Origin of the sequence: Vibrio sonorensis (genome assembly GCF_001854765.1) — a bacterium.
Taxonomy (GTDB): Bacteria; Pseudomonadota; Gammaproteobacteria; order Enterobacterales; family Vibrionaceae; genus Vibrio; species Vibrio sonorensis.
On sequence record NZ_LJJE01000036.1, the window covers coordinates 230685 to 288355 of the forward strand.

Below are 57671 nucleotides of genomic sequence, written 5' to 3' on the forward strand. Positions count from 1 at the left end.
TCAATTTTCCCAACGCTATTCTGTCAGTGATTTATACACGGTTTTTCTTTATATCTTGTGGATAACTCATGTGTAAGTCGATTAATTTGCGCTTGGAATTAAATTGAAAAAGCGTTCCATAAGTGTGGCGTTCCGTTTAGGTTTAACAAAGGTTTTTAGCGAAGTTAGGTAATTCAACAGGTTTGAGGGGAGCGAACATTCACTCCAATAAGATTGGTCTTGTGTATAACTTAATCTAACAGGCTGTTTTTACGAAGTGGTTATAATTTGCTCGTTTTTGTCGAGTGTCACAATATTGCCATGTGTTTTGGCTAACATTTTACAAGCCAAACCCACCACTTCTAGCTGGGTAATCTAATTGGCCGATTTGTCTTCTGGCAAACTCAACGGTTGTGTTAGTTCGATGCCGAAGACAGACTCAATCTCTTTGACATAATCGGTGTCGTTGTTTGGTCGCCATTGAGAGATAATGCCTTTAGTGCTCTTTTTAAAAGTACCGTTGAGAAGAGTAATGATACCATCCTCAATGGGCAGTGCGGCGACATGGGATTGGGTGAAGGCGGAGTCGGGGTGGGTCGAGGTGAAGTGGTTACCATATTGAATATCTCCTTCGCACACATGGGAGAAGTCCAAACTGTAGAGGTCAATCCAACTCTCTTCTTGTTTGATCTGTAGCATAGTGCCAAAGTTGTCCACTTCAACAAAGCGATAGGTTTGAATGTCAGTGGATAGCGCTTTGTTGTACTCTAGTGGCAACGGCGCTCTTGGTGTTTGTGAACCAAAGCCCGCATCGACTATCCATTGCTGTTTACCCATGGATACCTGTGTCACTTGATGGCTTCTGCCTGATGGAGGCGTTGATAGGTGGACTCGTGCTAACTGAGGACGTGCAGTAAAGCCTAAAGCGTTGAGAACATTAAGCAATAGGCCATTAACCTCAAAACAGTACCCGCCACGGCGCAGATTGACCAGTTTGTTAAATACGCTGGTAGGGCAAAGTTCTACGCTTCCCTTTTGAATCACATCAAAGTTCTCAAACGGAATGCTTCTGTGCTGTGCTCGATGCGAAGCAAAGAGAAAATCAGTGGATATGGTTGGCTTTTGTTTTAGTCCAATACGCGTATAGTACTGTGATAGATCCTTCTCACTTATCATCTTGCTTTCTCTCCCTGCTGACAAGTCACACACTACCTAATCCTAAGCGTATTGCCAACCTGTGAAAAGGAGAGGCATCGGTATGCAGGGTTTGGTAGATAAGGGAATGAAGTCTAGCGATAACTAAACCTTGAGATAACTAAGCCTAGTGATAACTAGGCCGTTACCGCTGTAGATTGGTAATAAGTGAAGCGTTTAATATCCCGTACTTTCTAGTTGCCCGAGGGTGGCGTCCATTCGATTGTTACGCCCTTCCAACTTGCGATAAATTTTTGCCAGCAAACTGGGCTCTTCGCCAGACTTTGACGCGTGTTGTTTGTTGAGAGCGAGCTTTACCTCCGGAACATCTAAGATCAAACCCATCAAGTCTTTGCTCAGTGGCGTAATTGGGGTGTGGGTTCCGTTGATTGTGATGGCGACAGATAGTGATTTCTCTGGAAAATAGACTAACAGGGAGTAGTAACCTTCAATCCATCCGGTGTAGCCAAACCCTTGTTGGTTGTAAAAGTGCATCTCTTGTACACCCGAATGCGGGAGGGATGCTTTGGGTTTTAATAAATTGAGTGACGTTGTTGTGATAAGTTCTTGGTTGAATAGAGCTTCTATAAAACGATTGAGCTCTTTTGGCGTGGAAACTAACGCGCCAGCGCCACCGATACTGCTGGCAGCCCAAGGGGTTACTGAGTGCCAATCACTGTCAGCGTAGTAATAGGATTGCGAGTTTACCTCACATTGCTCCCATTTGTTGCAGAACTGGGTGTTGGTTAGGCGCAAGGGTGCTGCGATCTGATTGGTGATGAGTGCGTCTAGAGGTTGGTCTGTTACCCACTCTAGAATATAGCCAAGTAGTAAATAGTTAGTATTGGAGTACTCGTACTGGGTACCGGGATCAAATACTGGTTTGTACTTGGCGATTCGGCTAATCATCTCTGAATGACTTTGCGGCTCGAAGTAGTATTCCGAAAAATCTTTACTTTGGATGTGATTAAACAGACCGCTTGAGTGGGTGATCAGGTGGTTGATGGTTATGTTTCTAGCGTTGGGTATGCTTGGAAAAAAATCGCTAATTGGTCGATTTAGGCTCAGTTTACCTTGTTCTACCAACTGCATTGTTGCCGTTGCGATAAACAACTTTGTAACAGAACCTACTTTGTAGCGCGTTTCACTGTCAGGAGATTTAGGCAGGTTACCAACGATAAGTGGGATGTGATCAGCCTGTCCTGAAAAATAGTCAAAAAGCGGTTTACCTCGGTGGTGAACGGAAATTCCCATCATGGCTTTATGGCGTCTTGCCAACTCATCGATATAGGTCGAGAGCAGTTCTGAGTTGCGAAGTTCTGCCGATGCCAATGCGGTTGGTGCAGTGAAAAAGAGACCTAAGGGTAGGCAAAATGCCGTCCAGCTAAACTTTTTTACTAAAGCCAAAGTCCTTTTCAACTTACTGATATGCATGGTTTTTCCTGTGTAGTTCCTGTAGCACTAAAAACGTGATTAGCTTAGCGCAATCTTACAACACGAAATTAATCCAGATCATAGAAATAATTTAGTGTGATATTGGTTCAGGCAATTTTATGAAACAAATATGGTTAAAAATTAACCGTTTTTATTGCTATTTAGTTGTTTGTCAAAAGGCAAATTCGAGGCGAGTTAATGATAAATTACAAGAGAAGAAAATAAGGTTGGAAAAGGGGTGGTACTACCTGTGCCCTTTTATGACGAGCTAGAGTAAAAACACCAAATTGCAACCGGTTGCTTGGTTAAAAAGTAGTCAATTTTTCATGAGTGTGACGATTTATATATATGCGACGCATGTCACATTTGAATGAGGTTTGGGTGACGTATTTCGCTAGATTATCTGGGATGAGTTTCGCTTTTAGGCCAAATTTCCGCTTTTAATGTGACAGTTGGCAATAAATGATGAATGACTGTTGTGGTGAATATTTAAACAACTTATAGAGAGGCGTAGGGAGCGGTTTGCAGTGATTTCCACTCTAAAACATGTTGGATAAATACTTGGATTCTTGCAGGCATCATATCTCTGTCTCTGTATAGGAGTTTTATTGGGCGGGCCTGTCCTAACCATTCTGGCAGTACCGAAACTAGGCCAGAATTTGCATGGCTAGGGTTGTTAAAGTAGTAGGGTGGCATCCAACCAATTCCCATTCCGTAAGAGACCGCTTCTCTCACTACCAGAACGTCATTTGATTCAAATAGATATGGGCCTTGAATGGTATATTTCTCTCCAGAACTTTGCTCGGTCATCGACCAGTTCTTTAAACTGCTGACGGATACGAGTTTGTGGCGATCTAACTCGGATGGATGACGAATATCTCCGTATTGGTCTAGATAAGATTGATGGGCAACCAGCCCATAAGGACTGCTCCAAAGGTTTCTAGCAACCCAATCCTGAGCAAGCTCATCGCCTACTCGAAATGCGATATCAACTTGTGCATCGACGAGATCTACTTTTTCATTTTGTAGCTGTACATCTAAGGTAATGTTGGGAAACTTTGCGGCAAAGCTGAACAAACACTCTTTGAGCCAAGCTTGTGTCATATTGATTGGAGCAGTGATGGTTATTCGTCCTTCCAGTTCACTTTGGTCTTGACCAAGACGGTTAGTCGCGTTGGTGAGACCTAAAATAAAAGGCTGGCAAGTGGTTAGGTACTCTTGCCTGATTTGGTTAAAACGAACTGGTGGGAGTTCCTCTCAACCAAACGAGTGTTGAGTCGGTGTTCTAGATTCTTGAGTTTACGGCTTAGCGTCGCCAGGGGAATATTGAGTTTGCTGGAGGCTTCGGTCAATGAGCGAAATTTCGAGAGGCGGACAAATAGAGCCAGCTCGTCAAAAGATATATCTTCCATTTTTGATATTTACCCTCTCATTTTAATCTGTAGATTGATGATTATGAAAACTATATCTTGCTTGTGCAATAAAAATGTTTTGGAGGGGATATGGCTTTCATTTGGCTTGGTGCGATTGCTGCGGTGTTTTTCTGGGGGAGTAATTTCCATGCAATAGCAGCGCTTAGTGATGATATAGGACCTATGACGATGACATGGGTTCGCTTTAGTCTTGCCGCTTTACTTATTGCTCCTTACGCCTTTTATCAAACCCGTAAAAATCTCAGTCTGTCACTGTCTCAATGGGTAAGAATAGGGGTTCTAGCCCTGTTTGGCGTCGTGATTCAAAATGTCGCAATGTTTATTTCACTAAGGTATACCACTCCTATCAATGGAGCAATTGTTATGGCGAATATGCCTCTGGTGTGCATATTGCTCAGTGTACTGCTGCTGAAAAGCTCGGTTTACAAACATCAGCTAATGGGAGTGGGTACAAGCTTTTTTGGTGTTTTATTGGTTCTAACGGGTGGGAAATTTGATCTACTGTCAGTGAATATAGGTGATATTGGTATGTTCATTGCTCTGTCGGGCGGTGCTGTATATACAGTGATGGTGGGAAAGTGGACACGGGGTATTCCTGTTTTTGTGACAGTCGGTCTAACACTGGCCATAGGCAGTGTGATGATATTGGTGCTCGCTTTAACAATGGAACAACCAATACAGGGGATGAGATCGTTGACGACTTTTGATTGGGTGTTGCTCGCTTATATGGGGTTATTCGGTACACTGCTGGCCTACATTTTTTGGATTAAAGCTACTCAGGTACTCGGTTCAAAAGAGACTTCATCGACAACCAACTTGATTCCTGTTTTTACTCTGCTTATTGCTATTGTTCTGGGGCAAAGCGTGGAAGTCGAACAGTGGTGCGGAATCGTGTTAGTGATCAGTGGTGTTTATTACGCGAATCACGCCAAAAATAAGCAACAAACAGTTTTGGAGCAATAACACATTTTCAAATAGTCTTGATTGTTGAACATATAGTGTTCAGTTGGATGCACATCTAATGTAAAATTGCCCGATGTTCACCAAGGATGGATTTTTGCATGAGAAAGCTAAGGCTATATTTGCTCACTATCTGTTTCTCTTCGTCTGTTGCTGCTTCTGAACTCCATCAGCGGTTGGCGGAGATTGAGTCTCGGGTTGAGGGTAGGATAGGTATCGCATTTGTTGACTCGGCAACGGGGTTTCGCTGGAGCTACCGCGGGAATGAGACTTTTCCTGTTCTGAGTACTTTCAAGCCGCTTGCTTGTGCTAAGTTGCTTCATGATATGGATAGTGGGCAGCTCAATCACGATCAAAGTGCGTATATTAAGCGCGATGATATTGTCGAGTGGTCTCCTGTCACTAAAGAACTGACCAATAGCCAAATCTCTTTAATATCGGCCTGTGAAGCGGCACTGTCGATGAGTGATAACACGGCCACCAACATTGTTCTAAACAATATAGGTGGGCCCGATGCCTTAAACCAATTCTTGCGCAAGGTTGGTGACAAATCGACTCGGCTGGATGACTTAGAGCCTTTTATCAATCAAGTGAAAGAGAGAGAAAACACCACAACGCCAGTCGCTATGACAAATACCATGTCACACTTGTTTTTAGGAGAAGGCCTTTCTGAGGGAGCACAGAAAACAATACTCGGTTGGATGGAACGCAATCGAGTATCGATGGCACTGTTGCGCTCGGTTTTGCCCTATGGCTGGAGTATCGCCGATCGGTCAGGCTCGGGATCGAAAGGATCGCGCGGTATAACCGCTCTGATTTGGAAAGAGACGCGCAAACCGCTAGTAATGAGCATCTATGTAACAGAAACGAACCTCACCCTCTCTGACCGCAATCAGCTAATCGCAGACATCGGCGAAGTTATCTTTTCAACAATAGACGTTCGCCCGTAAGCTATGAGAGTTTTGGACTAGTTGTTTTTGATAGCGACGAACTGTCCGGTAAACTCTCCAACGGTTTGACCGGCACTATAGAGTGTCGAGTTTATCTGGATTCTCGCTTTACCCCTTCTCTCATACAGTTTTAGAAAACGCGACCAGTCATCGGTGCTATTCGCTCTGGCCACGGCGGTGAAATCATCGAGAATCGGTTTGTCATAGCTCATAGTGTTGCTTTGGATAACTAAGGTTGCTTTCACATCTAAACTATTTAGTCGGGTATGTAAAAACGCCCAAGCCGACAAAATGGCGACAGAGCTGGCGCTGCCCCCATACACTGAATCTCGATGGTTGATGTTTACATCTAAAGGAGCACTAATGGCAAGGAAGTCTTCTCCTATCTCATCAACCTTGGCCGCCATCGATTTTGATTGAGGGATATGTTGGTGAAGATAAGCTTCGAGCTGAGTCTTGTTCATTGCTGTAATTCATCCTTTTAAAAGTGCTCTTGTTTGTAGACTGCTATAGCAGTGTCGATCAATAACTCAGTTTTAACCCAACACCTACATCTTCAACAGGTACTATTGCTGCCATCTCAATTTTGTATTTGAGTGCCGTGCAGTGACAAGGATGCATAACCTGAATATCTTGCTTGGCAAAGTAATCCATTGTTCCTGCGACCTGTTTTTCATCGGGGTTTAGCAAGTGAAATCCACCCAAAATATCGACAATGCGATCATCGTTACACACCTGTTTCGCATACTCGGTGATATTGCAGATCCCCGCATGTGAGCAGCCAGTGATAATCACTATGCCTTCTGGTGTTTTGTAGGCGAGCGCCGTGTCATCCTCTACAAAGTCAGGTGAACTGCAACCGCACTGGTGTTGTTCTCCAACGGGATGCTGTGATTCAAAATCATTTTCTCTTGGAATTTGTCCCAAAAATACTAAGTTGTCGGTTAACCAAACGGGCTCTTTGGTTAAGTTCACCGCAAAGTGTTTTGCGATTCTGTCTGCGGAAAATATCGAACCTATTTCTATATCGTCATACACTTTGAAGTTAAACGCGTGGGGGTGAGCGATAACGGTTGGGCTAGTGTGAGGCAAGCCTTCTTCACGCGCTTCGGTATATTTCTTTATGAGTGGGTGAAAACCACCCGTATGATCGTTGTGTCCATGTGAAATAGCGACGTAATCAATATCGAGCAGGTCTTCGCCCATTTTGCGGGCGTTATCTATAAAGGTCGAAGAATAACCGAGGTCAAACAGTATTTTTGTATCTCCATCTTTGATTAGATAGCAAACACCCGGCTCACCTAAATAATATCTGTCTATGATGGTATTGTTGTCGATAAGAATCTGTACTTCCAAGCTTCCCTACTCCATGTGCTTGACTAAAACTGTTATCAATATACACAATAACGCCCTCTTAAACAGTAAAATTAGCAGCCCAAGAGACCGTTGTACTTAGATAAAAAAGGCTTCCCCAAATTTTATAGAGTGGAGAAGCCTTTGACTACTGAGTGTGACTTGGCAAAACTACCAGTTGTTACTGCTTTGCCACAGGCGGCGATATTCCACCGCAACAGCTCTGTCAGCAAACATGACTCGTTTATTAGAACTAACTTTTGATGTTAGCTCTTCAATAAACAGCGCGTTTTTCCCTTCCCCAACGACAGCAAGTTGTAATGTGGCCTTGTCATGAAGCCAGTGCTCTGAAGAAAGGTTTACGGGTTGTTCAATGACCAGTGTTGACGTCTTGGCACCATTGACGTTTTGATTCACAATTTGCCATTTTGCTTGGATTTCTGTCGAGGCCAGCCCAGTGATCTGCATTGTACCGTTTTTATTGAATGTCAGTTCAACCATTCGGGACTTAACGGGTCTCGCGATTGTTTCTATCTGAGGTGCTGAATCGTAGACATAGTACCAAGTTTGGCTGTTAAGCTTGTCGATATTCAGAGGCAAATAAGGCTGGAATGGATTGTCTCTGTATAGCAGTAAGCCCTCGCGGTGAAATGCGGGGTCAACAACAAGGGAGTTACTCCAGGGGTAAAAGATGGGAGTCGTTCTATGAGTGTTAGTATCAAACAAAACAGGCCATTCTGGGTTTTCCATTGTGGTATAGATCCCATCGCGTTGACGCTGATCTTTCAAACTGATAGAAACCATTCTGCCATTAGAATTAAAGGCGACCTTATGAGAACGGTCTAAATCATGGGTGCTATTCGTCTGATTTATGATGTATCGAGTACCTTTAACTAATCCCACAAGCTCCTCTGAGCTGGTCAACAAGTGGTCGTTATTGACTCTAGAAAGATTGACGGTTCTCAACGCTAATTGCTTGTCGAAAAACAGTAATGAAGTCCAACGGCTTGTATTACTGGTGACAAATGTCTGTTGCTTGTCTTCGACAACAATCAACTTATCATCAGCGAGCTGGAGTTCTAGTTCTAGGGATTGTTTACCATTAATACGGTCTTGATTATACAGTGTAATATTCAAGATTTGCTTGTTGTTTACCGTAGCCAATGTCCAAGTCGCACGTATTTCTTCAAACTGGTTCTCTAGTTCAATAACGACATCATCAGCGTTGCCAAAGGTGAATTTCGCGAGCTGTGGTGCGACAGTTGGAGCTAAAGCAGGGACTAGTAGACTGTCGTCAAACCTCAGATAGTACAGCTCTTTTCCTTGCAATTGTTCGGCAGTTATTTCGGTGATTTGTGCTTCTTGAAGGGGTTTGGTGTACCAAAGCGCCAATTGCCCAAGAGCCTTCTGCTTAAAGCGGTCACCACCGGCTAACAATGTGCGTACACTCAAGGCAATGTATCTGCCTATGTGGGTGAACTCGTGGTCGTCGATGTTCTCATCAGTATAATCTAAGACGTTGCCTTTGATTTGAAACTCATCTTTGTCAGCAAAACCCGCTAACCCTATTTGGGTCTGATCTATCTCGAATTCCGCCCAACGGCTGAAGTCAGTCGCAAAGAGATCTTTTTGGAATATCTTGGTACGCGAAAAATAGTCTTTGAGTTTGAGCTGCTGAGCTCTGCTCTCAACGTTATTGCCCGACATACTGTATATCACTTTATTGAGTTCCGAGTGCCCCCCAAGATTTAATAGGCTGTCAGCCTCGACCTTATACTTGTTTAGGTAGCTTTTAATTTTTGTGGTGTCTAATACTCTGAGATCCTCCTCAAATTCCTCGGTGATTGACCTTGCAAGAAGGTGTGCAATTGAGGCTTGAGGATGATTTTCTCTTTGCGCGACAAAGTCACTCGTTATCGTAGTTAGATCCAAATTTAGCTCGCTCGCAATTTGATTCAGCGGCTTGTTTTCTTTTACGGCGAGTGTAGTAAATGGATTGATCGAGGTTTCACCGGCTGGTGTGGCCATTGAATATGAGCGTGTAGCGACAGTCGGTTGATCAGAATCTTTACTTACGCCGGCAATAATATTGGCGATTAACGTGTACTGCTTGTCTGCTGGGGGAACGGTGATAAAGCTTTATCGTCGGTTAATCCGTCTAGATACTCATCTTGTTCACATGTTTGACTGTTGTTTCTATCTGCACATACGGATGCATTAGCTATGTAGCCGTCAATGACTTGAATTTTAGCCGCTGTTTCTTGAGGGCTAGGAGACGGTGCTGGAACGGGATTTGGCTGGGGCTGTGGAATCTGTTCAGGCACTGGAGTTGGAGCCTGTGATTGAGGTGCAGAGTTGCTGTCTCCACCTCCACCACAAGCGAGTAGCATAGGCACAACGCCTATTGATAAAATCATTTTTTTCATAATTTACAATCGCTTATTTTATGTTTGATGAGCTGAGATTATAAATTAGAGTAATTGAATTAAATGTTATATAAGTCTAATTGATGTGTAACTGGTTGCTTACGTTTTGATAGAGAATGTGATGTTGGTCGGCTTGACTCAAAAGTCGGGTTTGACTTCGAAACTTATTCTCTGTTTAGAGTAGGGGTGATCAAATTCCAACCTAAATGCGTGAAGGTGTAAACGCTGGCCGCGCTCCCCGTATAGCCCATCGCCAATAATAGGTGTGTTAAGGCCTTGATAATGAGCACAGTGCACGCGTAGTTGGTGAGTTCTTCCGGTGTGTGGAAAGAGCTCGACTCTGGTTGAAGTATCGTCCTTGCTTAACACTCGCCAATAAGTATGGGCTGGCTTACCGTGTTCAAAGCAAACAAGCTGTCGTGGCCTGTCGTCTGGATCGCCCCTCATAGGTAAGTGAACATTCCCCTCTTGTTCTTGTAATACACCGTCGAGCAATGCGATATAGGTTTTTTTAACTGTTCGGCTTATAAACTGTTTTTGCAGTGATTTGTTGGCTCTTTTGGTCAGTGCAAACACGAGTAGCCCAGATGTCGCCATATCAAGGCGATGAATCACTATTGGCCCCTCAGCTTCTGGGTATCGCTCTTGTAATCGCGCATAGACACAATCTTGTATTGTTTTTCCCGGTACAGAAAGCAATCCCGCAGGTTTATTAACTACGACCATGGCTTCATCTTCATAAACAATTTCTAAGTGATGCGCTTTTGCATCGTGTTGCTCTAGCGGGTTGGGTTCAACATCTAACCCTTCTAACATGTGACCTAAAATGGGGTGACATTTACTATGGCACGAGGGGTAGAATTTTTGGTGTTGGCGAACTTCAGATTTAGGCGATCGCCCCCACCAAAATTCAGCTAAGGCCAAAGGTTTATAGCCGTGTAAATAAGCGAACTGTAGTAGTTTAGGAGCAGCGCACTCGCCGGAGCCCGCTGGTGGTATAGGGTTAGTTAGTTTGGCAAAAATCTCGTTGAGATTTTTTTGCTCGCCCTCTGCATTGAGAAATTGATATTCGGCGAATAGCTTGTGTTGCAAAGTATTTGAGAGAGCTTTGCGTTTCTCTTTGAGCATTTCTAGCTGATTGGATGTGCTATCAACGCGCTTTTGAGTGTCATTAATTAGCGCTTGCCACTCTTGTTTTAAATACTTGAGTTGATTTTTTTCAGCGACACTCTGTTTGGCTAATTCGTCGAGCTCCTTGGTCAGTTGCTCGCCGGAGAGTTGATTTTGTGCTTCCTGACGTTGAGCCTTTCTCGAAGCACGATTTTTTATGATGATCTGACGTTGAGCCTGCTCTGCTTGCTGGTACTGATTTTTCTGTTGGTCTAACTTGGCTTTAACAAGCAAATACTCTGGATCAGCACTGAGCTCTTTTACCCTAGCATTGACTTGGGTGATGGCGGCGAGTTCAGTTTGGAAAAATCCGTCTTGTTCCAAGATGTCGAAAACAGGAGGAACGAAACCAGGCAAATGGTTATCGTCGCCAATTTTTCCGGAAAATGCGCTTAGATAACCAATTTCCCCTTGTGGGCTTTTAACCAAAAGGACACCAAACATTTTTCCACTTGCAGAGGCTGAGTCGCTGTTCAGACCAAAATCGTATTGCCAAGTATTCTGAGTAAGCAAATATTGTTGAAGCTGGTTTGCCGCCAAAATGCAAAGTGGGTGGGGTGTGTAGTAAAACGGAAACGTGAACTGTTTAGGTAGCTCGTATCCACTGATATCGCTCTCGAACTTAGTAAAAAATGGGATAGAGTTAGCCATGTTCAATTCTCTGTTGCTAAAGGGGTAAAAAAGCGGGCAATTTTACCGCGATAACCGGTTAAAAAACACTATTGATTTTTTATAGAGTCGGTTGGGGTTTTGTTAAAGCGGGGAGTGCGTTATTTGCGCATAAAACAGCAAACTGCTTAAGTGTTGAATAAAAAAATTTGAGCTATCCTGAGCCAATGTTAGCTTTCGCCTCAGGATAGTTTTCTGTCTAGGGCTGGACTCAACTGGCACTTAACTCTGCAGCGTCTTGCCTTTTCATGACCTTGTGGCCTTCTTCCGTTACCCCTTTCTTCCAGTAACTGCTCACGTACATGTTGTTGCGATCTAAGTTATTTTCCCGAATAAAGAAGTCTCTTAATGCACGCATATTTTCAAACTCGCACGCGCACCAAACATAGGGTATACCTTCGAGCCACTTGGCGGATTTTATCGTAGCTAACAAAGGTTCTTGCTCGGTAAGCCATTGCAACTTAACGCCTGATGGTACTTTTAGCTGTTGAATATCTTCGCGTTGAGCGACTTGCACATACGCATACCCAACAGCATGCTCAGGGAGCTTGGCCAAGGTCGCACTTAACGCTGGCAGTGCTGTCATATCTGCAACAAAGAAAAACCAAGGGCTAGCGGTGTTCACTGGCTTTATCTCTGCGGGACCGCGTACCTGAATAGTCTGTCCTACGCGGACTGAAATCGCCCAACGGCCTGCTAAACCGTGTTCTTGTTCATGGTTATCAGAATTATGACGAACCATATCGATATCAATAGTATTTTTCTCAGGATGATAATGACGAACAGTATACGTTCTCAGTCTTGGGGCTTCTTCGGGTTTAAGCTTTGATAAATCCGTTCCGCCATTTTGATCGAAAGCGAGCTTAATGTAACTGCCTTCACATCCCAGAGGGAAGCTTTCCTGCAAGGGGCCTGTAAGGGTGATTCTTTGCATATTGGGTGTGATTTGCTTTGTTTCCACCACTGTTAAAGTGATCAATTTATGTTGTGTCATAGGCTTATTATCAATAATGAATATCATTTACAATAAGGTTATATTGAATTAACAACCCTGTGCAAGCCCCAATCACTCTGGTCTAGATCATCGGCAATGTTGATGCAATTAAGAGTGCTGCCATAAGTCCATTAAACCCTCGAATCTTGGTCGGGGTGGTTAGCCAACGTTGTAACTGTTGCCCAGCAGCAGCCCAGAATGTTACTGAAGGTAAATTAACCAGCGCAAAAACAAAAGCAATCAAGCTGAGTTCGTACCAAGCGCCGTTGGCACTGTATACCGTGACGGCGGTCAGTGCCATCGACCAGCCTTTGGGGTTAACCCACTGAAAGCTTGCGGCTGCAAAAAACGTCATTGGGCGATAGCTGCAATCGGTTTCTACTGGCTTGCTTGTAGCAATTTTAAAAGCCAAATAGGCTAGATAGACAAGGCTGAGGTATTTTAATATCGCATGACTCACTGGGTAGGTGTTAAATACCCCCATCAGCCCTATACCGACCAAGAGTACCATTACTGAAAAACCAATAGTGATCCCAGCCATATGGGGGATAGTTTTTTTAAAGCCCACATTCGCTCCGGATGCCATTAACATGATGTTATTGGGACCGGGAGTAAAAGTAGTAACAAAAGCAAATAGGGCTAATGCCCAAAACTGTGAAAACTCCATGTTTCTCTCCACGCAAATTTATTCTTAAACGTAACTCTTGACCGGTCGAGACAATAATAGGTGGATATTGGCGCAATTTTGTGTTTAATTTCCTTAATTAAAAGTAACATGCACAATAAAATTGCCTTATGGATAAGTTTGATAAAAAAATATTGCGTGAGTTGAAGCTAAACGGAAGGATCTCTAATGTTGAGCTTGCCGATAGGGTGGGTTTGTCTCCTTCTGCGACTTTGAGAAGAGTACAAGATCTCGAAAAAAGGAATGTGATTCAAAGTTATCGTGCGGTTTTGGACAAAACTCAACTTGGGATAGGCTTTGTTGCTTATGTATCGATTGGCCTTTCGAGCATAGTAAACAGGCACAATTAGAGTTTGAAGAGCACGTTCGCTATGTTGAAGAAGTCGTCGAATGTCACAATATAACCGGAGCGAACGAATACCTTCTGCGTATTGAAACGAAAGATCTTCCGAGTTACAAAAAGATACATGCGGACGTTTTGGGCGAATGTCCCCAAGTAAACTCTATTACGACTATGGTTGTGATGGAATCTCCAAAGGACGAGCGCTAAGCCGCTTTTTTATCTCCATTAAATGTCACGTTTCGCTATGTGAACAATCTTCCATCTACGTTTAGTGATGGTTTGTGTTTTCCTTTCTGTTAAGGGAGGTGGTATTCACAGCTGTTTAAACGAGTCCCCGCAAAATAAACTGTCATTTTTTTATACAATTCAACGCAATTTATTCATAAGATTTTATATAAATGTGATCTGAGTCACTCTGCTGGCGGTCGTCATTAACTTGGCGGTTTTTGTTGAATAAGTTAATGATAAACATGTAAAAAGTGATAGACATATATCGTACTGTTTGGATAGAATCACCTTCTTTTTGTGGGAATATTCCCAGCACAGGGATGCGAAAACCAATAGTAATGAGGGCTAACATGCAGTTATCTATTAAGAACTTGTCTATTCGTGCTCAGGTTCTGCTTCCTGTGGCGATGACCACCATTTTTCTACTGATTGCGCTTTGGATTACCCAAAGTAATCTTCAAGAAGAGCAAGAGACAATTAACTCTAATTCTGATTCCTTAATCTTCTACAAGGACAAGCTCGCTCATATTGATGATATGGTTTATCCGCTGCGAATCAATGCAGTTTACGCGATTTATGACCCAAGCCGCAGAGACAAATTTGCTATTCAACTAGCGGAAAACATGCGTGAACTAGAAGGCGACCTAGATGAAATGGCACGCCGTGAAACGTTTCGTTCCGAAGTGGCGATTGTTAGAGAGGCAATAAGAGATTACGTCGATTTCTCTCATAGAGCGGTAACTCTTCTTGGTCGCTATGAAAGTGGCCTTGTAAGCGAGCAAGAGTATCAGGGCTTTATCGGTCAATATCGCGATTCGGGTAATCGCATGGTGCAATCTATCAACGAACTGTCTCAAATTGTTAATCAGTTTGCCAAAAAAGCGATGGAGATCAGTGAGCAAGAGAATGATGCCGTCCAAACCAAAGCGGTTTATAAAGTATTGATTGTGCTTGTTTCATCGATTGTGATTGCTTGGTTCTTATCAGGACTAATAGTTACTCCTGTTCAGGCCCTTCAGTCGGTAATGAGGAAAATTGCTCAAGGAGATTTAACCGCAAGAGCAGAAGTCGACGGTAAAAATGAAATTGCACAACTAGGCGAAGATGTAAACCAGACCATAGATAAACTCAGTGAAACCGTAGAAGCACTGACTCGCATAAGCGAGGAAGTGGCGTCCGCATCAACTGAACTGGCTGCGGTGATGAATCAGGCGGAGTCAAATGCACAGCAGGAACTGAGAGAGATTGAGCAGGTCGCTTCGGCGGTAAATGAGCTGGCAAGCACGGCTGACAATGTTAGCGACAATGCCTCAATGGCTGATTCTACTGCGAGAGAAACGGATCAACTTGCTAAGTCAGGCTTGAGCATTTTTGAAGAGAGTAAGCAGTCTAGTGAACAGATGAAGCTGCGCTAAGTAATGCTGGACAGGTTGTGGAAGAACTAAAACAGCAGTCTGAGCAGATCAACGACGTGGTTGAAGTGATTCGCAATGTATCTGATCAAACTAACTTGTTAGCGCTAAATGCGGCGATTGAAGCGGCTCGTGCTGGGGAATCTGGTCGTGGATTTGCTGTTGTTGCTGATGAAGTAAGAATGCTAGCGGCGAGAACTCAAGAGTCGACAGGTGAAATTCAAACCATTATCGAAGAGTTGCAAAAGCAAGCCGGTCTAGCAAACGACAGTATGGTGGAAAGTATGGAGATACTGGCGAAAAATAACGAACTGTCGGGACAAGCTAATGACGCTTTGGTTGGGATAACAGATGCTGTCGTTGGTATCAATGACGCCAATACACAAGTGGCTACCGCAGCGGAGCAGCAGTCTCAGGTGACTCAAGACATTAATCGCAACGTAATTAATATGTCTGAGTTGGTGAATCAAAATGTATCTGGGATCAGTCAAAGTGCGAGTGCCAGTATCGAACTTTCGACTTTGGCTGAAAAGCAAAAAGCTCAACTCTCTTTCTTTAAGGTTTAATTGTGAAAACCGCTCGTTTAACGAGCGGTTTTTTTTGTCTCTTGACCCAAGAGGTTACGATCGACGTTTGCTCTTGGGGACGTAATTTAGTATTGAGATAGGGACTTCTTTCTTCGGTTCAAATCCTTCAATAACTCTGCGTTCAAGCAAATGCCCCAAGCGGCTTTCAATCATGCACAGGTTTTTAAAGTTGTCTTTCGATACCAAGGATATGGCTTCACCTTTTGCATCAGCACGACCAGTTCTACCAATGCGGTGTACGTACTCATCTGCTGGGTAGGGGAGATCGTAGTTGATCACCAAGGGTAGCTCACTGATATCTATACCACGAGAACCGACACCAGTAGCAATTAAGTAGGCAATCTCTCCGTTTTTAAATTGTTCTAGCAATTGGGTACGAATGTTTTGACTGCGACCACTGTGAAATGGCTCAGCTTTGATGCCCCGCTTTTCGAGCTGAGCGGCGAGCTTAGCTGCACCGTGTTTGGTTTCAATAAAAATTAAGGCTTGTTGCCATTGGTGTTTATTAATTAAGTGGGCCAACAGACTGGATTTTTTGTCTTTATCTACCGTTGTGATCCACTGTTCAATGTTCGCCTTTGAAGCACTGTGTTTGGCAATACTGATTTCTTCAGCGTGGTCAATAGCGCTTTTAGCGAGATCTCGCACTGGGTTGGAAAGAGTTGCCGAAAACAGCAGGTTTTGAATATCCTGTGGTAGACGAGCGATGATTTTGTTGATGTCTTCAATAAAGCCCATATCAAGCATTCGGTCTGCTTCATCGAGCACCAAAACTTCAGCTTCTTCAAAGTGAACGGCTCTTTTGCCGTAAAGGTCAATAAGACGCCCTGGGGTAGCCACTAAAATATCGATGCCATCGATAAGCTTTTGCCTTTGCGGCCCATCATCGACGCCACCATAGACTGCAGTAGACGTTAAGTTTACGTGCTTGGCATATTTCTCAATGCTGGCATTCACTTGGATCGCAAGTTCGCGGGTTGGCGTGAGGATTAGAGCTCTAAATCGTTTCTTTTTTTGGGTTGTACTGGCGCTTAAGCGCTCTAAAATTGGCAAAACAAAACTCGCCGTTTTACCAGTGCCCGTTTGAGCAGCAGCGATTAAGTTCTTACCAGAAAGAACGATTGGAATGGCTTTGTCTTGGATATTGGTCGGTTTGTCATAACCGACTTCGCGAATGGCTTCTAGGATTGGCTTGCTTAAGCCCAAATTAGAAAATGACATAGAATCTCTTAGGTTGGAGTTGCATGCTCCACAATTGTAGCAGTGCCGTGTACTTTGAACGGTAGTCTAACACGGTGTGACTAGAAACCTACTAAGATTGTAAATCAAAGAGAGGGTTTGCAATACTAAACGATAGTCAATTTATGGGCGGCTCTGTTTCCTTCACTTCAGGGGCTTTGGCTTTGCTGTTGTGTAAAGTGGCTCTCGGATTTTACATCCAAGGCGCGCTCAATGGGCGTATCCATGCATCGGGTACACATTGTTTAATTTCACTCAATAACACTTGAGCTTCTTCGTAATCTAGTTTCTCTGAAAGCAAATAGTAGAATCGACCTATGCGGTTTAGCTCGTGTTGGACGGAAAGGCATGAGTAGTTGTTTAAGCTTGGTGGTGTCGTACCAGCATAGAACTGCACTATGAACCGTTTTTTCTTATTCTCAGTTATCGACGAACTGTTTTTAGCACAAAGCGCCTTATCGATTCTGAAATGGGTGGTTAAAAGTGATGAGGTCACTCGAACTTGAGGAAATGTGGAGTCCTGACACTCATTTTCTATCACGTGATTGACGAACCAAATATAGTTGCAATCGTCGGATAACCGGTAGTGCTTGACTTGACTGGGTGCTTTTAGCACTTGTACCCCACATTCCGGCGTTGGTGTTTGGTTTAGTGTCTTTAACGCTAGGATTTCTTGAATAGGGATAGTCGAAGCCACAACCGTAGAGGTGTGGAATAAGGCGACAAAATAATTGAGGATAAGAACTCTTTTCATTGTTTCAGAAATGCTGTGCACAAAGGGTGAGGATAACTAAAATGGCTCAGAAGTTTGGTCAGCAAATTAAATAAATTCAATTGAAGGATGCACAAAAACGTTGCCCTTTTGGCTTGTTTGGCTGGATGTTGGTGTGTGACTGTCAAAAGAAAAATGCCGCTGTTGAAGCGGAAACCTCAAACTCAAGCTCTAAAAATGACTATTGACACATAAGCTCTGGATGCGTATTTTGTTGGTTATGAATACAGCATCTATTATCGAGCGAATTATTATCATCATTTCCTAGAAATGGTGGGTTCGGCTGTACAACAAATTCAAACCCGCCTAAGAGGCGGGTTTTTAATAACAGCCTCTTAGGAAACAAAAGAGGCAAAAATGACAACTTCAGATAATTCACAAAGCAAAGCCCATGCTTTTTCCTTTGTTGATGCCGAGCACCAGGTGCTCAAGTTTGGAAAGAGAAAAATATTTTCAGAAATCGTTGGAGCAGTCCTCAGACAAACCTGAGTACGTATTCTACGATGGTCCTCCGTTTGCAACTGGTCTTCCTCACCATGGCCACCTTGTCGCATCTACTATTAAAGACATTATTCCACGTTACCAAACTATGCTTGGTCGACATGTTGAGCGTCGTTTTGGTTGGGACTGTCACGGTCTGCCTATCGAACACGAAATTGACAAATCATTGGGCATGTCTGCAAAAGAGGCGGTGGAGTCGTTAGGTATTTCGCGATACAACAACGAATGTCGCGGAATTGTCCAACGTTATACTCAAGAGTGGGAAAAAACGGTGAGTCGCCTAGGGCGCTGGGTCGACTTCGAGAATGACTACCGAACAATGGAACCGTGGTTTATGGAAACGGTTTGGTGGGTATTCAAACAGCTTTGGGACAAAGGACTTGTCTATAAAGGCGAAAAAGTGGTTGCGTACTCCACGGAGTTAGAAACGGTTCTGTCTAACTTTGAAGCCTCGTCTAACTATAAAGATGTTCAAGATCCAGCGGTAACCGTTTTGTTCAAATTGGAAGACGAAGACGCTTACATTGCTGCATGGACGACCACACCTTGGACCTTGCCGTCAAACCTCGCACTCTGTGTTGGCCCAGATATCGATTACATTAAGGTCAAAGACGAAGAAAGAGGCAAAGCGATCTGGATTGCAGAAGCGTTAAAAGAGTCTTTGTATAAAGACGTTGAGCTGGAAATCCTAGAGCGAGTAAAAGGACAAGAACTGGCGGAAAGACGCTACCAGCCACTGTTCCCATATTTCCAAAAGCTTGCTGACAATGGCGCGTTTAAAGTCATGTCTGATGACTATGTTTCAACGGAAAGTGGTACGGGTATCGTACATATGGCCCCGGCGTTTGGTGAAGACGACCAAAGGGTATGTAAAGAGCACGGTTTGACGGAGAGTGTTTGCCCGTTAGATAGCCGCGGTCGTTTCACTGACGCTGTTACGGATTTTGCAAACCAATATGTAAAAGATGCTGATAAGGGTATTATCAAACTGCTCAAAGAGCAGGGGTTGGTATTTAAGCAGGAAACTTTAGTCCACAGCTATCCGTTGTGCCCGCGTTCAGACACCCCGATCATCTACCGTGCAGTACCGTCTTGGTATATTCAAGTTACGGCTATCCGCGATAAATTGGTAGAAAACAACCGCCAAATCAACTGGGTTCCTAACCATATTCAAGAAGGCCGGATGGGTAAATGGCTCGAAGGGGCCATTGATTGGGCTGTATCGCGCAATCGCTACTGGGGAACCCCGCTTCCTATTTGGATCAATGACAAGACGGGAAGCCAAGTTTGTCTGGGTTCAATCCAAGAGCTTAAAGAGTTAACTGGTGTTGAAGTCGAAGATTTGCACCGAGACTATGTTGACGAACTGACCTTCACCAAAGATGGCGAAGAAGGCGTTTATCGCCGTATTCCAGAGGTATTTGACTGTTGGTTCGAATCCGGTTCAATGCCATATGCTCAGGTTCATTACCCGTTTGAGAACAAAGAGAAGTTTGAGAAAAACTTCCCAGCGGCCTTTATTGCTGAAGGGGTCGACCAAACCCGTGGTTGGTTCTACACCTTGCAAGTATTGAGTGAATGCCTATTTGGCAAACCTGCGTTCAATAACGTTATTGTTAACGGAATTGTTATGGCGGAAGATGGTAAAAAGATGTCCAAGCGTCTTAAGAACTATACCGCACCAGACATTCTGATGGAGCAATACGGAGCAGACGCACTAAGACTTTACCTAATCAACTCTGGTTTGGTTAAAGCGGAAGAACAGCGCTTTGCCGATACAGGTGTGCAGGAGATGGTCCGTCAGGTGCTCTTGCCTTGGTACAATGGTTTTAAATTCTTTAAAACTTACGCAGATATTGATGGTTGGAAAGCCAATGAGTCGGCGGGTCAAGACAATATACTGGATCAGTGGATCGTCTCTCGTTTAGAGACTCTGAAAGAAAAGGTCAATGCAGAGATGCAGGCGTATCGCTTGTATAACGTTGTTCCGCCTCTATTTGATTTCCTAGAGCAGTTAACGAACTGGTACATTCGCCTAAACCGCTCTCGTTTCTGGCAAAAAGAGATGAATCAAGACAAGCAGGATGCGTACGCGACACTACACTACTGCTTAGAGACTTTCTCGCAACTTATGGCGCCATTTGCTCCGTTTTTGTCCGAGCATGTTTATCAAGGTCTAAAAGCCTATCACCAAGGTGAAGTGTCTGAATCTGTACATCTTTGTGATTACCCAAGGCCAGAAGTTGAAAAGCGCAAACCCGCGCTTGAAGCGAGCGTAGAACGTTTCCAACACTTAGTGACCATGGGGCGTCAAAAGCGCAACGATCTAAAAATCAAGCTGAAAACGCCTCTTGGTAGAGCGACGGTTCTACACAAAGATGCACACGTTTTAGATGATGTTAAACAGCTAGCCAGCTACATAGAAGCCGAGCTTAATATCAAGCAGGTAGAGTTCAGTACTAACGAAAGTGACTATATCTACGTGTATGCAAAAGCGAATTTCCCAGTACTTGGTAAGCGCTTGGGTAAACGCATGAAGCACTTTGCAGCCTTGATTCAAAACATGACTGAGCAGCAGTTAGATGTTTTCCAGGAGCGAGGTCAGATTGAACTTGATGGCGTTGTTTTTACGGAAGATGAAATAGTGCTCTACCGACAGGCAAAAGAAGGTGTAAACGCGGTATCAAACCGCTTTATCTCAATGGAGTTTGACCCAGAACTGACCGAGGAGCTTATTGCAGAAGGTGCGGTGCGAGAAGTCGTCAATCGCATTCAGAAACAAAGAAAGTCTGAAGGTTTAGAAGTTACGGATAGAATTCACCTTGCCGTGGAAGTACAAGAACCGTTGTCTAACTGGATTCGAATCCACGAAGCTTATCTCAAAGAAGAAACACTAACAGAAACGATAGTCTTTGAAGCAGTGGAATCTGGCGAAAAGCACAATACTGAACATGGTGAGTTAATAATTAAAGTTAGCAAAGCCTAGTCTAATTAAAAAATGCGCTGCCTAAGGGGAGCGCATTTTTTACTTAAGTTACATATTGATTGTGTATATTCTTGCGAATTTATAAATTAAATAAACTATAGAACTAGAAGGTTATTTATCTTTAATGTATTAATATTTTCAATATTGATCGCAAAGCATATAACCCTTACCCCTAGAGGTGACGATATATTGGGGCATTCTAGGGTCGTCGTGAATTTTTTTTCTCAATCTCCCTATTAGAACATCAATGGATCGACTACTCACGGAGTAGTATTCTTTTCCTAATGCTTTAGATAATTCTTGCCGGCTATTAAATTTGCCTTTATTACCAATTAGGTGCAATAGAATTAAATGCTCTCCGTCTGTGAGTATGCTTTTTTCCCGGCCAACGCTTAACATTCTAGTTTCAGGGTTTAGTTGAAAGTTACCGTATTTAATCATTGAATTTTCTTGATGTGTGTTTTGGCCTTGTACCCGCTGCATTAAGTTATTCATACGCAATGCAAGCTCATCACTGTCAAGAATCTGGACTGAAACCACATCAAACCCACTAAAAAGTAAATCCATCCGCTCGCTTTTTTTTAGAAAAGCACTAAAAACTAATTTTATTGGTATGTCTAATTTCTTGATTTTATTAAGTATGGTGCGGGTTGTTGTTGCATTTTTATGACAGTCAATAATAATCCCTTGGCAATGTGACTTATAGAACTCCAATCCGTGATTTAGATCTTCATCGGAACTTAATTTAAGAGTAATGGTTTTAATATTTATCCCTAAGTTAATAAAAGAAGCTGAGCTTAATCCAGATAGCTCTCGATCGGTTATATATAGTACTTTGTTCCCTATTTTATTATCCATTTTACCCCCGAAAGTGACGTTGAAACAAAATTTTGTCATTAAAATAAATTGATTCAATACATTGGAGTAACATATTGTAAATATAAATGTGATGATCACGTATTTATAATATTTGGGTAACGATTAGTAAATGAATTGAATTTTTAAACAATATTTAAATTAACTTTTACGCTGTATGCCATTTATGGGCTTACTTGATCTTTTGTCAATAAGAGAGCGTAAAATGAACGGAACAAGAAATTATTTATATCATGTATATGTAATATTATTTTCTTTTCTGGTCGCTGCATGTAATGGCGGTGACGGCGGAGAAGGAAGTAGCCCGAATAATCCAACTACTTCGGCTAAAACGGGTAGTTTGCAAATTGTGTTACAGGATGAGACTAATACATCACAGTTTGAGTCCGCGAGTATTGCGGTTAAAAGCGCAGTAAAAAGTGGAAAATCTGAAATCAGCGCGATGTCTACCCCGTACTCTGCACAAAGTACGGCCATGTCTCCGCAAAACAACACTTCGAATGAACCCTCGCTTGACCTCAATGCTGATAGATTCAGAGTGATAGGTGAAGGACCTGCGAACAACACTTTTGATGAAACTTTTACCGGCAGAGGTTCAAGAACATTAACGGGTGTGGCTGTTGGTGCTTGGAAAGTGACCGTAATTGCCATTGACGCCAATGGCGTTGAATTTGCACGTGGAGTACAAAACTTAACAGTTCGCCCAACGGAAACAACGCAATCTGTTGTAGAAGTCAAAATGGATCAGGGCAATGGTGGTCTAAGCTTCCAAGCAAACTGGCCTAAAGATATTGCTTTGACCCATAATCCCAAACTCGAGCTGCGTGATAGTAAAGGTAATTTGGTCGCAGGGATCCTTATCAACACCGTAGACTCTCCAACTGATCCAACAATGAAGCAGTCAAGCGTCGAAGTGGGGAATACGATCCCGAGTGGTTACTATACGTTAGTGTTTACTGTGCACGATTCAAACAACAAGGGTGAGAACGTTCACCTAGCCACAGGTTTTGCGGAAACCATTCGAATCATAAAAGACCAAAGTACAAGAATCGAGCAAACGTTGAAAGGGGTAAGAGGTCTTGGTGCGATAGACTTGGGCGTTGTACTCAACCTTAACAATAAATTGCCTATTTCTATTACCAATGCTTCTTCATTACCAACGAGCTTCGCATACGATCAGCCCATTTCATTTACCTTGCAGGCAGATGTTCCAGATACAGATTCGGCATTTAATGCAATTACCAAATTCTGGTATGTTAATGGTCACTTTGTAGAGATAGCTCCTACTTTGACAATCAACTCTGCAATTTCATTGCTGCCAACGTCTTATCACGGTCGCTATGTTTCTGGACATTACCGTGTTGATGTTGTCGGTTACACGACAACCGGAGAGCGAAGTGGTTCAGCTAGTTTTGAGTTTGAAGTGACCGGTCAGCAGACTAAATGGTTAACCCAAGGGACATTAGAGGGCAATTTGTATAGCGGTGATAGCAATGGTCCCGTTAACCTAAATAATATTAAAACCTTGGCACTAAAAGATTCTTTTGGTGTTGAAGTTCAAAATGCCATCCAATACGACCAAGCAACCAAACGCATTTACGGTGCAGCAATTGAGGAAGGAGAGTATGTATTAACGATTGAAGGAAAACCATCAATGGGCTACCAATACATTCCTTATTCAATGCCAGTGACGATAGAAGCCGGTAGAAATGCGAACTTAGGTACGATACGCCTATATGAAGCCTATGAACTTCCAATCGACGCTTCAACAGGTGGACAGCTTAACGTAGGGGACGAAAAAACCAGTGATATCGCCAAGATAAAGTTTCCTGCCAATGCGTTCGTTAATTCAAAGACCAAAGCGGTCTATTCAGGAGAAGTAAGCGTATATCCAAAAGCGTTTAATCCTAGTAGCGAATCTTATACAAATGCATTCCCTGGTGGCTTTACCGGTATCGTTCGCGAAAATGGTACTGACACAGAGTTTGACATTATCTCTTACGGTATTGTTGCTGCCAGCCTTGTAGATAATAAAGGTGACAAACTGGAACTCGCTCCGGGTAAAAAAGCGACCATCTCTATTAAAGTCGCCAACCCTGCTACCGCTCCCGCCACCATGCCATTATGGCACTTAGATGAGGAAACAGGGCGTTGGATGCAAGAAGGAGAAGCGACACTGGTTGGTGATTACTACGTGGGAGAAGTCGCTCACTTCAGTTGGTGGAACTTTGACTATCCATGTGGTAGTTCAGACAATGTATGGGGAAGTACATGTCCTTGGATCCGTGTTAACTTTACTGTCGTCGATCCGGAAGGCAACCCTTCACCCTTTGCAAAGATTAAATTACTAGGTGAAGGTAATTTTGCTTACTCGAAAACGGTTACCACAGACCACACGGGCCGAATTAAGACTAAACTACCTTTCTCTCCAAGTGCAGTGGCTTCGCAAAAAGCTCAAATTTCTTACGAGGTACAAGCCGAAGAAAGTGTTTATTCGGCCGATGGAAGAAAGCCAGGGGTAAGTGATAAAGCGTCTATGACATTTGCTTTAACGCATACTGAAGGCGTTGCGGGCTACGGGACGTATTACCATAGAAAACTTGTACTCGGTGAACCTAACCAGCCAAGGCTTGTTGTAAAGGCGAAAGATAACGACACGCGTCGTATTGTAAATCGCACAAAAGCACCGGTTAAGTTTAAAAAGCCATCCGGTAGTCAAACCTCTTCGAGAGTAGTGTTCACTGTTTCGAACGAAGGCTCAGCACAACTCGATTTTTCTGGTGATGACTTGGGTAATCTTGTTATCGCGACAAATGATGATCCTGAGAATCCGACACCAGCAGGCAATCAGTGGAACGCGGCGCCAGGCTTAACTAGCTTGGAATCAAAAGGAACTAAGCAGTCCCTTAACGTGACATACACCGGTTCTGCGTACGGAACAGAAAAAGCGTACTTACACATCCCAAACAACACCAATAAGGGAACACTAGTCATTCCACTTGTGACTTTAAAAGCGGGCGATGATTTCCAACTGGTAACCAACAGTGCTGGAACGTCTCAATTGTTTGATGGAATGATTTGGTGGGAGCAGAATCCATATGCAAGTAATCCCTATGTTGCAGATCCTTACGCGGTTGATCCATATGTGTGGAAAGTACACTCTGGCAGTTGGCAGGAGAGACGCCATTATTTAAGAGGGAATAAACGCGGTTACTTTGCCATCGATTTATCACATCTTCCAGACGATATGCTGGTCACAAACACTAAACTCACATGGGATAGCTATGGCATCTCTGCGTATGGCGGTGCTGTTAAGCTGTATAAGGGCAAACAACAAGAAACCATCACTGTTGATAATGCAGCAGACGGTTATAGCTCAGCGTGTATCGAGGGTGATAGCCATTGTGTAATTGCTGTTGTTCCAGCTACATCTGGTAGTAGAGGCGAAGCAACTTTACAGCTTTAGGTCTAAGGGCAATCGAAGCTGCTATCGTTAGCAACGGTGTTCTTAAAGTTATGGCGGAAGCGGAAGCGGGTGTCTCTGGCAGTTTGAACATCAACAATATTAATTTAGTGATTGAATACGAACAGTAATCAGCTACTAACTATAAGGGGAGCATTGCTCCCCTTTTTTTGAGTTTATCTATGAATACATTGTCGTCAAAAATATCTACAACTAGGCTGGCGTTATGGATTTTTCCAATAAGCTTGGCGGTTATTACTAACTTACATTGGGACAACTACTTTTACAGCCATGATGTGCCCAAATGGCTATTTATCGACATACTGTTGTCATTATTTGTAATTTTGCACAGAGATAAAGTTAGCATTCGGCGTTCTCACTGCTCATTGCTATTTTTTTCGCTCCTATACTGGTCTCTCGTAACCCTTTTCTGGTCCTCTCATTTTTATACGGGACTTAGCTTCATCATTCGCCTCGCGCTATACGGTGTCGCTTTTAACCTTCTTGTCTGGAACTACTCGGTAGACGAAAGAATTAACCTTTTGTTAAGCAGTTCACTTTTAGCTTCTGGCGTGTTTTTGATCATATTAGCCATTGAAAGAAAAATCGGAGTACCCTTTAGCAACGGGGCATTTACACCAATAGGCTTCACTAATAACGCTGGTCACGTATTTAATATATGGATACCCAGCTTGTGCTTTTGCTTATGGAAGTTTAGAAATAAGGCGTGGGCAGTATTGGCTTGTTTAGCCTTATTACTGGGGATTGTGTACGTACTTTATATCTCTCAGATTAGAGCGACGACAATCGGGCTTGGCTTATCGATTTGCCTGTTTGCTATGCTTGTTTTAATCAGTAAGAGGCAAAGAAGTTCAGTGGTTCAAAGCTTCTATTTTGGACATTTTTTTCTGTAGTTGTGGTCTATATTTCTTCTTTGCTCTTTAGTGGGTCTTTTGTATTTAAAGTGGCATCAGAGTTCTACGATCAAGTGGGAAGCGTGTTAGCAGACCCAGTGGGGCAGTTCAAACCCCGTTTAGGAATGCTTTTAAACAGCTGGGACATGCTTTTAGATAACCCTTTTGGCGTCGGGGCAAACAACTTTGAGTATATCCATCCAGAGTACGCAAAAGCGGGTACTGAATACGCCTCTGAATATGTTAATGAGAGACAAATATTAACAACCCCACACAACTTTTTAGCAAAAATTTTTACCGAACTTGGCTGGATAGGTGGCCTACTTTTGACCTCCTTTTACGCACTATTAATGTATAGAGCCATTGTACTTGCCCTTCACTACCCAAAACACGGTTGGATATTTGTGGCAACATCAGCGTTATTATTTCATTCGTTGCTAAGCCAAGTTTTCCTTTCACCAATGAGTTATATCTTTTCATTACTTCTTTTTGCTTGTCTTTTTACTCGCAATGAACAAGAGAAGAATGAGTCCAGAACAAGAAAATGGGGCTATGTAGCTTTGGTCGTTTCTCTGATCGCTCCCGCTTACAGTGTGGTAAAAACAGAGTCTCATCGGCTTCACTTTCAGGGCGTTATGACAAGGGACATCCACAAGTTAGAGAAAGCGGTCGAAGTCTATCCGGGGAACCACACCGCTTGGCTTAGTTTATCGAAAGCTTATCATTTAGGCGCGCATGATAATGAGGCTGCTATTGAGTCAATGACTCACTTTCTCACTCTAAACCCTAATCATATACACGGTCGCTACTATATCAGTGACCTAATGATCAAGCAGGGTAGATGCGAAGAAGCGATAGTGATACTAGACAGCTTGCTAAGGCACTATCCAACATTTGAACGAGCGGAAGGTCTAATGTATCGCGGCTACGATTGCAGAAGACAAAAACTAAACGTTCAATAAGGATACGGACAAAAAAACGCTGCCCTAGGGCAGCGTTTGTGTAGAGGAATCTCTATATCTTATCTCTATTGCACAAGTTGAAAACTGAAAAGAGCGTAAGCAATCCAAATAGACCACGCTGCGAAGGAAACAGCCCAACATTTACCTAAAGTGCCGCGAATTGTTGTTTTGAAGTGCGGCGATGCGCGGAAAACACAAATTGAGGCGTAGACAGCAAACACAGGTAAGGCAACCATTTTAAGAGTGGTAAGCGCGGGTTCAGCGATAAATGGGCGCAGTGACTCTAGCGCAAGTAGCAGTGAATAGGTGCCCATAATTTGTAGCAGAAAAACCGCTTTCCATAGCTTGATATCCCCTCGAAACCATTTCATTAGTAGGTTTTCATTTGTAATTGCAGGGTTCATAGTCGCCTCCGATTGTGTGTCTATTTCAGTTCGTATCAAGTGCGAGAAAGCGCGCCAAGGTGAAAGGCGCGCTTTAGAGAGCCCCTTTTCAGGGGGTGAGGTCAGGGAGTAACCTCAGTCGTTGTCAGCATAGTTACGCTGGAGCAAATTCACTTGATGGCTGTTCAAGCAAGTTTGCAATGAACTGAGCCTTAGCCCCCAAGATGATTTGAACACCAGTGTTACCAACTTTAACCACACCCATTGCACCTAGTGCTTTGATTGCGTCTTCATTCACTAGAGACATATCTTTTACTTCTAGACGTAGACGAGTGATACAAGAACCGATTGACGTTAGGTTACCGCGGCCACCTACGTGAACTAGGATCTCTTTCGCTAGGTCTTCATCGTTAAGAGTGATTTGTGCAATCTCTCTTCACGACCAACTGTCTGGTAGTTGAACTTACGGATAACTACGCGGAATACAGTGTAGTAAATCGCAGCGTTGATTGGACCCCAGATGAATAGGTTCATCCAGTTAGTTTCATAACCTTGCAAGCCAGGTAGAACACCGAACACTACGTAGTCAATGATACCAGCAGAGAAGGTCTTACCCATCTGTAGGTCAAGCATGTAAGAAACAGTGTAAGAAACACCAGCCATGATTGCGTTAAACACGTATAGTACTGGAGCAGTAAATACGAACGCGAATTCTACAGGCTCAGTGATACCAGTGATAAACGCTGTTAGTGCAGCAGAACCTAGTAGACCAGCAGCGATCTTCTTGTTCTTGTCGTGCGCTTCTTGGTACATTGCCAAACAAGCAGCTGGGAAAGCGAACATGTAGATAGCGAAGTTACCAGAAAGGAATGCACCTGCGTTAGAGTAGCCGCCACCTTCGAAAGAGTGTACGCCGTCAGCAAACATGCGGAACCAGATAGTGTGTGCACCATTGATTACGTCACCGTTAGCTGCAGTGTACTCGAAGAACGTGTACCAGTAGGGGTTGTAGAAGATGTGGTGTAGACCTACAGGGATTAGTGCACGCTCCATGAAGCCGTAGAAGAAGGTAGAAACATACATGTTACCTTGGCTAAGAGCGGTAGAAGCGGATGCGATACCTTCCTGTACGAAGCCCCAGAAGTGAGGAACGATAAGACCTAGGAAGAATGCAGTGAATGCAGTGATGATTGGTACAAAGCGCTTACCAGCGAAGAAACCTAGGAACTCAGGCAACTGGATGTTGTAGAACTTGTTGTACATGTAAGCACCAAGTACACCCATGATCATACCGCCCAGAGGGCCCATCTGCATGGATTTAATACCGAGTACTTCAACGTAAGCATGTGAGTTAGCGACCATTTCGTCGGTGATGCCAACGCTTAGGCCAATAGTCATGTGCATAACAAGGAAGCCAGCAACGGCTGCTAGAGCGGCAGTACCTGAATCTTTAGTAAGACCAACAGCAACACCGATACAGAAAAGCAAGTGAAGGTTTGCGAACAAAACTTCGCCCGCCATTTGCATTAATGGCCATTGGAGTTGGAAACCAAAGGCCAGTAAAAGGCCCGCAGCAGGCAGCATCGCGATCGGTAGCATCAAAGCTTTACCGAGCACTTGTGCCTTGGTCATGGCAGTTTTTAATACGCTCATATTTTACTCTCAATAAAATGGTTAATTAAAATGTTCCGTCTTCTTCCATAGGGTTCGAAGATTTCAATTGAGAGTTTATGGTTCGGGGGTACTTTTAAGGTTACAAAATGAATCCCCTTTGTAAATATTTAATTAATGTGTAAGTAATCGATTACATTGAGCCATTATTCGGGTATTTTTGTGACTGTTTATGTGAATATGGATCACAAAAATTAAAAGCGAAAAAACGTCAAAAATAGGGAGCTTTTTCGTTGGCAGAAAAATAGTTTGATCAAAATCTAATTTTGACTGTGCGCCCCGTCACACAAGGATTTGGCGCATTGATAACAGCAGATAATATACGGTAATTAATTGTAAGCAAACAGTAATATTTGCCTTACATTAACATAAGTTGATGTGATTTGAATGTGTTAATTTTTCCTAGCGTTGTCGAAATATTAAGCAATTAAGGTAAATTAAGGATATAAAAAATGCAAAAATACGCAGTATTATCGGATATTCACAGTAATGTCTTTGCATTGAAAGCAGTAATAAAGGACGCGAAACGCCGAGGCGTGACAAAATTTATTAATTTGGGTGACATCTTTTATGGTCCGATTGCTCCAAGAGCAACTTATGAGGAACTATTAGATCTCGATATTGTTACCATATGCGGCAACCAAGACAGACAGATTTTTGATGCCACGGCGGAAGAGATTGATTCCAACCCAACGATGCAATTTATTTTGAGGGACCTTGGTGAAGCCCCGTTGGAGTGGATGAAATCCTTGCCATTTGATGTACAAATTTCTAAGTCAATCTACGCCTGTCACGGTACGCCAAGTGATGATCTTGTTTACTTGCTTGAAGAGACAACAAGTGGGCGTCCTTATGTAAGAGCGGAAGAGAGTATTCGAGAATTGTTGGGCAACGTAGATACACAAGTCGTACTTTGTGGGCACACCCATATACCAAGGTGCGTCAATCTAAGCCAAGGACAAAGAGTGATTAATCCCGGTAGCGTTGGACTACAAGCTTACACGGATGACGAACCGCACCTGCACTCGATGGAGAACTGCACACCCGACGCTTCCTATGCATTGTTAGAACAAGATAATGACCAGTGGCAAGTGAGCTTTCACCGAGTGGCTTATGATGTGAAGAGCGCGGTTAACGAGGCGTTAAAACGCGACAGACATGACTGGGCACATTTTTTGGCCACTGGTAGAAAAATGTGATTCTCGGTGAAATAAAATACTGGCGCTAAAACGTGCAGTAGTGACAAATCAATAAAACCGCGTACCGCGGTGAAAATTAATCGTAAGAGTAATAGATGGCAGTATTAGAAGTACTTACAATTCCAGACCCAAGGCTTAAACAAAAGGCACAACCCGTTACCGATGTTACTGGCGTTCAAACGTTGATCGACGATATGTTGGACACACTTTACAACACCGATAATGGCATAGGATTAGCTGCGACTCAGGTCGGCAGAAATGAAGCGATAGTGATTATCGATTTGTCAGACAATCGAGATGAGCCACTGGTGTTGATTAATCCAAAAGTTGAAAAGGGCAGTGATAAAGCGATGGGCCAAGAGGGTTGTTTGTCTGTCCCTGATTATTACGCAGAGGTTGAGCGATACAGCAAGGTAACGGTATCAGCGTTAGACCGAGAAGGCACTCCTATTGAAATCGAGAGTGATGAGTTTCTCGCTATCGTTATGCAGCATGAAATTGACCACTTAGACGGTAATCTTTTTATTGATTACCTTTCTCCTTTGAAGAGAAAAATGGCGATGAAAAAAGTCAAAAAATTTGAAAAGGCAAAAAACCGTTAAGGCTCATCCACTTAGCGGTTAAATAACAATAGGGTCTCGGTTGAGACCCTATTACTTATCCGTTTCGCAATGCAGCAGAGCGAGCGAGTATCGATAATGTCGTACCATTGTGGAGTAGCGCACTCATTGTTGGGCTTAAGTAGCCCAGCGCTGCGGCTAGCATAATACCACTGTTGATGTATTCGGCAGCTTTAATGTTACTGCGGATGACCTTCATGGCGATATTTGCCAGTTCTCTTGAATCGGCGATACCTTGTAATGAGTCTCTTAGCAACACTACGTCAGCGACTTGTCGCGCCAGCTCTGTGCCTTTACTCATTGCTACACCAACATCGGCGGAACCGAGAGCGGGAGCATCATTGACGCCATCGCCAACAAACATCACTTTTTTCCCTTGCTGTTGAAGGGACTCTACGATGGTCGATTTATCCGATGGTCGAGCTTCAGAAAATACTTGATCCAACTTGAGGTCGTCAGCGAGGATTTGCGCTTTGTAATGGCTGTCACCAGTGATCATGACTAACTCATTAATGCCGAGAGTTCTCAATTTTTCGAGAGTGGCTTTCGCTTCTTCTCTCAGGTGATCTCTCAGCCCAATCATACCTATCAACTTTTGCGAATGACTAATATAGATCAGGTGACGACCCTTAGCTTCGAACTGTTTGATTAGCTCTTCATGGAGAGAAAAGTCAACGCTTTCATGTGCTTCTAAGAAGTGTCGGCTACCCATAACCAAAGTGTGTTCATTGAGCGTGCTGCGAAGACCGTGTGCGATAACGTACTCTACCTCCCCGTGCTCAATATGTGGAAGCTCGTTGTTTTTAGCCGCATTGACAACCGCTTGAGAAAGAGGGTGATTGCTGTGTTCTTCTACTGAAGCGGCAATCGCTAATAAATCTCTTGCGGTATTGCTAGAACAGAGCGGAATAACATCGGTCACTTCCATATCGCCATGAGTCAAGGTCCCGGTTTTGTCAAAAACACAAGTATCGATGTCGACCAGCTTTTCAATGGCACTGCCGCCTTTAAAGAGAATGCCCTGTTGAGCCGCTCGATACATAATGGATTTAAAAGTGACAGGCGTACTTAACTTGAGCGCACAAGAGTAGTCAACTAAGAAGACAGAGGCCACGCGTTGATATCTTGTGTGACCGCAAATACGGCTGCACCAATTCCAAGTGTGATTTTTACCCTTCGGTTCGCCATATCCTGAGTGACTTGCTGGATTTCACTTTTTTCGCTGAGGGATTCATAAATCAGCTTGGCGATTTGAGCGGTAGTGGCTTCACTACCTACCTTGTCCACCCTTACTTGAATGGTGCCATCGTGAACCGTAGTTCCTGAGTAGACCACCGCGTCTTGTTCTCGTCTAACTGGTACATTTTCACCGGTCAGTGAAGATTGGTTGATAAGCGCGGTACCAGTGACGACCGTTCCATCTACGGGAATGGCGACTCCGGGGCCGAGCTCGATAACATCGCCTTCGATCAGTTGCGAAGATGATACTTGTACTCGGTCACTGCCAACTACTTTCCAAACAGTAGACACTTGAGGCTGCATCAAATCAGACAGCAATTTGTCACTGTTGCGACTGGTTTTCTGCTCCATGTACTCGCCGAGGCTTATCAAACTTTGAGTCATCATAGCGGTGCGATAATCTCCACGCCATGCGGACAAACCGACAGCGATGGCATCGAGTACTTCAACTGTCACCTTTTTATCTTTCACTTGCTCAACACCTTCATACAGTGTTGGTGCGATAAGAACAGCAGTACTTAGAGCCCCCCATTTAGCGGGTAGCATGGCCGCGGCTAAGGTACCAATAACGTTCATGGCGATGTCACCGCGAGTGAACTCGTGCTCGGCTTCTGAAGTTTCGGCAGCAGCCAAGTCTAATTGTTGAATTCTAGATTCAACGATACTCGGCTTTAACAGATCGGTGTCGTATTCAATCGCAATAGATTGAGCGGCTTCGTTGACCCTAACAGTTCGAATGCCTTGGATGGCAATTAAGCTGTCTTTGATCCATTCAGCAATATCTTGATGCTGTTTTAATTCGGGAACACGAAAACGAATCCGACCGGGAAAATGGTGCCTTACTGTCGGTTGAATCATTCGTCGCCTTTATGCAAGTTGCGATAGTATTCGAGTTCTGCTTGCGTATCTTCCAAGCGTTCTTTTAGCTCTTCAACTTCGCCGCGAACCGCTGACCATGCTTTTTCACCCGTTGCAGCAACGCCCTGTTTAAACTTCTTGTTGGTTAGGAGGTACGCGACAGCAGCGCCTGCCGCTAGGCCCATATAGAAATGCGTTTTACCATTTTGCTTTTGGTATGGTTGCTCGGCGTTCGCAGTCTGTTCACCTTGGGGATTTTGATTGTTGTTTGGGTATCCGTAGTACGGATAGCTTGATATGGATTATTGTTGTTCATCGTTCTTGTCCGTTAGTTGATCCATAAGATAAAGCCCAGCAGCACCGACACTGAGAATGGTCAGCATAGAGAGAACTGGTCGCCCTGCCATTTTCTCTGCAACATAAGTCGTTGCGCCTGCAACCGCTGCAGTTTTAACTGCATTTTTCGCAGTTTCAGATACCAGTTGGTTGGTATCTATCTCGCCTTCGTTTTTTTTGACCATTTGTGAGGCGATGGTGGCACTGCCCCCTGCAATGGCGCCAACCAGCATGGCGCGATTTGCAGCACTGAGCTTATTGGTCGAGTTGCTCATAATGTCTACTGCTCTTTAATGACAGGTTCGGATGGGGCTTCTGGTGCACTTTCCGGTTCCGCGTCATTTTCTGCCAAAGGTTTTACAACAGGTTCCGCGCGGTGCTTCTCTACCGATTCTTGAAAACCTTGTTTCCCAGCAGAAACCGTGTCTTTAAAAATCTCGCTACCCGTGGCAACGTTCTCTTTGACATTACTCGCCGTGTTCACCGCTGCATCTTTGACCGAGCCAGTACCCGTCTTAAGCATGTCACCGGCGCCTGAGACCATACCCATCAGTTTGCTTCGGACATTTTCATTGCTTAACAACATAGCGGCAGCGGCACCAACTACTGCGCCTTTCCAAAATTCTTTATCACTCATACCAAACTTCCTAATATTTCGTTAAACGTACTCGCTTCCTCTCCCAAGGCGCCTTCAAGCATTGCTTGCGCTTGTTCAAACAATGGGTCTGAAGCTGTGGTTTCCGGCTGTGGAGGTGGAGGGGGTGTTTGATGCGCATGAGGAGGTGGCCCCCATTGCGGTGGTGGAGGCATAGCTCCAGGGAATCCCATACCGTGATGCATGGGGTGATGAAAATGTCCCGGCATTGGAGGGTAACCGAATGCAGGGTTCACATGAGGTGGCCACATAGGTGGTAAGCCGTTCGCTTCACATGCTTGGTTTGCCGCAAGGTATGACTTCATCATTTCTTGCTGCATTTCCATCATGGATCGGAAATAGGCCTCATATGGATTGTTGTTGAGGTTGTCACTCATGAACTTTCTCCAGTAAGGTTCAATCGCTCAGCTATTGCGTAACAAGCTTGTTCAGCCTCGGATTCACTGCCCGAAAACAATGCATCAATCCAAGCAGGTGAAATGGTTTTTTCGTCATACTCGATCAATACGCTGCCGGTGGCAGGGTTTAGTTTGTAGTGTTTAAAAGCAGGAATAGATGCGAGAGTTTGCTCGATATCATTACTTCGAAAGCGAGCAAGATGGGCAACAATTCCCAAGGTGTATTTCAGCCGTACTCGGCCGGGTATATGGTGGCCAACCTGCACCCATTTGCGCAGAGATAAAGCCTTGTCTACATGTTGTTTCATAGCTTTGAAGTATAAATTAGCTTTGTTAACAAATGTGACAATTTGACAGTTATGTGAAGGTTAATCGACTTGTTTTTGCGCTCAATCAATTTAAATGCTACTGTTGCAAATATGAATAGTTCTTATTTAGATTGGCATTGTTATGAACACTTACATTCACAAGACAAATCAGAGACTTAGAGTAAGATCTGACTTTATTAAGTCGAATCCTCAGGATGTTCTAGAGTTGATCGAACAACTCGACGAAATAGACGCTATTCACAAAATTACTTATCGCAAACACGCGGGTTCAGTGGCCATTTGCTTTGATCAAAAAGAACTCGATTGCGACTCTGTTCTAGAAATTGTTGAAAGCCACGGTTGGACTAAAAGTAGTGAAAAGCCACTTTTTATCGAGAAAGCGATGGTTTCTGGGACGAAGACTCTAGTGAAAGGTTTGACAGGTGTGGCACTTAGCCGTCTTGTTGGTCCTTCGGTTAGTCGGGTATTAATGAATCTTGCGTAATGACTCTAATTAGGCTGTCATTCCAAACTTTTTGACTGCGCATTTGCACAAGCCACTGTTGAGCGCTGGACAGCGCTTGCAAGGTGGTGACTTCAATGGCAAATTTACCACTGATTTTATCTTGGGTTTTACACTACTCGTTTGCTGAGTCTTATCACCTGTTGCTGGTTGTGTATAAAGATCATAGTTAGCGGCAAACCCTCCTTCATTAAACCACGATAATATCGGATTCAATGGCGTCGCCAATTCTCTACCAGCACTCAGTAGTGCTTGTTCCGCTACCTGTTTAATCTCATCAGAGATAGGTGTGCTGCTCCCTTGCCTTTTATTTAAGTGCGCAGAATCAGAATTTTTCAAACTTTTGAGCTTTTTTAAAGAGGGGCTTAGTACAGCCTTCTTCTGCTTTTTAATCAGCTTTTTTATGGCTTTTTTTGCTTTCATTTTTGCTTCCTGTCACGACGACAAGATTGTAGCAAAGATGATAAAGAAAACGAATCTCATTTACATATGAGGGTATTGAATCGTGAAAGCGAAACAAACTCGTTTTAAACCTTTGCAGTCAAGGTAATGACTACAAAGGCCGAGTGATTAAACGATATTAGTACTTAAATTGCTTAGTGATGTTGAGTAAGCGGTCTGTAACGCCGAAAAGTCGTTGTGTGGACTCGTCACTTTGCTCGGCATTTTGGCTATTGATTTGAGCGAGATCTCGAACTTCTTGGACCGACTGATTGATCTCGTTCGATACCAGACTTTGCTCTTCTGCTGCAGTGGCAATTTGCGCATTCATATCTAGTATACTTCTAACAGAGCTTAAAATAACGTCCAATGAGGTTTTCGCACTCGAAGACATATCAATGGCATCAGTGACTTTATCTTTGCTCGCTGCCATTGAGTCCACTGACTCTTTGGCCACTTTTTGAAGGGTTGTGATCGTGCTACTAATATCGGTAATACTCACCTGCGTTCTACTTGCAAGTGTACGCACCTCCTCAGCAACAACGGCGAAGCCACGTCCTTGCTCACCCGCTCTTGCGGCTTCTATAGCGGCGTTTAGCGCCAGAAGATTGGTTTGGTCTGCGATATCACAGATAACATCAAGTACATTGCCAACATTATCAGTTTCAACTCTCAATTTATCTATCGCTTGAGAAACGACGTCAATATCATCGCCTACCTGGTTGATTGCATTGGCTGTATTTAGCGTAACCTCAGCACCTTGTACAGCGTGCTCATAAGCTTCTTGAGCAGAGCTAGAGGCTTGTTCTGCATTTCTCGATATTTCATTGGCAGTAGAGACCATTTGATTGACCGCGGTGGCGGTTAAATCCATTTGTGATACTTGGGCATATGAACTTTCTTTTGTCTTGGCAACGAGCTTTGCTAGTTGATTTGAGTTGTCGTTAACTTGATTGGATCCTTGATCAATACTTTCTATGATGTCTCTTAGGTTATCTCGCATCGAAATAGTGTTTGAGTAGATACCGGTTTCTCTGCCTGTAGTCTCTAGTGCAAATTTGAGATTGCGATTTGCGACCTGTTCTAATAAGTCACTGATTTTCTTTGGTTCCCCACCAATAGGTTTATAAACCAACTTAAGAGATATAAAATAGATAAATGCGATGCAAAAAACCAAAAAAACTGAAGCAGTAATTAATGATTTAAATAACATGTTTTTACTAGGTAAAAGTATATTTTCGATATATTCATAAGTGTATATATGGAAGTTTGGTATCGCACTTTTGGTTGAAACTATATCGTTACCTTCACTGTTAATATATTCAAGCGTTTTACTTTCGAAATTTTTGTACTCCGGGTAAGTTTGGTAAAAGTTTTTACCTATCAATTGATCTTTTTGAGAAAATACAATGTCGTTATGGTTGGTATTTACGAGGTAAACCTGTTGGTCTGGAACGACGATTTCAACAAAATCTTTAAATACATGTGGGTCAACGTCGATACCAACTAAGCCGAGAAACTTGCCATTTTCCACAATTGGTTTGGTGATTGAAAACACATGCTTACCGGTAATTTTGTCTTGGTAAACATCGGTGATGGTTAGTTTTTTTCCCGATTTAGGGCCAAGAAACCACTCTCCTTTGTCATTGGCACCATAAAACATTTTACCGTTGTTAAGCAGCATATCGGCATTGGCTTGCGCAATGTAAGTCGAAGTTGAGCTGACGTTGTTGTATAACTCGTTCAGTAGAGGAACCATATCGCCAGAATCGACCAGCTTACCAGAATTGTCGAATTTAGTGAGCGAACCGATGACATCTAAATGATAAGCGACATTTGCAATATATTCTTCGATCTGTTTGGAAAGAATGTATCCTTGTTCACTACGGTGTTCGACAGCTTGCTGATAGTTATAATCTTTGAAACTAAAATAACTAAAACCAGAAAGTATGAGTATTACTAAGCTCAGTAAAGAGCTAAATATAACGACAAGTAACCATTTTAAACTCAAGTGACTATCCCCCTTAATTAAATACTCACTGTTGGTAATAAGCTATCTGTTGTATCTAAAATCTAGAGTGCGAAATTTGGCTTCTCAAATTTAACTTGAGTGAAATTTTGATAGTTACGGTTTTTAGTCGAAAACAAAGTGCAAGTTAGGTGATTAGAGTTTTAGGAACTATAACTTTGATTCAAAGTTTTTGGGTAAAGTGACAAGGAAGCGCTACGAAGAAACGCCTTTAAATGATTACTTATTGGGTAATCACACCAAAGTTATGACCCAAATCATGTTGAATCTAGACAAAGCAGAGTTCAATAGACTGGAATCCTTGGAGTTAGAGAATCTACTTCATGGAAACTCGCTAACGAAAACCTAGCGTTTAGACCATTGAGCATAGATTTCATGCTGATTTAAACAGTAGTAATATTGGGTTTTACGTACGGTAAAGCCAGGTCGTAAGTACTTAATAATCAATAACAACAGTGTTCAACCTCGGTTTTAAACGTTAGAATCTCCGCAGTTTATATATTGGTACATTTTGTAAGGGAATTTTTTAATGACTACTCCAAAGCAGTTCGAACTCTATGACATTCTCAAAACTTATGAGGATAACTACGAAAATGGTCCTTTTTTTGATGGCGAATTACCGACGCGACCAGCGATTAAAGAGACTCATAAAATTTTCGATTTTGAGGTAAATTCCCGTCTTGGTGTACCCGCAGGGCCGCTACTGAACAGTCATTGGTGTGATGTTTATGCGCAGCTAGGGTTTGATTTGCCGGTATACAAAACCGTTCGAAGTGTAGAGCGAGCGACTCACCCTGCGCCTAACTGCGTTTTCTTAGATACTGACAAACAGTTTAACAACAGTGAAATTAATACCGAGATCCATCCAGGTCTGCGTCCGGCATTAGATGAGCACATTACCATTACTAACTCGTTTGGTGTTCCGTCGCCAAAACCATCGGTTTGGATGAAAGATATAGAAGAGGGAAACCGTAAAATGGGAGAGGGCCAACTAATGGTTGTGTCTGTCAACGGTACCCCCGGTCTGGAGGAGCGTAACTTAGTTGAAGATTATGGTTATGTTTCGGCGATGGCCAAAGAAGCCGGCGCTAAGATCATTGAAGTAAACTACTCTTGTCCAAATTTAGGTGGTAGTAAAGAAGGCGCTTTATTCTCAGACCCAGAAAACTCTGCTCTAGTATCGAAGAAAATTCGTGAGTCTATTGGAGATACACCACTGCTTATCAAACTCGGCTGGATGCCAGCAGAGCAGCTAGAAAAAGTTATAGAAGCAAACCGACCGTATGTTGATGGGTTTGCTGCAATTAACACCATTCCGCGACAAGTCATTACTGCAGAAGGTGTTGCCGCCCTTCCTGGTGAGGGACGTCTTTCTAGCGGTACTTGTGGTTTCGCCATCGGTAATTTAGCGGAAGAGGTGACCCAGAACCTAATTGACCTGCGTACTAAATGGAAAGACGAATTTGTTATCTGTTCAGTCGGAGGCATGATGACTGCCGAAGACTTACACCGCAGACTTGATATGGGAGCAGATCTTGTAATGAGTGCGACGGCTGCAATGTGGGATCCGTACTTAGCGCAAAAATTCCATCAGTACAAATAAAACGTAACTAACGATAGCTTAGGGCCTATATGGGGCCCTAAGTTGTTTCTTTCCTTACTTCACTTCTTGATTTACCCCGCTTCGCTACGCAAAAACGTTTTTCACAAACAAAGGTCGAAACCCATCGTGTTTGAACCCTTCAAAGGGTTATTTTTTAGAGGTTCAAATGGCGTTCCGATGATCTAGAGTGGGTAGATGTCGAAAATATTCAATACTCGATTTGAGTCATTCGTTATCTTTATCTCCGAACTAGATGAGGAGACACGTATGACGTTACGCACAAATTATTTCGAAATCGCCCCAGATGCCATTAACATCTTAATGAGTCAGGAAAGCTATCTTGCCAAACAGTTTGAAGTTTCGGACACGGTGAACACCATGGTGTGGGAACTGGTGAAACTGAGAGTATCGCAGATTAACCAATGCGCCTTTTGTATTGATATGCATAGCAGCGACCTACTTGAAAAAGGAGAAAAAACTCAAAGAATTATTGGTGTAAGTGCTTGGCGTGATATGCCTTTTTACTCAGAGCCAGAGAGGGTAGCATTGGACTGGGCTGAACACTTAACTAGGGGTAAACCGATTGATGACCTTTACTATCAAGCAGTAGTACAATCCCTTGGTGAAAAAGGAGTGGTTGACTTAACGATTGCTATTAACGCCATCAACAGTTGGAATCGCATAGCGAAAACATTTAAGCCAGAGGTAGGAAGTTATAAACCTAGATAATCAATCATTAGAGCCTTTTAGCTTAAAACTCGTTAAGCCAAGTGGGTCACTTTCGGCCTTGGTTCAGGGGATATGGTCAGCGTCAATGTTGCAAACTGGCCCCCTTGTCAAATCACTTTATGCCGATGCGGGTAGTGGCGTTGTTTTTAACCTTTCTGGTCAACTTACTATTGGTGGTGAGACCATACCAGAAGGCGTTATTGTGCTGCCCGCGCAAACAAAAGCGGAAACCATTGCACTTGCTCCAAATTCGCAAATTGCCGGTATTCGCTTTCATCCGGCAATAGGGTTTGGATTACTTGGAAAACACTATGAAAAGCCGACCATATTGCAAGAAAACCAGATTCAACCTTATGATTTTTATCGCATCAATTCAAAATTACTAAGCCTTAAGGACAACTCAGAAAGGGTAGATGCTCTTTTGGAATGGGCGAGAGAACAGTTCGATATAGTGGATGTGATACCCGATGATATGGAATGCGCCTTAGATTCGATAAGACAAGGGGATGTAATTAGCAAGCTTAGTGAAAAAACTAAGGTGAGCCAACGTCATATTGAACGTCATTTCAAACATTGGTTGGGAATGACACCAAAACACTATCAGCGAATTCTTCGGATAAAAAAGGCGGTTGGTTATCTGCGTCAGCATCGCGGCGCCAATTTAGCGGAGGTCGCTCATACGTTTGGCTTTAGTGACCAAGCGCATATGACAAGAGAGTTTCGTACGATAGCGCGCCTTACCCCAAAACAGGTGTGAACCGTTCGATAAGCAGGGCGCGCTGTGAACTATTTTATCGGTAGATATACCTCAGTAAGTAGGTCGCATTCGTCGACTTGATGAATAAAGTTCAAGTAACGGAAAAAGCAAGGGAAGTCTCTTAACTCTTCTCTGCTTTCTGGTAGCCACTTTCGATACAAGTAGAAGACAGTGTCAACGATAGTGTCATGGCTACCTTTGTGAATGGCAAGGGCGCAACGACCACTGGGAATCGTGCTCGATTTGACCCCATATGTGTTTTCAGGAACCTCACCATTGTGAGAACCACATATATCAAACCGGTAATTTTCGTCAGATGTGTCATTTGGATCAGTGTGAGGGATACCAAATGTTTCACTGGTTTTTATGGGAGATAAGCCAGTCGCTTTCCTCCAATCGATAAACTTAGCTGTTGTTTCAAAAATCAGTTTTGGGCTACCTTTATGTTCAATTAATGCGACTTCTCTTTGCGTGAAATCAATAATTTGAATATCCATTGCGCTGTCTCCTAGTGTCGGTGGATGATATTCGTATTTGGAGTGCCAAGAACGCCACTCAGGTTGATTTCTAAATTGGGAAGGAGATTGTGCAAATATCCGAGAAAAAGCTCTAGAAAATGCCTCTAAACTTTCAAAACGCGCTTCAAAAGCAATATCGGTAATAGTGAACTGCGACTCAAACGCCAATCGAAAAGAAGCGCGTTTCAATCTAGCCATTAGAACATACTGCATGACGCTTATTCCCATAAACGATTTAAAGACGCGGTGAAAGTGGAACTTCGAGCTTGCTGCAACTTGGCTAAGTTGCTCAAGTGAAAATTCCTCATCTAAGTTTCTGTCGATAAAATCACACACTTTCTTTATTTGTCGTTCATGACGTTTCATCACGTTCATTGTCTTTCGTTCCCAATTAAGAAATTGCAGAGATAATACCACGGGGAAAAGGATAATCCTGATTGAAATTGCGGGATTTAGGTAGATTAGACACCCGCTTAGCACGATTAAACGTAATTTGATTGAGTCTAATTACACTTGCCATTTTCTTCCAATTGACAAAGTAGCCAGATACTTTCCAACCAGCAGGAGTTAGACACATGATAATTGTTTGGGTAGATATTTAAACTTGTATCGCTAACTTAAAGGTGATACTCATATAACTTATGAAACAAATTTACCTAAATGCAAAAACCACCACTACCACCATGAGGAGACTCAGGGGGTAGTTTTTTGCGTTGTTAGAAAGCCTCTGAGTGAGTCATCGCCAGAGGTTTTTTTGTATCTAGGCTTTGTATTTCACTCAGAACAAACTGGAGTAGAAATATGAAAACGCATCGTGATATTGCAGAACAACTCGATTTGTTCCACTCAGAAGTACAAGCGCCGGGTATGGTGTTTTGGCACCCTAATGGATGGCGTCTGTTCGAGAACATTAAAAACCACATGAGGCGGGTTTATCTGAAAAACGGCTTCCAAGAAGTGAATACCCCCGTGTTTATGAAGCAAGAGCTTTGGGAAAAATCTGGTCACATGGATATGTTTGCCGACAACATGTTTTTTGGAGGAGGTAAAGATGAACGCGAAGGATACGTTCTTAAACCCATGTCATGCCCTGCACACATTATGCTGTATAAGCGTGGTGTCCATAGCCACCGAGACTTACCAATAAAGTTGTTTGAGTTTGGTTTAGTTCACCGCAACGAGTCGTCTGGTTCGCTAAATGGTTGTTTACGAGCGAGGCAGTTTACCCAAGACGATGCACATGTGTTCTGTCGCTGGAATCAAGCAGAAAGTGAAGTTCGACAGTTTCTTCAACGTGCCAATAAGGTGTATGGCGATTATGGCTATGAGCAAATTGAAGTAAAGGTTTCTACGAAACCCGATAAAGCTTTAGGCGATGATAGTGAATGGGAACGTGCGCAAGAAGTTCTATTCTCCGCTTGTCGAAACGAAGGGCTAGAGGTTGAGATACAACAAGGAGAAGGCGCATTCTACGGGCCGAAAATAGAACTTTCGCTAAGGGATTCAATGGGAAGAAGTTGGCAATGTGGAACCATTCAGTTTGATTTCAATCTCTCAAAAAGATTCGATGTTCAATACGTCAATCAACATGGAGATTTCGATACGCCAGTTATCATGCATCAGGCGATGTATGGTTCAATCGAGCGTTGGATTGGAATCTTGCTAGAGGTATCACAAGGTGATTTACCTTTGTGGGTGCACCCACTTCCCGTGGCGATTGCATCTGTCAACGAATCCAATACGGACTGCGCCAAACGCGTTGGTACAATGCTGTTAGACAATGGTATCCCGGTAAACACCGACATATCACAAAGTTCGGTGGGCAGAAAAATGAAACGCTTTCACAAGATGAAGATCCCATTTGTGGTTACTATTGGTGATGCGGAAACGTCAAACAGCACGGTTTCAATTAAAAATCGCAAAGGTGGTCAAGTGGAGCAAATTCCCATCGAAGAGCTGGTGGAATATGTATTATCAAAATTTATAGCAACAGAAAAACAAAAATAGTGTTTATAGTTTATTGAAACGTTTCAACCTCTGAGCCAAATATTCAGCTACCACTGGCGTAATGTTGAAATGAGAGTGTAAGCAACAGTTTTATTGGTAATATCTAGAAGAATACAAGGGCAGGTTTGACAAGCTGCCCAACTTAAATAAACGAAATTCGGCGAATGATTGTGTCTGTTTATGATTTTTTAGTCGATGAAGAAATACTAAGAAGTTATTGCTTATTTATAATAAATACAAACCGACTACTTACAAAGGATATTTAAAGATTGAGTTTTTTCCAATGGTGGATGTTTCATTTCTAATATATAGTTTGCGCATCATAGTATTTGTCTTGTTTATCTTTTATGGTCTAGTAATACCTCGAAAAAATGCGAAATATTATTATTTGACCATTGTAAATCAATGGTCAAATAGCCCAGTTGTGGGAAAGTAATAAATAGTTACTATTTTAGAAATTAAATATCCTGACAAGGAGAAATTTTCAGTAAGAAGTATAGGGTATTTTGTTAGCTTTTTGGTGTTTTATACCAGATTTGGGAAAGCCCAAATTTGGCGCAAGAGGTACAGATAAGTTTTTGCCCTTTGTTGACAATAATCAGCTCTAGTTCTTTTCTATGCTCTTTTTCACTATTTTTCATTACTATATATATTTTTCCATTCTTTATGTAGTAATTCTTTTTACTAGAGGACAAATCTGTTTTAAAAGTTACCAATTTATTAAAAGATACAGAAATACTTCTTTTTTTTGATGCTTGATAGGATCCATAGTAGATGCTGTCTTCCATGTCATAATCGCGCCAAATAAAGAGCAATAAGAACAAAAAAATAGTGGTTGTAACAGTAAGTCGAAACATAATAAATTCCTCATTGGCGATTACTATGCTTGTCTGTCTTTTATAAGTTGTTGTTTTGTTTGAATTCTTTTGGTGTGCACTTGTAATGGTGCTTAAACCTTTTGGTAAAGTAACTAGGGTCGCTAAATCCCACTTCATAAGATACAGAAGTGATGTTGTGTCCTTTTGAAAGTAGTACCCCAGCTTTTTCTAGTCGAACAATTTCTATGTATTTACCTAGCGTTGTACACGTCATCGATCTGAATTTTTTTCTAAACTCAGACTCTGATATCGCTACTCGTTGGGATATAGACTTGTATGTCCAGTCCTTTGTTAAATCTTCGTGTATAAATTTAATAGCTGAAATTATCTTGTTGTTTAACTTTGAGTCAATATCGTTGCTTTTATTTCCAATTATTTTTGATAATGTATAGTGGAATATTTCAAGTGATTTTGTTGTTAACTTTAGGTCGTGTAGTAATTTTGGAGCAGAATTTTGTTTCTCACTACTTTGGCAGTCATAAATGTTTTTTCCCATCCGATATAGATTTATATCTAGTGGTGACTTACTAAGTGTGAAATCAATGCCAGAAATGTAATCCCCAAACTCTAAAATAGACTCATTAAGCAAAGACATGTCAATGGCTTCGTTATTGAATTTTATGCTAACGAATTTTACTTTTTTATTGTTTTTAAACTTAACTGAACCATATTTGTCAGAACCTCGGTGAAAAACCAATAAAGTATTATCGTCGATATTTTGTAATTTTTTTCCATTGATTTCAATGTCAAATCTAGATTCAAGAATAATTACAATGCTAAAACCTGACTCGAAATCAAGTTCTATTTGAGTATCATTGAACTCAACTTCATCTGCTATTATCTCGATATTTCCACATAGTGTAACTTCTCTATATGGTGAATATTTATTTAGCTCTAATCCAGTGGAGGAAGTAACGACTTTTTGAGGTTCACTGAGCAAATTTGTCGTCTCAATACATTTTTTCATTATTATCTTGGGCTGATTTTCACGGTCTGTTTTATATATAATAATATTCTTGTATCAAAATCGTTGTCAAATATATTTTTATGGAACGAGAGACTGCAAAAATTTTCATTTTAATTTTCCAATTATACCAGTGAAAGTGAAATATTTACCATTAGATTTAGTCGGTAATAATTATCATTAGCTTGTTTGTTTGTTTGTTTGTTTGTAAAAGTATTAATTGAATAAAAGTAGGTAACAAATGATTTATTTCAACTACTTAGAAACCAGATGCAAAACAAAAATTAAGCTAATGACGGCTTCTAAAAATTATTTTGAAAATCATATTGATAAAATAAAAGAATCGAGTGATGACATAGTTACCCAGTTTGAGTTAGATATGTTATTAGGAAATTCTATTAGTAGGTGTTTAAATGAAAAAAGATCAAAATGTAAAACCGAGCATGTTTCTTTTCGTGAACTTGATTTTTATTTTAAAATGGTTGCAATGCCTATAGTTTCTAGCGAAACTTTAGAAATATCAGGCTATGAGGTTTTAGGAAGAGCTTTTGAATCTAATGGGGAAATTATTGAGATAACAAAAGCGATTAGTATCATGTTAGATAATGGAGTAATATCCAACTATACTTTGTCCCTACTGAAAAAACTCATCCAATTTATTCTTGAGCAAAATCTAGATAACATTAGATTTTCTATTAATATTGAAAATCAATCATTAGATGAAGAAGATTTCGCTACACGTGTAGAATTATTACTCAAGACACTTAATTATAATCCTGTCGGTATTACTCTAGAGGTTACTGAAAGGCAGAGGGTTCGATCAATCATCAAGAAACGTAACCTGCAACGTCTATTTGAACTTGGTTTCTCTATTTCGTTGGATGATTTCGGCGATATGCATGCGACTTTTGAGGAGCTAACGCTCTACCCTTATTCTCAAGTTAAGCTGGATACAAAATGTGTTGAGCGTTGTATGCATAATGAAAACTATCGCTACTATGTACAATGGGTGCTCGCTATTTGCCAATATAACAAACTAAGTATTGTTGCGGAAGGGATTTCAGATTTAACTAAATTGACTTGGACGCGTAGAAACTTATGTGTTACACACCTACAGGGATTCTATATTGGGAAACCATGTTCTTTAAACGGTTTGTGCAGTGAAAAAGTGCCTTAAAATAAAATGATTTTAATAAATCTATTAACATGCAATTATTAATCGTTTATTTTATTAATTTGTGTTCAATAGATGGGAATAGAGTGTTTTTTAAATTCTAATTTTTTATTTTGTTTTTTACTGGTAATAAATGCATTTTTTGTGGTAATTTTTGTTTTTTATTTTAAAAGTGTTATTTATTACAAAGAAAATAATCGTCTTTGTTTTTATTTATTTTGGACGTTTTATTATTTTGTCTGATTTGGTTAAAGCACAGGACAAAATAATGAAATATATCTATCACAATAGAAATTTTGTATTATTTATTTCAGGGATTTTAATATCCGCTTGTAACGGCGGATCTGATGGTGATAGTCCAGGAAATCCGCCAGATATCCCTAAAATAGAAAAGCACTACGTGCAAGTAATTGATGGTTATCTTCAAAATGCTTCTGTCTGTGTGGATAGAAACCGTAGTTTGGAATGTGATGATGGTGAATATTTAGCTGGTTTTACCGATAATGTCGGTTTGATTGAGATAGCTCCATCAGATCGTCAGTTTGGTCTAATAGCAAAGGTCATTGAGGGTACAAGCAAAGACGGCGATGATATCAATGTTGTTCGCCATTCTTACACTATGGCGGCACCTGCCGGGGAAAAAATCATAAATCCGTTCACCACTTTGGCCGTGGTTAACAAAACAACGATTGACGAAGTTGCCGCAAACCTAGACTTACCAAGTAATGTGATTAAGTCTGACTATGCTTCTAGCAGAGCTATGGGGGCAACAGCTCAGATTGTTGCTGCAATGGCACGTTCTATTACCGATGATTATCAAGAGAAACTTGTAGATACGGGTTCAAAATCTAAGGTATATTTTCCAAACTCAAAGCTTATAAAAACAAAGCACAAGAGTTGCAAAATAAGTACGGGATAATAAGTGGAGCAAAACTATATATAGGTACTGATGGCAAGGTCAAACATCGTAACATTTCTAGAAATATCGAAGATGCGTTAAAGCGACTTACCAATGAAAGGGGCGATATATCAGTTTCTTCTACTCACACGAGCCCATACCTGGGACATTGGACCAATGTTAACTTTAATTCTAGCAAAAAAGAGATAACGTTCGAAACAAAAACTGGCGAGCTTAAAAGGAATTACGAAGTCTTTGGCAACACTTTTGTTATTCGTCGTTCTAAGTCTGGAGATTTGCATCATAACTTTCCGTTCTTTACTAATCATCGTATGGTTTACAGCAGCAAAAATTTGATTGTTTCGGTTACAGAAACGTTTGGCGACATATTCTTGTGGAAAAGAAAGGGTGTAAAGTCTGGGTCAATCGAAGAAAAATATTTTATAAATAAGACGGCCTATCTTATTCGAGAAGATGGTTTGTATGGAAGTGATGCTTATTCTCCGGAGATGCTAAAAATACATTTTCGGGCTAACAAAACGGTTTCTATTACGCGGGATCGAGGGAAAGGTGTTATCAACGGGAAGTGGGAGTGGAGTCAGGGCGTGCTTTCGATCACCAATCTTTCTACCGCGATATCTGGTAAAAAGCAAATCACGTTAAGCATAGATATTGCCGATGATAGGGTTTTCGTCGCAAAGGACGTTGAAAAGCCATACCAGAACACGACTCCTCTATTAGTTACCTTTGACCCTAGTGTCATGAGAAACTTGATAGGGTCGTCTCAATACTATGCTCAAACACACCCTACAACACAAGCGGATGATGGCAAGTCCAAAGTCAATACTTTAAAGCATTGGATGATTGAAAAACAGTTCACCAAAATGCCAATGACAAACGTAGTCCTAGCAAAGCGCAAAGAATCGATTTACTTTGACAAAAACGGTACAAAGGCAACGTTTAAGAAAAATGGAGTAGTAGTAAAAGTAGAGTATGAAGCGACAAAATCAGCCGACTATAAAGGTAGATTTAAAGGACCATTTGCTAAAATTACGCTCGATAACAAAACCTACCAGATTTTTCAAAATGGAAGAATGTTGTTGGTGAATCCACCAAGAGACGAAGATGCTTTTGTACTGTATAAAGAAAATATCATTAACGTGCCAGAAATTTTGGAGCCAATAGTACTCACTAGACAAGGTACATGGATATATGTTTATGACAAAGCGCCAATCTCAAGTAAAGTAGCCGCTCCAGATTGGGCAAAACTGACATTTAAAAACAATGGCAGAGTAATCATAGAACGAGACAGTCAGAAAAAAATAGTTGCTCGTTGGCATATAATCTCCAATAAAGATGAGCACAAATCTATAGTTATTAATCAGCCTGACAGTGATAAACACGTTTGGTTAGAAGGGACACAAAAGTTAGAGCTTGGGGTTCTGGTTTCGCAGAAGATTCAAGAGAGACCAAATATGTTACTCAATATAAAAGGAAATGGCGTTGAAGCAATCCGTTACATGTCAACAGATAACAGTGCCCTGGAATTTTTAAAAGCTTGGCAAAAAAGCAGCTTTAAATCTGGAAGTTAAACCTTCTTTAAACAAAAAGCGAACCGTTAAGGTTCGCTTTTATTATCAGTAAAAACAACCCAATGAAAGGGTTGCTCTCAATACACCAAGCTTAATCTTCGTAGTTATCAATACTCGGACAAGAACAGATTAGGTTACGGTCGCCGTATACGTTATCTACGCGATTAACCGTTGGCCAGTATTTCCAGCTTTTGGTCGCCGTAGATGGGAAACAAGCGATTTCGCGCGAGTATGGACGATCCCACTGGTCATTGGATAGATCAACTTGAGTATGAGGAGCGTTGACTAGAGGGTTGTTCTCCAGCGGCCACTCGCCATTTTTCACTTTGTTCATTTCCTCGCGAATTGCGATCATCGCGTCGCAGAAACGGTCTAGCTCTTCTAGATCTTCCGACTCAGTTGGTTCTACCATAAGCGTACCCGCTACAGGGAACGACATAGTTGGAGCGTGGAAACCATAGTCCATTAGGCGCTTGGCGATATCTTCTTCACTAATTCCAGTTTCTTCTTTTAGCGGACGAATGTCGATAATACATTCGTGAGCCACGCGGCCATTGGTGCCACGGTAAAGAACTGGGTAGTGGGGGCGTAGACGTTCCATGACGTAGTTAGCGTTAAGGATCGCTACTTTGGTTGCTTCTGTAAGGCCAGCTTCTCCCATCATGGCAATGTATGCCCAAGAGATCGGAAGGATAGAGGCACTACCAAGATCCGCTGCAGCAACCGCATAATCGTTACCTTCCACACCATTTTCTACGTGACCTGGAAGGAATGGTGCCAGGTGCGATTTAACACCGATAGGGCCCATACCTGGGCCACCACCGCCATGAGGTATACAGAAGGTTTTATGCAAGTTAAGGTGCGAAACGTCTGATCCGATAAGACCGGGTGATGTTAAACCTACTTGCGCATTCATGTTAGCTCCATCAAGGTATACTTGACCGCCAGCTTCATGAACCATTTCACAAACTTCTTTCACCTGCTCTTCGTACACGCCGTGTGTTGAAGGGTAAGTGATCATAATGCTCGATAGGTTATCGCGATGTTTTTCGATCTTCGCTGCTAAGTCTGCAACGTCGATGTTGCCATCATCGTCACACTTCACTACGACAACTTTCATTGAAACCATAGAAGCAGTAGCAGGGTTAGTACCGTGTGCTGAATTTGGGATTAGACAAACGTTGCGATGACCTTCACCACGGCTTTCATGGTAGCGCTGAATGGCTATCAAGCCTGCGTATTCACCAGAAGCTCCTGAGTTTGGTTGTAGTGAGAAAGCATCATAGCCGGTGATTTCGCATAGCTTTTCTTTCAGATCTTTTGCTAATTCTGCGTAACCTGCCGCTTGCTCTATTGGAGCGAATGGATGGATTGAACCAAATTCAGGCCATGTAACCGGGATCATCTCAGCAGCAGCGTTTAGCTTCATTGTGCAACTGCCCAGCGGGATCATTCCGTGGGTCAATGAAAAGTCTTTGTTCTCCAGCTGTTTTAGGTAACGCATCATCTGGGTTTCACTATGGTGAGTGTTAAACACAGGGTGCGTGAGATATTCACTGGTACGACGGCAGTTTTCAGGGATTGCAGCGTATTCATTAGTCGCGATTTCAGCAGACAGTACCTGCGCATCTTGCGAAATACCGAACACAGAGAATAGGGCTTCGATATCGCTTGTGGTTGTGGTTTCGTCAAAGCTGATACCCAATTTACCATCTAGCTTACGCAGGTTCATATCGGCTTGTTGCGCTTTTTGGTATAGCGCTTCAGTTTGATCTGCGGTGTTGATGGTAATCGTATCGAAGAAGCTGTTATGAGCCAGTTCAAAACCCGATTTAGTTAGACCAGCTGCTAAAATCGCTGTCATATGGTGCGTACGACGAGCAATAGTGCGCAAACCCTCACTGCCGTGGAATACGGCATAGAATGAAGCCATATTGGCAAGCAGAGCTTGTGCAGTACAGATATTTGATGTCGCTTTTTCGCGGCGGATGTGTTGCTCACGGGTCTGCATTGCCATGCGAAGCGCTTGATTGCCATTACTGTCAATGGAAACACCGATAACACGGCCCGGCATGGTGCGTTTGTGTTTGTCACGTGTCGCCATAAATGCTGCGTGTGGACCGCCGTAACCCATCGGAACACCAAATCGCTGTGCACTACCAATTACAACGTCAGCACCCATCTCACCAGCGGGTTTTAGCAGAGCAGAAGCCAGTAGATCGGTCGCTACCGTTACTAACGTTTTGTTGGCTTGCGCTTTTGCGATTACGTCCGTCAAGTCACGAACTTCGCCAGTGGTACCCGGGTACTGAACAAGTGCGCCAAATACGTCTTGCTCTGGTAGGGATTCGAGTGCGCCGACAACAACTTCAAAGCCGATGTATTGAGCACGTGTCTCGACCACTGCCAATGTTTGTGGATGAACGTCATCAGCGACAAAGAATACTTTGCTTTTGCTTTTTCCTGCACGTTTACAAAGGGTCATCGCTTCTGCAGCCGCTGTTGCTTCATCCAACAGAGACGCGTTGGCGATGTCCATTCCCGTTAGGTCCATAACCATTTGCTGGAAGTTTAGCAGTGCTTCCAAGCGGCCTTGTGATATCTCTGGTTGGTAAGGTGTGTAAGCCGTGTACCAGCCCGGATTCTCAAGAACGTTGCGCAGAATTACGTTGGGTGTGAAGGTGTTGTAATAACCTTGACCGATAAATGTGCGCTTGATTTGGTTCTGATTGGCAAATACTTTCATCGCTTCCAGCATATCCGCTTCGCTCTTTGCTTCTGCCAGTGTTAGTGGCTTTTCAAGGCGAATTTGTGCTGGAACGGTTTCGTCGATCAGTGTATCTAGGCTAGCCGCCTTGATATCGTTGAGCATTTTTTGCTGATCAGCTTTGTTAGGTCCGTTGTGGCGAGCAACGAACTCGTTTTGTGTGCTGAGGCTTTGAAGTAATTCAGTCATTTTCCTTTACCTACTCCATGGTTCGGATTTAAAAAGTGTTTACTCACCGTTGAAGGGGAGTGAATGGTTTACCGAACCTTGAAAAAAAGCTGCCCTAAGCGGACAGCTTTACAATCTTCTACTACTTAATCTTCTTCGATTGAGTTTTGGTACTCTTCGGCATCTTTGAGGTTATCTAGTTCAGATGGGTCGGCCATCTTAACTTTAACAATCCAGCCGCCTTCATAAGGTTCTTCGTTGATTAGCTCTGGGCTATCTTCTAGCTCTTCATTGATTTCTACGATTTCACCAGTGATTGGTGCATAGATATCTGAAGCCGCTTTTACCGACTCTACAAGTGAAAAGCTTTCACCTGCTTCGATTTCGTCATCTGCTTCAGGTAGGTCGACAAAAACCACGTCGCCTAGCATCTCTTGTGCATGCTCTGAAATTCCGACAGTTACTGTGCCGTCACCGTTGTCTCGTACCCACTCGTGGCTATCTGCAAACTTCAGTGTGTTATCCATTGCTTAATCTCCAAATATAACTTTTAAGGATTTAAAATAGTTTATTGGTAAAGAGGAAAGCGAGCGCATAGAGCTTTAACTTGTTTGCGCACTTTTTGCTCTACTTCTGCGTTGCCTTCAGGGTTTTCTAGTAGCCCATCTAGCACATCGCCAATCCAGTTACCGATGAGTTTGAATTCTTCTTCGCCAAAGCCTCGGCTTGTTCCCGCTGGAGTTCCCAAACGGATGCCTGATGTAATCATAGGCTTCTCTGAATCAAATGGGATACCATTTTTGTTACATGTGATCCCAGCGCGTTCTAATGCTTCTTCAGCTTTGTTGCCTTTCAATCCCTTAGGGCGAAGGTCTACCAACATTAAATGAGTATCAGTGCCACCAGTTACTATGTCACAACCGCGAGTTTGCAATACTTCAGCTAGAACTTTTGCGTTTCCGATCACTGAATCGATATAAGTTGAAAACTCAGGGCCTAAGGCTTCACCAAAAGCGACAGCTTTTGCGGCGATGACGTGCATCAAAGGACCACCTTGCAGGCCGGGGAAAACAGCGGAGTTAATTTTCTTTATGATTTCTTCACTATTAGTAAGAATCATCCCACCGCGTGGGCCGCGCAGTGTTTTGTGCGTGGTTGTGGTAACGACATGAGCGTGAGGGATCGGGCTTGGGTGAGCGCCAGTTGCGATTAGACCAGCGATATGTGCCATATCGACCATTAAGATTGCGCCCACTTCGTCGGCAATTTCACGGAATTTTGCAAAATCGATAACGCGAGGAATCGCACTACCACCGGCGATGATCATTTTTGGTTGATGTTCAATGGCAAGTTGGCGAACGTCGTCGTAGTTAATTTCTAAAGTTTCTTTGTCTACACCGTACTGAACGGCGTTAAACCACTTACCAGAAAGGGCAGGGCGAGCGCCGTGAGTTAAGTGACCTCCAGCGTCTAAAGACATGCCTAAAATGGTGTCGCCGGGCTGAAGTAGTGCGAGTTTTACTGCCCCGTTCGCTTGTGCACCAGAGTGTGGTTGAACGTTTGCGTATTCGCACCTAAAAAGTTGCTTTGCACGCTCGATAGCGATCGCTTCTACGGTATCTACATGTTCACATCCGCCGTAGTAACGGCGACCAGGATAGCCTTCTGCATACTTGTTGGTTAGGCAGGTGCCTTGCGCTTGCATCACTGCTTTAGAAACGATGTTCTCGGAAGCAATGAGCTCAATCTGTTCGTTTTGACGTTCGAATTCCGCTTGAATACCAGCGAATACCGCGTCGTCTGTTGCAGCGAGGTTGGTTGAAAAAAAGTTTTCCAGACTGTGGTTTGGGTAGCTATTGTTCATGGTAGATGACCTTAAAATTTGCCGATGAGCGATAAACGAATTTCTATTCTTCTCATCAGTCCTCTATTTAGTTCTGCTTAAAAGTAACTGAAAGCAGAGTGGTTTCCTTGCCCTAAAATTTGGGCCAAACACCGCGATTAATTGTTAATAATGTCAATTGTGGTTCGCGGGAACAGCATCTCTTCATCTAACAAGTTGGTAACATAACGTCTGATGGAGCAATAATCAATAAAAAATTTCCTATTGGAAACAAGTGTTCGGTATTTGCAACAGACAGCACACTTTATTTCCACTGTCGATCTTTTCAGCGAATAGCCCATGGTGCACAATGATAATTAGACAGGAAGTAACGAAGATAACAACGAGGGATTTATGTCTGAAGACATTTACGACGAGTACCCTTCATTGACCTTAGCGAAAGAATCTCAAGAGCAAACTATCGAGCCTTTAAAACTTGGTCAGCGCATTAAAGATATCCGCGGGAAAATGGGTATCACTTTAGAAGAAGCTAGCCAACGCACAGGGTTAGCCCGTTCTACGCTTAGTAAAATAGAAAACGAGCAAATTTCACCGACGTTCCAAGCCATGCAGAAACTGGCAAATGGTTTACAGATAGATATGCCGCAACTCTTTGAACCGCCAAGAAAAAAGGTGGCGGCAGGGCGTAGAGACATTACCCGTTTCAAGCAGGGCAAACCTCATCCTACTCAAACCTACGAACACGAATTGCTGGCGACTCAACTTTCCAATAAAAAGATGATGCCATTTAAAAGTCGTGTAAGAGCGCGAAACTTTGAAGAATATGGCGACTGGATCCGCCACGACGGTGAAGAGTTTTTATTGATCTTATCTGGTGCGGTGCAGTTCTATTCGGAGTTCTATGAACCGGTCGTTTTAGAACAAGGTGACAGTGTATATTACGATGCCAATATGGGTCATATGCTGGTATCTGTCAGTGATGAAGATGCGTTGATTTTGTGGGTAACTGCTAAGTAACGATTAACTAACTAAAATTTCTTATAGTGAAAGCAAACGTTTGCGTTATGGTTTGCTTTTTGTAAAATGACGCCGTAATACTCAGTGATTGGTGAGTTTCGGCGTCATTTTTTATATTTAAAAATGTGATTAAAATGTTAAATGTCACATTTTGAACGATATGGTGAGCTATAATCGTGCATTATCCGCGGACTCGTGTTTATTATTGGAAACATGGTTTCCCGAGAATGGAAACGAACCTGATTAAATGGAGACAACAATGAGTCAAGAACTACTACAAACCCCTCTGCACGCGCTTCATGTGGAAGAAGGCGCGAAGATGGTTCCTTTTGCCGGATACGACATGCCAGTTCAATACAAGCTTGGTGTAAAAAAGGAGCATTTACACACTAGAGATGCAGCAGGTTTGTTCGATGTTTCTCATATGGGACAGTTAAGGCTTCGTGGTAATGGCGCCGCTGCTTTCTTGGAGTCTCTCGTACCTGTAGACATTGTTGGGCTTGCTCAAGGTAATCAACGTTATGCGTTTTTTACTAATGAACAAGGCGGCATCATAGATGACCTAATGGTAGCTAACATGGGTGACCACTTGTTTGTTGTTGTCAATGCGGCGTGTAAAGATCAAGACATTGCGCATATCCAAAAGCATCTGCCTGAGGATGTGGCTCTTGAAGTTATTGACGACCGAGCGCTACTTGCCCTGCAAGGACCAAAAGCTGTCGACGTACTAAAACGCTTTAACGCTGAAGTGGCGGAAATGGTGTTTATGGACGTGAAGACGCTAAACATTTTAGGTGTTGAATGCGTTGTTAGCCGCAGTGGTTACACTGGCGAAGATGGTTATGAAATTTCCGTTCCTTCCACACACGCAGCTGAACTGGCAATAAAACTTACTGCAGAAAATGAAGTGGAGTGGATTGGCCTTGGTGCTCGCGATTCTTTGCGTTTGGAGTGTGGCCTTTGTTTGTACGGCCATGACTTGGATACGACAACAACACCAGTAGAAGCTAGCCTACTATGGGGCATTCAAAAAGTTCGCCGCAAAGGTGGAGAAAGAGAAGGTGGTTTCCCAGGCGCAGATATCATTCTTAGCCAAATTGAGACGAAAGATGTGGCACGTAAACGCGTTGGTTTGGTTGGTCAAACTAAAGCACCAGTGCGCGAAGGTGCGGAGCTTTTTGACGCTGACGGTAATAAAGTCGGTGTAGTCACCAGCGGTACGGCAGGGCCAAACGCGGGTAAACCGGTTTCTATGGCTTATGTAACAACGGAATTGAGTGCCCTGGCAGTGAAGTCTTCGCCGAAGTTCGCGGTAAAAAGCTGCCTATGACGGTCGAAAAAATGCCATTCGTACCTCAGCGCTATTACCGTGGATAAATGAATTAAGATTAACTTTTCTTAGGTAATAGATTGTTAACATGTGAAAACATCGTCAATTGTCTTAAATAAATCCAATTCCTACAAAAAACCTCTTAATTAGAGGTTTTTTTTAAGCTCGGATTTTATAGATTAAACCTTGTTATAAATGATTAAATTAGGCTTCAAATGAAAACTAACCTTGCTCTAGTATTTGCCTTACTGGCGAGCAACGCAGTGGCGAACGATATTAGCGCTTACATCGTCAATGGCTCTGGGGCCGATGTGAATAACTTTCCTTCCACGGCAACCTTGTTTTATGATTCCCACGAAATCGATAGCAGGTATTCCACGACAAGCTACTGCGGAGCAACGGTGATTGATGCATACCATGTTCTTACCGCTGCGCATTGTGTATATGACAGCGAAGCGGCTCGCTTGTTCACAATTGTAAGTCCGAAGTTGCAGGACACACAGACATACAACCCTAATTTTTCACCAAGATATAGAGTAAGTTCAGTATATATACGCTCAGATTACATTGATTCAGAAGCAGAGTTTTTACCAAATGATATAGCAATTCTTAAATTAGAAGCGCCTATGTCAAATATTACTCCTGTCGCGTTTTCTGCTGATAAATCGTATAGAAACAGTTCTCAATCTTTTGTCACTGTCGGTCATGGTAGTACATCAAGTAATGGGAACCCGTATCGAGGCCCTTTAAATAAAGCCGATCTTGAATACGTGTCTAATGATGTTTGTAAAGGGGCATTTACAAATGGCAATGAAAAACTAAAAGATTCCCATCTTTGCTTCAAAGGCACGCCGACAACCAATAGCGCTATCTGTAACGGCGACTCTGGAGGTGCGGTTTATTGGAACAATGCGGGCAACTTAGTCCAAGTTGGTGTAACTAGCTTTGGTCCGGTAATTTGTGGTAGCACCCCTACGGCTTCTTCAGTGTTTACCGAGGTGACAGATTACAGAGGTTGGATAAACAGTGTTGTGGGCGGTGCTGTTTCTCCGACATACACTGCCAACAACGACGAGCGCAACGCACACATAACGAAATACGGGCAGATTAATCTGAGTGCTAAAGTATCATCAAGCTCTTCAGTTAAAGCTACATCGGGTGGATCAAGTGGCGGTCAATGGCCATTGTGGCTCACATTCGCTTGTGCTGCTTTAGGGCTAGTTAGAAAGCCGAATT

General features: G+C 42.6%; 47 protein-coding genes and 5 pseudogenes (1 of these 52 only partly in view). 21 read left to right on the top strand and 31 right to left on the bottom strand.

The window, feature by feature from the left end:
* Positions 1-354: 354 nt before the first annotated feature.
* From BLO31_RS07785 to BLO31_RS07800, 4 genes are all read right to left on the bottom strand, one after another.
* The gene (locus BLO31_RS07785) at positions 355-1155 is read right to left on the bottom strand and encodes an arylamine N-acetyltransferase family protein (protein WP_245688426.1); all 801 of its coding nucleotides are present in this window, start codon (positions 1153-1155) and stop codon (positions 355-357) included.
* 195 nt (positions 1156-1350) lie between these two features.
* On the bottom strand, positions 1351-2607 hold the full coding sequence (locus tag BLO31_RS07790) for a serine hydrolase domain-containing protein (RefSeq protein WP_070964177.1): 1257 nt from the start codon (positions 2605-2607) through the stop codon (positions 1351-1353).
* Between the two features lie 498 nt (positions 2608-3105).
* On the bottom strand, positions 3106-3834 hold the full coding sequence (locus BLO31_RS07795) for a substrate binding domain-containing protein (protein ID WP_342668977.1): 729 nt from the start codon (positions 3832-3834) through the stop codon (positions 3106-3108).
* Positions 3816-4019: a helix-turn-helix domain-containing protein gene (locus BLO31_RS07800; protein ID WP_070964181.1), complete on the bottom strand. Its 204-nt coding sequence runs from the start codon at positions 4017-4019 to the stop codon at positions 3816-3818. The genes BLO31_RS07795 and BLO31_RS07800 overlap by 19 nt, the downstream gene beginning before the upstream one ends.
* Before the next feature lie 90 nt (positions 4020-4109).
* On the opposite strand from BLO31_RS07800, the gene BLO31_RS07805 reads away from it, so the two are divergent.
* The gene (locus tag BLO31_RS07805; RefSeq protein ID WP_084659651.1) at positions 4110-5003 is read left to right on the top strand and encodes a DMT family transporter; all 894 of its coding nucleotides are present in this window, start codon (positions 4110-4112) and stop codon (positions 5001-5003) included.
* 98 nt (positions 5004-5101) lie between these two features.
* Positions 5102-5950: a class A beta-lactamase gene (bla, locus tag BLO31_RS07810; RefSeq protein WP_070964184.1), complete on the top strand. Its 849-nt coding sequence runs from the start codon at positions 5102-5104 to the stop codon at positions 5948-5950.
* Between the two features lie 17 nt (positions 5951-5967).
* Here the strand turns inward: bla and BLO31_RS07815 are convergent, their stop codons facing one another.
* The 7 genes from BLO31_RS07815 to BLO31_RS07845 form a co-directional block, all read right to left on the bottom strand.
* Positions 5968-6414 carry a YiiD C-terminal domain-containing protein gene (locus BLO31_RS07815; protein ID WP_070964186.1) on the bottom strand — a complete coding sequence of 149 codons (447 nt, stop codon included), beginning with the start codon at positions 6412-6414 and terminating at the stop codon, positions 5968-5970.
* Positions 6415-6472: 58 nt separating this feature from the next.
* A complete protein-coding gene (locus BLO31_RS07820) occupies positions 6473-7306 on the bottom strand; it encodes an MBL fold metallo-hydrolase (protein ID WP_070964189.1) in 834 nt (277 codons plus the stop codon).
* Between the two features lie 168 nt (positions 7307-7474).
* Positions 7475-9331 carry a hypothetical protein gene (locus tag BLO31_RS07825; RefSeq protein WP_070964192.1) on the bottom strand — a complete coding sequence of 619 codons (1857 nt, stop codon included), beginning with the start codon at positions 9329-9331 and terminating at the stop codon, positions 7475-7477.
* A 68-nt stretch (positions 9332-9399) separates the two neighbouring features.
* Entirely contained in the window at positions 9400-9729 is a 330-nt protein-coding gene (locus BLO31_RS07830) for a single stranded DNA-binding domain-containing protein (RefSeq protein ID WP_070964194.1), read from the bottom strand.
* 138 nt (positions 9730-9867) lie between these two features.
* Positions 9868-11550 carry an RluA family pseudouridine synthase gene (locus tag BLO31_RS07835; RefSeq protein WP_070964196.1) on the bottom strand — a complete coding sequence of 561 codons (1683 nt, stop codon included), beginning with the start codon at positions 11548-11550 and terminating at the stop codon, positions 9868-9870.
* A 229-nt stretch (positions 11551-11779) separates the two neighbouring features.
* Positions 11780-12562, bottom strand: a complete 783-nt coding sequence (locus tag BLO31_RS07840) for a siderophore-interacting protein (protein WP_070964498.1) — start codon at positions 12560-12562, stop codon at positions 11780-11782.
* An 82-nt stretch (positions 12563-12644) separates the two neighbouring features.
* Positions 12645-13229 (bottom strand): LysE family translocator, encoded by a 585-nt coding sequence (locus BLO31_RS07845; protein ID WP_070964198.1) that lies wholly within the window; start codon positions 13227-13229, stop codon positions 12645-12647.
* A gap of 128 nt (positions 13230-13357) precedes the next feature.
* Between BLO31_RS07845 and BLO31_RS07850 the strand changes: the two are divergent.
* Positions 13358-13797: pseudogene (locus BLO31_RS07850) on the top strand (Lrp/AsnC family transcriptional regulator).
* Between the two features lie 371 nt (positions 13798-14168).
* Positions 14169-15796: pseudogene (locus tag BLO31_RS23435) on the top strand (methyl-accepting chemotaxis protein).
* A gap of 54 nt (positions 15797-15850) precedes the next feature.
* On the opposite strand, the gene BLO31_RS07865 reads toward BLO31_RS23435, so the two are convergent.
* Positions 15851-17038, bottom strand: coding sequence for a DEAD/DEAH box helicase (locus BLO31_RS07865; protein ID WP_070964202.1), 1188 nt, complete (start codon positions 17036-17038; stop codon positions 15851-15853).
* 211 nt (positions 17039-17249) lie between these two features.
* The gene (locus tag BLO31_RS23445; protein ID WP_139158964.1) at positions 17250-17810 is read right to left on the bottom strand and encodes a hypothetical protein; all 561 of its coding nucleotides are present in this window, start codon (positions 17808-17810) and stop codon (positions 17250-17252) included.
* A 451-nt stretch (positions 17811-18261) separates the two neighbouring features.
* On the opposite strand from BLO31_RS23445, the gene ileS reads away from it, so the two are divergent.
* Positions 18262-21315, top strand: a complete 3054-nt coding sequence (ileS, locus tag BLO31_RS07875; RefSeq protein WP_217495105.1) for an isoleucine--tRNA ligase — start codon at positions 18262-18264, stop codon at positions 21313-21315.
* Between the two features lie 138 nt (positions 21316-21453).
* Here ileS and BLO31_RS07880 read toward each other — a convergent pair whose 3' ends face one another.
* Complete coding sequence (locus BLO31_RS07880) at positions 21454-22173, bottom strand: response regulator transcription factor (protein ID WP_175443184.1); 720 nt, start codon at positions 22171-22173, stop codon at positions 21454-21456.
* A 223-nt stretch (positions 22174-22396) separates the two neighbouring features.
* Here BLO31_RS07880 and BLO31_RS07885 point away from each other — a divergent pair, with 223 nt between their 5' ends.
* From BLO31_RS07885 to BLO31_RS24835, 3 genes and pseudogenes are all read left to right on the top strand, one after another.
* Positions 22397-25657 carry a hypothetical protein gene (locus BLO31_RS07885; protein WP_070964210.1) on the top strand — a complete coding sequence of 1087 codons (3261 nt, stop codon included), beginning with the start codon at positions 22397-22399 and terminating at the stop codon, positions 25655-25657.
* An 892-nt stretch (positions 25658-26549) separates the two neighbouring features.
* Positions 26550-26885: pseudogene (locus BLO31_RS24830) on the top strand (O-antigen ligase family protein); the annotation flags it as partial.
* Positions 26886-27203: 318 nt separating this feature from the next.
* Positions 27204-27530: a tetratricopeptide repeat protein gene (locus BLO31_RS24835; protein ID WP_281182228.1), complete on the top strand. Its 327-nt coding sequence runs from the start codon at positions 27204-27206 to the stop codon at positions 27528-27530.
* 65 nt (positions 27531-27595) lie between these two features.
* Here the strand turns inward: BLO31_RS24835 and BLO31_RS07900 are convergent, their stop codons facing one another.
* Both BLO31_RS07900 and BLO31_RS07905 read right to left on the bottom strand, forming a co-directional pair.
* On the bottom strand, positions 27596-27934 hold the full coding sequence (locus BLO31_RS07900) for a hypothetical protein (protein ID WP_070964217.1): 339 nt from the start codon (positions 27932-27934) through the stop codon (positions 27596-27598).
* Between the two features lie 133 nt (positions 27935-28067).
* Positions 28068-29566: pseudogene (locus tag BLO31_RS07905) on the bottom strand (PTS transporter subunit EIIC).
* A 470-nt stretch (positions 29567-30036) separates the two neighbouring features.
* Here BLO31_RS07905 and BLO31_RS07910 point away from each other — a divergent pair.
* Both BLO31_RS07910 and def read left to right on the top strand, forming a co-directional pair.
* Positions 30037-30783 (top strand): metallophosphoesterase family protein, encoded by a 747-nt coding sequence (locus tag BLO31_RS07910; protein ID WP_070964219.1) that lies wholly within the window; start codon positions 30037-30039, stop codon positions 30781-30783.
* A 95-nt stretch (positions 30784-30878) separates the two neighbouring features.
* Entirely contained in the window at positions 30879-31385 is a 507-nt protein-coding gene (gene def, locus BLO31_RS07915; protein WP_070964222.1) for a peptide deformylase, read from the top strand.
* A gap of 55 nt (positions 31386-31440) precedes the next feature.
* Here def and BLO31_RS24340 read toward each other — a convergent pair whose 3' ends face one another.
* The 7 genes from BLO31_RS24340 to BLO31_RS07940 all read right to left on the bottom strand — a co-directional run bounded on the left by BLO31_RS24340 (position 31441) and on the right by BLO31_RS07940 (position 35197).
* Positions 31441-32517, bottom strand: coding sequence for a heavy metal translocating P-type ATPase (locus tag BLO31_RS24340; protein ID WP_245688427.1), 1077 nt, complete (start codon positions 32515-32517; stop codon positions 31441-31443).
* A complete protein-coding gene (locus tag BLO31_RS24345) occupies positions 32499-33500 on the bottom strand; it encodes a P-type ATPase actuator domain-containing protein (protein WP_245688428.1) in 1002 nt (333 codons plus the stop codon). Before BLO31_RS24345 ends, BLO31_RS24340 begins: the two co-directional genes overlap by 19 nt.
* Positions 33497-33685 (bottom strand): hypothetical protein, encoded by a 189-nt coding sequence (locus BLO31_RS24350; RefSeq protein WP_245688429.1) that lies wholly within the window; start codon positions 33683-33685, stop codon positions 33497-33499. Before BLO31_RS24350 ends, BLO31_RS24345 begins: the two co-directional genes overlap by 4 nt.
* A gap of 117 nt (positions 33686-33802) precedes the next feature.
* Positions 33803-34111, bottom strand: coding sequence for a magnetosome protein MamC family protein (locus BLO31_RS07930; RefSeq protein WP_070964224.1), 309 nt, complete (start codon positions 34109-34111; stop codon positions 33803-33805).
* A 5-nt stretch (positions 34112-34116) separates the two neighbouring features.
* Positions 34117-34473, bottom strand: coding sequence for a hypothetical protein (locus BLO31_RS24355; RefSeq protein WP_245688430.1), 357 nt, complete (start codon positions 34471-34473; stop codon positions 34117-34119).
* Positions 34470-34868 carry a hypothetical protein gene (locus BLO31_RS24360; RefSeq protein WP_245688431.1) on the bottom strand — a complete coding sequence of 133 codons (399 nt, stop codon included), beginning with the start codon at positions 34866-34868 and terminating at the stop codon, positions 34470-34472. Before BLO31_RS24360 ends, BLO31_RS24355 begins: the two co-directional genes overlap by 4 nt.
* Entirely contained in the window at positions 34865-35197 is a 333-nt protein-coding gene (locus BLO31_RS07940; protein ID WP_084659652.1) for an HMA2 domain-containing protein, read from the bottom strand. The genes BLO31_RS24360 and BLO31_RS07940 overlap by 4 nt, the downstream gene beginning before the upstream one ends.
* 142 nt (positions 35198-35339) lie before the next feature.
* On the opposite strand from BLO31_RS07940, the gene BLO31_RS07945 reads away from it, so the two are divergent.
* Positions 35340-35702 carry an HMA2 domain-containing protein gene (locus tag BLO31_RS07945; RefSeq protein ID WP_070964227.1) on the top strand — a complete coding sequence of 121 codons (363 nt, stop codon included), beginning with the start codon at positions 35340-35342 and terminating at the stop codon, positions 35700-35702.
* A 9-nt stretch (positions 35703-35711) separates the two neighbouring features.
* Here BLO31_RS07945 and BLO31_RS07950 read toward each other — a convergent pair whose 3' ends face one another.
* Together BLO31_RS07950 and BLO31_RS07955 are read right to left on the bottom strand one after the other, a co-directional pair.
* Entirely contained in the window at positions 35712-36143 is a 432-nt protein-coding gene (locus BLO31_RS07950) for a hypothetical protein (protein ID WP_070964229.1), read from the bottom strand.
* Positions 36144-36300: 157 nt separating this feature from the next.
* Complete coding sequence (locus BLO31_RS07955; RefSeq protein WP_070964232.1) at positions 36301-38172, bottom strand: methyl-accepting chemotaxis protein; 1872 nt, start codon at positions 38170-38172, stop codon at positions 36301-36303.
* 547 nt (positions 38173-38719) lie between these two features.
* Here BLO31_RS07955 and BLO31_RS07960 point away from each other — a divergent pair.
* From BLO31_RS07960 to BLO31_RS07970, 3 genes are all read left to right on the top strand, one after another.
* The gene (locus tag BLO31_RS07960; RefSeq protein WP_070964234.1) at positions 38720-39793 is read left to right on the top strand and encodes a beta/alpha barrel domain-containing protein; all 1074 of its coding nucleotides are present in this window, start codon (positions 38720-38722) and stop codon (positions 39791-39793) included.
* Between the two features lie 267 nt (positions 39794-40060).
* A complete protein-coding gene (locus tag BLO31_RS07965) occupies positions 40061-40522 on the top strand; it encodes a carboxymuconolactone decarboxylase family protein (protein ID WP_070964237.1) in 462 nt (153 codons plus the stop codon).
* Positions 40523-40607: 85 nt separating this feature from the next.
* A complete protein-coding gene (locus BLO31_RS07970; RefSeq protein WP_070964239.1) occupies positions 40608-41279 on the top strand; it encodes a helix-turn-helix domain-containing protein in 672 nt (223 codons plus the stop codon).
* A gap of 29 nt (positions 41280-41308) precedes the next feature.
* Here the strand turns inward: BLO31_RS07970 and BLO31_RS07975 are convergent, their stop codons facing one another.
* Positions 41309-42172, bottom strand: coding sequence for an AraC family transcriptional regulator (locus BLO31_RS07975; protein ID WP_070964241.1), 864 nt, complete (start codon positions 42170-42172; stop codon positions 41309-41311).
* A gap of 426 nt (positions 42173-42598) precedes the next feature.
* On the opposite strand from BLO31_RS07975, the gene thrS reads away from it, so the two are divergent.
* Positions 42599-43804 (top strand): threonine--tRNA ligase, encoded by a 1206-nt coding sequence (thrS, locus tag BLO31_RS07980; protein WP_070964244.1) that lies wholly within the window; start codon positions 42599-42601, stop codon positions 43802-43804.
* A 509-nt stretch (positions 43805-44313) separates the two neighbouring features.
* Here thrS and BLO31_RS07985 read toward each other — a convergent pair.
* Both BLO31_RS07985 and BLO31_RS07990 read right to left on the bottom strand, forming a co-directional pair.
* Entirely contained in the window at positions 44314-44661 is a 348-nt protein-coding gene (locus BLO31_RS07985; protein WP_070964246.1) for a hypothetical protein, read from the bottom strand.
* 40 nt (positions 44662-44701) lie between these two features.
* Positions 44702-45649, bottom strand: a complete 948-nt coding sequence (locus BLO31_RS07990) for a helix-turn-helix transcriptional regulator (protein ID WP_070964249.1) — start codon at positions 45647-45649, stop codon at positions 44702-44704.
* A 238-nt stretch (positions 45650-45887) separates the two neighbouring features.
* Between BLO31_RS07990 and BLO31_RS07995 the strand changes: the two genes are divergently transcribed.
* The 3 genes from BLO31_RS07995 (at position 45888) to BLO31_RS08005 (ending at position 49310) form a co-directional block, all read left to right on the top strand.
* Positions 45888-46823 carry an EAL domain-containing protein gene (locus BLO31_RS07995; RefSeq protein WP_070964251.1) on the top strand — a complete coding sequence of 312 codons (936 nt, stop codon included), beginning with the start codon at positions 45888-45890 and terminating at the stop codon, positions 46821-46823.
* Positions 46824-46974: 151 nt separating this feature from the next.
* The gene (locus BLO31_RS08000) at positions 46975-47739 is read left to right on the top strand and encodes a hypothetical protein (protein ID WP_070964254.1); all 765 of its coding nucleotides are present in this window, start codon (positions 46975-46977) and stop codon (positions 47737-47739) included.
* A complete protein-coding gene (locus BLO31_RS08005; protein ID WP_070964256.1) occupies positions 47718-49310 on the top strand; it encodes a hypothetical protein in 1593 nt (530 codons plus the stop codon). The genes BLO31_RS08000 and BLO31_RS08005 overlap by 22 nt, the downstream gene beginning before the upstream one ends.
* A gap of 91 nt (positions 49311-49401) precedes the next feature.
* On the opposite strand, the gene gcvP is transcribed toward BLO31_RS08005, so the two are convergent.
* The 3 genes from gcvP to BLO31_RS08020 all read right to left on the bottom strand — a co-directional run bounded on the left by gcvP (position 49402) and on the right by BLO31_RS08020 (position 54109).
* Positions 49402-52266, bottom strand: coding sequence for an aminomethyl-transferring glycine dehydrogenase (gene gcvP / locus BLO31_RS08010; RefSeq protein ID WP_070964259.1), 2865 nt, complete (start codon positions 52264-52266; stop codon positions 49402-49404).
* A gap of 125 nt (positions 52267-52391) precedes the next feature.
* Positions 52392-52772, bottom strand: a complete 381-nt coding sequence (gene gcvH, locus BLO31_RS08015; RefSeq protein WP_070964262.1) for a glycine cleavage system protein GcvH — start codon at positions 52770-52772, stop codon at positions 52392-52394.
* A 41-nt stretch (positions 52773-52813) separates the two neighbouring features.
* Positions 52814-54109 (bottom strand): serine hydroxymethyltransferase, encoded by a 1296-nt coding sequence (locus BLO31_RS08020; RefSeq protein WP_070964264.1) that lies wholly within the window; start codon positions 54107-54109, stop codon positions 52814-52816.
* Between the two features lie 372 nt (positions 54110-54481).
* Between BLO31_RS08020 and BLO31_RS08025 the strand changes: the two genes are divergently transcribed.
* The 3 genes and pseudogenes from BLO31_RS08025 to BLO31_RS08035 form a co-directional block, all read left to right on the top strand.
* On the top strand, positions 54482-55105 hold the full coding sequence (locus tag BLO31_RS08025) for a helix-turn-helix domain-containing protein (protein WP_070964266.1): 624 nt from the start codon (positions 54482-54484) through the stop codon (positions 55103-55105).
* 259 nt (positions 55106-55364) lie between these two features.
* Positions 55365-56482 (top strand): annotated as a pseudogene (gcvT, locus tag BLO31_RS08030) (glycine cleavage system aminomethyltransferase GcvT).
* Between the two features lie 168 nt (positions 56483-56650).
* Positions 56651-57671, top strand: the 5' portion of a protein-coding gene (locus BLO31_RS08035) for a S1 family peptidase (protein WP_070964270.1). 2 nt of this gene lie beyond the right edge of the window; 1021 of the gene's 1023 nt are visible here — the first part of the coding sequence; its start codon is at positions 56651-56653; only part of the stop codon is in view: it crosses the right edge, with 1 base visible at position 57671.

Coding starts and splice junctions, on each gene's coding strand:
- BLO31_RS24835 (WP_281182228.1), top strand. CDS start 27,204: ATGACAAGGGACATCCACAAGTTAGAGAAAGCGGTCGAAGTCTATCCG.
- BLO31_RS24355 (WP_245688430.1), bottom strand. CDS start 34,473: ATGAGTGATAAAGAATTTTGGAAAGGCGCAGTAGTTGGTGCCGCTGCC.
- BLO31_RS07995 (WP_070964251.1), top strand. CDS start 45,888: ATGATTTATTTCAACTACTTAGAAACCAGATGCAAAACAAAAATTAAG.
- BLO31_RS07900 (WP_070964217.1), bottom strand. CDS start 27,934: ATGAACCCTGCAATTACAAATGAAAACCTACTAATGAAATGGTTTCGA.
- BLO31_RS07845 (WP_070964198.1), bottom strand. CDS start 13,229: ATGGAGTTTTCACAGTTTTGGGCATTAGCCCTATTTGCTTTTGTTACT.
- BLO31_RS07965 (WP_070964237.1), top strand. CDS start 40,061: ATGACGTTACGCACAAATTATTTCGAAATCGCCCCAGATGCCATTAAC.
- BLO31_RS07975 (WP_070964241.1), bottom strand. CDS start 42,172: ATGAACGTGATGAAACGTCATGAACGACAAATAAAGAAAGTGTGTGAT.
- BLO31_RS24350 (WP_245688429.1), bottom strand. CDS start 33,685: ATGGGCCTAGCGGCAGGCGCTGCTGTCGCGTACCTCCTAACCAACAAG.
- BLO31_RS07835 (WP_070964196.1), bottom strand. CDS start 11,550: ATGGCTAACTCTATCCCATTTTTTACTAAGTTCGAGAGCGATATCAGT.
- BLO31_RS07880 (WP_175443184.1), bottom strand. CDS start 22,173: ATGGATAATAAAATAGGGAACAAAGTACTATATATAACCGATCGAGAG.
- BLO31_RS23445 (WP_139158964.1), bottom strand. CDS start 17,810: ATGAAAAGAGTTCTTATCCTCAATTATTTTGTCGCCTTATTCCACACC.
- BLO31_RS07815 (WP_070964186.1), bottom strand. CDS start 6,414: ATGAACAAGACTCAGCTCGAAGCTTATCTTCACCAACATATCCCTCAA.
- BLO31_RS07785 (WP_245688426.1), bottom strand. CDS start 1,155: ATGATAAGTGAGAAGGATCTATCACAGTACTATACGCGTATTGGACTA.
- BLO31_RS07930 (WP_070964224.1), bottom strand. CDS start 34,111: ATGAGCAACTCGACCAATAAGCTCAGTGCTGCAAATCGCGCCATGCTG.
- BLO31_RS07945 (WP_070964227.1), top strand. CDS start 35,340: ATGAACACTTACATTCACAAGACAAATCAGAGACTTAGAGTAAGATCT.
- bla (WP_070964184.1), top strand. CDS start 5,102: ATGAGAAAGCTAAGGCTATATTTGCTCACTATCTGTTTCTCTTCGTCT.
- BLO31_RS07985 (WP_070964246.1), bottom strand. CDS start 44,661: ATGTTTCGACTTACTGTTACAACCACTATTTTTTTGTTCTTATTGCTC.
- BLO31_RS07960 (WP_070964234.1), top strand. CDS start 38,720: ATGACTACTCCAAAGCAGTTCGAACTCTATGACATTCTCAAAACTTAT.
- gcvP (WP_070964259.1), bottom strand. CDS start 52,266: ATGACTGAATTACTTCAAAGCCTCAGCACACAAAACGAGTTCGTTGCT.
- BLO31_RS07990 (WP_070964249.1), bottom strand. CDS start 45,649: ATGAAAAAATGTATTGAGACGACAAATTTGCTCAGTGAACCTCAAAAA.
- BLO31_RS24360 (WP_245688431.1), bottom strand. CDS start 34,868: ATGAGTGACAACCTCAACAACAATCCATATGAGGCCTATTTCCGATCC.
- gcvH (WP_070964262.1), bottom strand. CDS start 52,772: ATGGATAACACACTGAAGTTTGCAGATAGCCACGAGTGGGTACGAGAC.
- BLO31_RS07830 (WP_070964194.1), bottom strand. CDS start 9,729: ATGAAAAAAATGATTTTATCAATAGGCGTTGTGCCTATGCTACTCGCT.
- BLO31_RS24345 (WP_245688428.1), bottom strand. CDS start 33,500: ATGATTCAACCGACAGTAAGGCACCATTTTCCCGGTCGGATTCGTTTT.
- BLO31_RS07910 (WP_070964219.1), top strand. CDS start 30,037: ATGCAAAAATACGCAGTATTATCGGATATTCACAGTAATGTCTTTGCA.
- def (WP_070964222.1), top strand. CDS start 30,879: ATGGCAGTATTAGAAGTACTTACAATTCCAGACCCAAGGCTTAAACAA.
- BLO31_RS07805 (WP_084659651.1), top strand. CDS start 4,110: ATGGCTTTCATTTGGCTTGGTGCGATTGCTGCGGTGTTTTTCTGGGGG.
- BLO31_RS07840 (WP_070964498.1), bottom strand. CDS start 12,562: ATGACACAACATAAATTGATCACTTTAACAGTGGTGGAAACAAAGCAA.
- BLO31_RS07800 (WP_070964181.1), bottom strand. CDS start 4,019: ATGGAAGATATATCTTTTGACGAGCTGGCTCTATTTGTCCGCCTCTCG.
- BLO31_RS07970 (WP_070964239.1), top strand. CDS start 40,608: ATGTTGCAAACTGGCCCCCTTGTCAAATCACTTTATGCCGATGCGGGT.
- BLO31_RS07940 (WP_084659652.1), bottom strand. CDS start 35,197: ATGAAACAACATGTAGACAAGGCTTTATCTCTGCGCAAATGGGTGCAG.
- BLO31_RS08020 (WP_070964264.1), bottom strand. CDS start 54,109: ATGAACAATAGCTACCCAAACCACAGTCTGGAAAACTTTTTTTCAACC.
- thrS (WP_070964244.1), top strand. CDS start 42,599: ATGAAAACGCATCGTGATATTGCAGAACAACTCGATTTGTTCCACTCA.
- BLO31_RS07865 (WP_070964202.1), bottom strand. CDS start 17,038: ATGTCATTTTCTAATTTGGGCTTAAGCAAGCCAATCCTAGAAGCCATT.
- BLO31_RS07950 (WP_070964229.1), bottom strand. CDS start 36,143: ATGAAAGCAAAAAAAGCCATAAAAAAGCTGATTAAAAAGCAGAAGAAG.
- BLO31_RS07885 (WP_070964210.1), top strand. CDS start 22,397: ATGAACGGAACAAGAAATTATTTATATCATGTATATGTAATATTATTT.
- BLO31_RS07825 (WP_070964192.1), bottom strand. CDS start 9,331: ATGGCCACACCAGCCGGTGAAACCTCGATCAATCCATTTACTACACTC.
- BLO31_RS07790 (WP_070964177.1), bottom strand. CDS start 2,607: ATGCATATCAGTAAGTTGAAAAGGACTTTGGCTTTAGTAAAAAAGTTT.
- BLO31_RS08025 (WP_070964266.1), top strand. CDS start 54,482: ATGTCTGAAGACATTTACGACGAGTACCCTTCATTGACCTTAGCGAAA.